38 protein-coding genes and 2 pseudogenes are annotated in these 43,351 nt (G+C 42.3%); 21 read left to right on the top strand and 19 right to left on the bottom strand.

The annotated features are described in order from the left end of the window. Both Q4600_RS19970 and glnA read right to left on the bottom strand, forming a co-directional pair. Positions 1-659, bottom strand: a pseudogene (locus Q4600_RS19970) (hypothetical protein); the annotation flags it as partial. A gap of 350 nt (positions 660-1,009) precedes the next feature. Then, positions 1,010-2,419 carry a glutamate--ammonia ligase gene (gene glnA, locus Q4600_RS19975; RefSeq protein ID WP_102526772.1) on the bottom strand — a complete coding sequence of 470 codons (1,410 nt, stop codon included), beginning with the start codon at positions 2,417-2,419 and terminating at the stop codon, positions 1,010-1,012. A gap of 468 nt (positions 2,420-2,887) precedes the next feature. Here glnA and typA point away from each other — a divergent pair, with 468 nt between their 5' ends. From typA to Q4600_RS20005, 6 genes are all read left to right on the top strand, one after another. Continuing rightward, positions 2,888-4,702 (top strand): translational GTPase TypA, encoded by a 1,815-nt coding sequence (gene typA / locus Q4600_RS19980; RefSeq protein WP_102526771.1) that lies wholly within the window; start codon positions 2,888-2,890, stop codon positions 4,700-4,702. A 212-nt stretch (positions 4,703-4,914) separates the two neighbouring features. After that, positions 4,915-5,226 carry a pyrimidine/purine nucleoside phosphorylase gene (locus Q4600_RS19985; protein ID WP_102526770.1) on the top strand — a complete coding sequence of 104 codons (312 nt, stop codon included), beginning with the start codon at positions 4,915-4,917 and terminating at the stop codon, positions 5,224-5,226. 91 nt (positions 5,227-5,317) lie between these two features. Next, positions 5,318-5,857 carry a DUF4124 domain-containing protein gene (locus Q4600_RS19990; protein ID WP_102526769.1) on the top strand — a complete coding sequence of 180 codons (540 nt, stop codon included), beginning with the start codon at positions 5,318-5,320 and terminating at the stop codon, positions 5,855-5,857. A gap of 135 nt (positions 5,858-5,992) precedes the next feature. Then, on the top strand, positions 5,993-7,030 hold the full coding sequence (gene glnL / locus Q4600_RS19995) for a nitrogen regulation protein NR(II) (RefSeq protein ID WP_303518287.1): 1,038 nt from the start codon (positions 5,993-5,995) through the stop codon (positions 7,028-7,030). A gap of 30 nt (positions 7,031-7,060) precedes the next feature. Continuing rightward, positions 7,061-8,476 carry a nitrogen regulation protein NR(I) gene (gene glnG / locus Q4600_RS20000; protein ID WP_102526768.1) on the top strand — a complete coding sequence of 472 codons (1,416 nt, stop codon included), beginning with the start codon at positions 7,061-7,063 and terminating at the stop codon, positions 8,474-8,476. A gap of 185 nt (positions 8,477-8,661) precedes the next feature. After that, a complete protein-coding gene (locus Q4600_RS20005; RefSeq protein ID WP_102526767.1) occupies positions 8,662-9,174 on the top strand; it encodes a gluconokinase in 513 nt (170 codons plus the stop codon). Between the two features lie 126 nt (positions 9,175-9,300). On the opposite strand, the gene Q4600_RS20010 is transcribed toward Q4600_RS20005, so the two are convergent. Together Q4600_RS20010 and Q4600_RS20015 are read right to left on the bottom strand one after the other, a co-directional pair. Next, complete coding sequence (locus Q4600_RS20010) at positions 9,301-10,173, bottom strand: cation diffusion facilitator family transporter (RefSeq protein ID WP_102526766.1); 873 nt, start codon at positions 10,171-10,173, stop codon at positions 9,301-9,303. Between the two features lie 65 nt (positions 10,174-10,238). Continuing rightward, a complete protein-coding gene (locus Q4600_RS20015) occupies positions 10,239-10,742 on the bottom strand; it encodes a Spy/CpxP family protein refolding chaperone (RefSeq protein ID WP_102526765.1) in 504 nt (167 codons plus the stop codon). Positions 10,743-11,146: 404 nt separating this feature from the next. On the opposite strand from Q4600_RS20015, the gene Q4600_RS20020 reads away from it, so the two are divergent. The 5 genes from Q4600_RS20020 to trmL all read left to right on the top strand — a co-directional run bounded on the left by Q4600_RS20020 (position 11,147) and on the right by trmL (position 16,536). Beyond that, complete coding sequence (locus Q4600_RS20020) at positions 11,147-12,577, top strand: cytochrome C biosynthesis protein (RefSeq protein WP_303518280.1); 1,431 nt, start codon at positions 11,147-11,149, stop codon at positions 12,575-12,577. Positions 12,578-12,900: 323 nt separating this feature from the next. Further along, complete coding sequence (locus Q4600_RS20025; RefSeq protein ID WP_303518279.1) at positions 12,901-13,740, top strand: DUF4437 domain-containing protein; 840 nt, start codon at positions 12,901-12,903, stop codon at positions 13,738-13,740. 113 nt (positions 13,741-13,853) lie between these two features. Continuing rightward, complete coding sequence (locus Q4600_RS20030) at positions 13,854-14,540, top strand: response regulator (protein WP_102526762.1); 687 nt, start codon at positions 13,854-13,856, stop codon at positions 14,538-14,540. Next, positions 14,540-15,919 carry an ATP-binding protein gene (locus Q4600_RS20035; protein WP_303518277.1) on the top strand — a complete coding sequence of 460 codons (1,380 nt, stop codon included), beginning with the start codon at positions 14,540-14,542 and terminating at the stop codon, positions 15,917-15,919. Before Q4600_RS20030 ends, Q4600_RS20035 begins: the two co-directional genes overlap by 1 nt. 152 nt (positions 15,920-16,071) lie before the next feature. Beyond that, positions 16,072-16,536, top strand: a complete 465-nt coding sequence (gene trmL / locus Q4600_RS20040) for a tRNA (uridine(34)/cytosine(34)/5-carboxymethylaminomethyluridine(34)-2'-O)-methyltransferase TrmL (RefSeq protein ID WP_102526760.1) — start codon at positions 16,072-16,074, stop codon at positions 16,534-16,536. 44 nt (positions 16,537-16,580) lie between these two features. Here the strand turns inward: trmL and Q4600_RS20045 are convergent, their stop codons facing one another. From Q4600_RS20045 to Q4600_RS20060, 4 genes are all read right to left on the bottom strand, one after another. Further along, a complete protein-coding gene (locus Q4600_RS20045) occupies positions 16,581-17,153 on the bottom strand; it encodes a hypothetical protein (RefSeq protein WP_303518274.1) in 573 nt (190 codons plus the stop codon). 200 nt (positions 17,154-17,353) lie between these two features. Further along, positions 17,354-18,796: a pitrilysin family protein gene (locus tag Q4600_RS20050; RefSeq protein WP_303518271.1), complete on the bottom strand. Its 1,443-nt coding sequence runs from the start codon at positions 18,794-18,796 to the stop codon at positions 17,354-17,356. Next, positions 18,793-20,121, bottom strand: a complete 1,329-nt coding sequence (locus Q4600_RS20055) for a pitrilysin family protein (protein WP_229371770.1) — start codon at positions 20,119-20,121, stop codon at positions 18,793-18,795. Before Q4600_RS20055 ends, Q4600_RS20050 begins: the two co-directional genes overlap by 4 nt. 43 nt (positions 20,122-20,164) lie before the next feature. Then, the gene (locus Q4600_RS20060) at positions 20,165-21,466 is read right to left on the bottom strand and encodes an amidohydrolase (protein WP_303518268.1); all 1,302 of its coding nucleotides are present in this window, start codon (positions 21,464-21,466) and stop codon (positions 20,165-20,167) included. A 240-nt stretch (positions 21,467-21,706) separates the two neighbouring features. Here Q4600_RS20060 and Q4600_RS20065 point away from each other — a divergent pair, with 240 nt between their 5' ends. After that, positions 21,707-23,176, top strand: coding sequence for an ATP-binding cassette domain-containing protein (locus tag Q4600_RS20065; protein ID WP_303518265.1), 1,470 nt, complete (start codon positions 21,707-21,709; stop codon positions 23,174-23,176). On the opposite strand, the gene Q4600_RS20070 is transcribed toward Q4600_RS20065, so the two are convergent. The 4 genes and pseudogenes from Q4600_RS20070 to Q4600_RS20085 form a co-directional block, all read right to left on the bottom strand. Next, complete coding sequence (locus tag Q4600_RS20070; protein WP_229371782.1) at positions 23,173-23,529, bottom strand: hypothetical protein; 357 nt, start codon at positions 23,527-23,529, stop codon at positions 23,173-23,175. The genes Q4600_RS20065 and Q4600_RS20070 overlap by 4 nt on opposite strands. 23 nt (positions 23,530-23,552) lie before the next feature. Continuing rightward, a complete protein-coding gene (locus tag Q4600_RS20075; RefSeq protein WP_303518291.1) occupies positions 23,553-24,152 on the bottom strand; it encodes a tRNA-uridine aminocarboxypropyltransferase in 600 nt (199 codons plus the stop codon). Between the two features lie 135 nt (positions 24,153-24,287). Next, complete coding sequence (locus Q4600_RS20080) at positions 24,288-25,496, bottom strand: multidrug effflux MFS transporter (protein WP_229371793.1); 1,209 nt, start codon at positions 25,494-25,496, stop codon at positions 24,288-24,290. An 18-nt stretch (positions 25,497-25,514) separates the two neighbouring features. Then, a pseudogene (locus tag Q4600_RS20085) lies at positions 25,515-25,715 on the bottom strand (hypothetical protein). 161 nt (positions 25,716-25,876) lie between these two features. On the opposite strand from Q4600_RS20085, the gene Q4600_RS20090 reads away from it, so the two are divergent. Both Q4600_RS20090 and Q4600_RS20095 read left to right on the top strand, forming a co-directional pair. Then, positions 25,877-26,857, top strand: coding sequence for a LysR family transcriptional regulator (locus Q4600_RS20090; protein WP_303518260.1), 981 nt, complete (start codon positions 25,877-25,879; stop codon positions 26,855-26,857). Between the two features lie 214 nt (positions 26,858-27,071). Continuing rightward, on the top strand, positions 27,072-27,416 hold the full coding sequence (locus Q4600_RS20095; protein ID WP_303518258.1) for a hypothetical protein: 345 nt from the start codon (positions 27,072-27,074) through the stop codon (positions 27,414-27,416). Between the two features lie 707 nt (positions 27,417-28,123). On the opposite strand, the gene Q4600_RS20100 is transcribed toward Q4600_RS20095, so the two are convergent. Together Q4600_RS20100 and Q4600_RS20105 are read right to left on the bottom strand one after the other, a co-directional pair. Continuing rightward, positions 28,124-29,527 (bottom strand): tetratricopeptide repeat protein, encoded by a 1,404-nt coding sequence (locus Q4600_RS20100; protein WP_303518255.1) that lies wholly within the window; start codon positions 29,525-29,527, stop codon positions 28,124-28,126. 35 nt (positions 29,528-29,562) lie between these two features. Next, positions 29,563-30,294 carry a hypothetical protein gene (locus Q4600_RS20105; RefSeq protein WP_102526748.1) on the bottom strand — a complete coding sequence of 244 codons (732 nt, stop codon included), beginning with the start codon at positions 30,292-30,294 and terminating at the stop codon, positions 29,563-29,565. A 195-nt stretch (positions 30,295-30,489) separates the two neighbouring features. Between Q4600_RS20105 and Q4600_RS20110 the strand changes: the two genes are divergently transcribed. Further along, complete coding sequence (locus Q4600_RS20110; protein ID WP_102526747.1) at positions 30,490-31,020, top strand: DUF2780 domain-containing protein; 531 nt, start codon at positions 30,490-30,492, stop codon at positions 31,018-31,020. A 150-nt stretch (positions 31,021-31,170) separates the two neighbouring features. Then, complete coding sequence (locus Q4600_RS20115; protein WP_102526746.1) at positions 31,171-31,620, top strand: TerB family tellurite resistance protein; 450 nt, start codon at positions 31,171-31,173, stop codon at positions 31,618-31,620. A gap of 115 nt (positions 31,621-31,735) precedes the next feature. Here the strand turns inward: Q4600_RS20115 and yjeH are convergent, their stop codons facing one another. Continuing rightward, a complete protein-coding gene (yjeH, locus tag Q4600_RS20120; RefSeq protein WP_102526745.1) occupies positions 31,736-33,004 on the bottom strand; it encodes an L-methionine/branched-chain amino acid transporter in 1,269 nt (422 codons plus the stop codon). A gap of 163 nt (positions 33,005-33,167) precedes the next feature. Between yjeH and Q4600_RS20125 the strand changes: the two genes are divergently transcribed. From Q4600_RS20125 to menE, 5 genes are all read left to right on the top strand, one after another. Continuing rightward, on the top strand, positions 33,168-33,596 hold the full coding sequence (locus Q4600_RS20125) for an Lrp/AsnC family transcriptional regulator (RefSeq protein ID WP_102526744.1): 429 nt from the start codon (positions 33,168-33,170) through the stop codon (positions 33,594-33,596). Positions 33,597-33,751: 155 nt separating this feature from the next. Then, positions 33,752-35,482, top strand: coding sequence for a 2-succinyl-5-enolpyruvyl-6-hydroxy-3-cyclohexene-1-carboxylic-acid synthase (menD, locus tag Q4600_RS20130; protein ID WP_303518252.1), 1,731 nt, complete (start codon positions 33,752-33,754; stop codon positions 35,480-35,482). Further along, entirely contained in the window at positions 35,482-36,252 is a 771-nt protein-coding gene (menH, locus tag Q4600_RS20135) for a 2-succinyl-6-hydroxy-2,4-cyclohexadiene-1-carboxylate synthase (protein ID WP_303518249.1), read from the top strand. The genes menD and menH overlap by 1 nt, the downstream gene beginning before the upstream one ends. A 55-nt stretch (positions 36,253-36,307) precedes the next feature. Then, positions 36,308-37,405 carry an o-succinylbenzoate synthase gene (gene menC / locus Q4600_RS20140; RefSeq protein ID WP_303518247.1) on the top strand — a complete coding sequence of 366 codons (1,098 nt, stop codon included), beginning with the start codon at positions 36,308-36,310 and terminating at the stop codon, positions 37,403-37,405. A 38-nt stretch (positions 37,406-37,443) separates the two neighbouring features. Continuing rightward, complete coding sequence (menE, locus tag Q4600_RS20145; RefSeq protein ID WP_303518244.1) at positions 37,444-38,970, top strand: o-succinylbenzoate--CoA ligase; 1,527 nt, start codon at positions 37,444-37,446, stop codon at positions 38,968-38,970. 94 nt (positions 38,971-39,064) lie between these two features. Here menE and rpoH read toward each other — a convergent pair whose 3' ends face one another. From rpoH to ftsY, 4 genes are all read right to left on the bottom strand, one after another. Next, positions 39,065-39,928: an RNA polymerase sigma factor RpoH gene (gene rpoH, locus Q4600_RS20150; RefSeq protein WP_102526739.1), complete on the bottom strand. Its 864-nt coding sequence runs from the start codon at positions 39,926-39,928 to the stop codon at positions 39,065-39,067. A gap of 253 nt (positions 39,929-40,181) precedes the next feature. Next, positions 40,182-41,147, bottom strand: a complete 966-nt coding sequence (gene ftsX / locus Q4600_RS20155; protein ID WP_102526738.1) for a permease-like cell division protein FtsX — start codon at positions 41,145-41,147, stop codon at positions 40,182-40,184. Beyond that, positions 41,147-41,839, bottom strand: coding sequence for a cell division ATP-binding protein FtsE (gene ftsE / locus Q4600_RS20160; protein WP_102526737.1), 693 nt, complete (start codon positions 41,837-41,839; stop codon positions 41,147-41,149). The genes ftsX and ftsE overlap by 1 nt, the downstream gene beginning before the upstream one ends. A 6-nt stretch (positions 41,840-41,845) precedes the next feature. Next, positions 41,846-43,351: signal recognition particle-docking protein FtsY (gene ftsY, locus Q4600_RS20165; RefSeq protein WP_303524431.1), on the bottom strand; the 1,506-nt coding region annotated here is incomplete at its 5' end.

Raw genomic sequence — 43,351 nt, forward strand, 5'->3', positions numbered from 1 at the left:
GTACCATCTTCGATTGGGTTGCTTGGGTCTACTTCTGGACCTTGACCTGGAACACCATCTTCAATTGGACGGCTAGGTGTACCATCTTCAATTGGGTTGCTTGGGTCTACTTCTGGACCTTGACCTGGAGCACCATCTTCAATTGGATGGCTAGGAGTACCATCTTCAATTGGGTTGCTTGGGTCTACTTCTGGACCTTGACCTGGAACACCATCTTCAATTGGACGACTAGGAGTACCATCTTCAATTGGGTTACTTGGGTCTACTTCTGGACCTTGACCTGGAACACCATCTTCAATTGGACGGCTAGGAGTACCATCTTCAATTGGGTTACTTGGGTCTACTTCCGGACCTTGGCCTGGAGTACCGTCTTCAATTGGGTTGCTTGGGTCTACTTCTGGACCTTGGCCTGGAGTACCATCTTCAATTGGGTTGCTTGGGTCTACTTCTGGACCTTGGCCTGGAACACCATCTTCAATTGGACGGCTAGGAGTATCTTCTGGACCTTGGCCTGGAGTACCATCTTCAATTGGGTTAACAATTTCTGGTGAAACTGGTAACTCTGGCGAAGGCGTAGAATTGTTTCCACTAGAACCAGTCGATGAACATGCTGTCATTAAAGCGGCTGAGACTAAAGTAGCGATTAATTTAACTTTCATTTGTATTCTCTCATTAATTTGAATCATGACGATGAGTGGTCCCATCTTGTCGCATTACCAGTCACCTGACTTCGTAAGCGCTTGTTATGGGGTGTATATTAATGACTCAATTGTTAAGTGAATAATTGTTAATCTTTATAACACTCATAACCAAAAGTTATCTGATACATATTGATACATACCATTTGAGAATGAGGGTTTGTGTTTATAAATACAGAAGCATCTTGGTTGAGTTGGATAAAACGATGAATGTTCAGGCAATAAAAAAGCCCTTACTGAAACCAGTAAAGGCTTTTTCGTTAACTGTTGATGAGCTTAATCAAACTGCATCTGCGTTAAACAACTTCTACTTATAGAGAGTAGTAAAGTTGGAATTCCATTGGGTGAGTAGTACGAGATACTTGCTCACATTCTTCATTTTTAAGAGTTATGTAAGATTCAATAAAGTCTTTACTGAATACATCACCTTTCGTTAAGAATTCGTGGTCAGCTGCTAAGTTCTCAAGTGCATTCTCTAGAGAAGTTGCAACTTGTGGGATCTCAGCTGCTTCTTCAGCAGGTAGGTCGTATAAATCTTTATCCATTGCTTCACCTGGGTGAATCTTGTTTTGGATACCGTCAAGACCAGCCATAAGCAGCGCTGCGAATGCTAAGTATGGGTTAGCGGTTGGATCTGGGAAACGTGTTTCGATACGACGTGCTTTCGGGCTTGGTACCACTGGGATACGGATTGAAGCACTACGGTTACGCGCTGAGTAAGCTAACATTACAGGCGCTTCGAAATGTGGAACAAGACGCTTGTAAGAGTTTGTGCTTGGGTTAGTGAATGCGTTCAATGCACGAGCATGCTTGATGATACCACCGATGTAGTAAAGAGCTAGTTCACTTAAACCAGCGTACTTGTCGCCAGAGAATAAGTTAACACCGTCTTTAGCTAAAGATTGGTGAACGTGCATACCACTACCATTATCACCAACAATTGGCTTAGGCATGAATGTCGCTGTTTTACCGTATGCATGAGCAGTGTTATGAACCACATACTTCATGATTTGGATTTCATCCGCTTTGTTTGAAAGCGTGTTGAAACGTGTAGCAATTTCGTTTTGACCAGCTGTAGCAACTTCGTGGTGATGCGCTTCAACTACTTGACCTAATTCTTCAAGAATTAGACACATTGCACTACGAATGTCTTGTGATGAATCTACTGGTGCAACTGGGAAGTAACCACCTTTAACGAATGGACGGTGACCTGTGTTGCCGTCTTCGTAGCTTGTACCTGAGTTCCATGCTGCTTCTTTCGCGTCAACTTTAACGAAAGTACCTGACATGTCAGTGCCAAACTTAACGTCGTCGAATAAGAAGAATTCTGGCTCTGGACCAATTAATACAGTGTCAGCAATACCAGTAGACTTTAGGTATTCTTCAGCTTTTTTAGCGATTGAACGTGGATCACGTTCGTAACCCGTCATTGTCGCTGGCTCTAAAATGTCACAACGAATAAGACCAGTAACTTCTTCAGTGAAAGGATCTAATAAGAAAGAAGAAGGGTCTGGCATTAACACCATGTCAGATTCGTTGATGCCTTTCCAACCGTTGATAGATGAACCATCAAACATTTTGCCATCTTCAAAAAAGTCATCGTTCACTTGATGAGAAGGAATAGAGACGTGCTGCTCTTTACCTTTAGTGTCTGTAAAACGTAAATCTACGAACTTAACTTCTAGTTCTTCAATTTGTTTTAGGATTGATTCAACTGACATTCTTAAGCCTCCGGTAGGGTAAAGGGTTGTCCCTTAATGTAATCTTGTTATTCGTCAGACATCACGTCTGCTTTCGAATTTGATTTGTTATAAGCGACTTTCATGCCAGAAAGATAAGGCATTGATTTAAAATACAATAAAAATATCCCTCTCGCGTAAGGCACTAATAACGCACAACTTCGGTGCACCACTATGCGCACTAATGGTGCAAAAGTCCATTTCGGTGCATTGGTTTTAACGCCATCATTGATCTAGTTCATTAAAGCGTCACTTTATTGCGGCAATATGATCCTTTTTGAATTTTATCTTCTATCTTTAAAGCTTAAATTTTTATAAATAAGCAAGTGTTCAAAAATAATCCTATCTACTCAAGCCTTGCTGGAGTAGAATGGCACGCTTTTTTATGGTGGCTATACTTATTAGTCCTATAAACTCCTATTTTTATTTGATGGTATAGAGGTTTTATCCGTGTTAGAGAATTTACGTAATATCGCCATTATTGCTCACGTCGACCATGGCAAAACAACCTTGGTAGATAAGCTTTTGGCTCAGTCTGGCACCCTTGAAAGTCGAGGTGAAGCCACAGAACGTGTAATGGATTCTAACGATCTTGAAAAAGAACGTGGTATCACCATTCTGGCTAAGAATACAGCCATCAAATGGAACGACTACCGTATTAACATCGTAGACACTCCTGGTCACGCCGATTTCGGTGGTGAAGTAGAACGTGTTCTATCTATGGTAGATTCTGTTTTATTATTAGTTGATGCAGTTGATGGCCCAATGCCACAAACTCGCTTCGTAACTAAAAAAGCATTCGCACAGGGCCTTAAGCCAATCGTTGTTATTAACAAGATTGACCGTCCTGGTGCTCGTCCTGATTGGGTTATTGACCAAGTATTCGACTTATTCGACAACTTAGGTGCAACTGACGAACAGTTAGATTTCCCAATCGTATATGCTTCTGCATTAAATGGTTTCGCTTCATTAGATCCTGATGAAACTAGCGAAGACATGACACCACTTTTCCAAACAATTGTAGAGAAAGTATCTTCTCCTGATGCTGATGCGGAAGGTGACTTCCAAATGCAAATCTCTCAAATCGATTACAACTCATACGTGGGTGTTATCGGTATTGGTCGTATTAAGCGTGGTAGCATCAAGACCAACCAACAAGTGACTGTTGTTGGCGCTGATGGCAAAACTCGTAACGGTAAAATGGGCCAAGTATTAGGTTACATGGGTCTTGACCGTCACGAAGTTGCTGAAGCTAACGCTGGTGACATCATTGCAATTACTGGTCTTGGCCAATTACAAATCTCAGACACAATCTGTGCGCCTTCTACATTAGAAGCGCTACCTCCGTTGTCTGTAGATGAGCCAACACTAACAATGACTTTCCAAGTCAACACTTCTCCATTCGCTGGTAAAGAAGGTAAGTACGTCACTTCACGTAATATCCTTGAGCGTCTTGAGCAAGAGCTAGTTCATAACGTTGCACTACGTGTTGAAGAAACTGAATCTCCGGATCGTTTCCGCGTATCAGGCCGTGGTGAATTACACTTAGGTATCCTAATTGAAAACATGCGTCGTGAAGGTTACGAGTTAGCAGTATCTCGTCCAGAAGTTATCGAAAAAGAAATCGATGGCGTGATGTGTGAACCATTCGAAACATTAACTGTAGATGTTGAAGAAGAGCATCAAGGTAGTGTTATCGAAAAGCTTGGTACCCGTAAAGGTGACATGCGTGACATGCAGTTAGATGGTAAGGGTCGTGTACGTATCGACTTCGTTATCCCTAGCCGTGGCTTAATCGGTTTCCAAACTGAATTCATGACTGCGACTTCTGGTACTGGTCTTATCTACCATTCATTTGACCATTACGGTCCAGTGAAAGGCGGCGATATTGGTCAACGTGCTCGTGGCGTATTGATTTCTAACGCTACTGGTAAAGCACTGACATTCGCATTATTTAACCTTCAAGAACGTGGTCGTCTATTTATTGGACACGCTGCTGAAGTATACGAAGGTCAAGTAGTTGGTTTACACGCTCGTGCAAATGACTTAACAGTTAACTGTTTGAAAGGTAAGCAACTTACTAACATGCGTGCATCTGGTACAGATGAAGCACAAGTACTGACTCCACATATCGAAATGACACTTGAGCAAGCACTTGAGTTCATCGATGATGACGAATTAGTAGAAGTAACACCTGAGAACATTCGTGTTCGTAAGCGTTACTTAACTGAAAACGAACGTAAGCGTCACAACCGTGGTTCTTAATCGTTATTAATCATATTAAATGATTAAAAAAACCCGCTTAGGCGGGTTTTTTATTGCCTGTAAATTACTCATTTATAAAAATTTAAATCGAACACTTCTCGTTTTACAATTCAGTCTAGCCTATAACCTTTTATTACTTTATATTCATCCTGTTTGCATTTATATTCACACAATAAAATAAAACTAGCATGATTTAATTAAGGAATACCACAATGAGCGTTATTTCACAGGTCGATGTCGCCACCCAAGCGAATGTTTATTTTGATGGCAAAGTCATCAGTCGCACCATTCATTTCACTGATGGCAGTCATCAAACCTTAGGCGTCGTATTGCCTGGAGAGTATGATTTCGACACCACTCAAGCAGAAGTAATGAACATTACCTCAGGTCAATTTGAGGTGTTATTACCTCAAGCCACTGAATGGACAACAGTTGCTGCGGGTAATCTTTTTGAATTGGATGCCAACGTGAATTTCAAAATCCGTACATCAGAAGTGAGCGAATATCGCTGTCAGTACAAGTAATTAGCAAATTCAGTTCATCAGTAATTGCTGATTTTTTGTTAAAAAGAGGCTAGTATTAAGGTGATTAAAGCCCAAGGTGAAGGAACCCCAAATGCGCTTAACCCTAATTATTAGCCTTATTTTATGCAGTATTATCATCTCTAGCAGCCATGCAACCGTTTATCGTTGGGTCGATGAAAACGGTAAAGTCCATTATAGTGATGAACCTAGAGAGAATGCTGAAGCTGTTGATTTAAACGCAAACACTCAAAATAGTATTTCAGTCAGCATTCCGACTGAAACTGAAGTGATGAAGAAGAGCGCTGAACCTATCACCTACCGTGTCCGTATCGTTAACCCAACCCAAGAAGAAACCATTCGTAATAACCAAGGTAATTTCACTGTTGTTGCCAGCGCAGCACCAGAATTACCAAAAGGTTACCTACTCGCGTTATACATCGACGACATCCTGTATGGTCAACCACAATCTAGCGCTATTTTTAATGTTACCGAAGTGAATCGCGGCGAACATAATTTAGTGGTTAAGATTTTGACCCAAAACGGCAAAGTCCTTGCATCTAGTTCTGCTAGAAAGATATTTCTACATCAGACATCGATTCTAAATAAGCCTAGACCAACACCTAGAACTTAATATAATCTATAACTTTCATATAGATAAGAATTATTTGTTCAGACGTTTATAAATTGATTGTCGATGTAGAATAAGTTGCACAACGCACCAAATCGGTGCAACATGATGGTGCAACTTCATTATGCAGGACAATTGATGGACACAAATAATCTGCTGAATCATTTAGTTACCGCAGTTTTCGTTATTGATAGCGAATTACGGCCTCACTATGCCAATGCGGCAGCAGAACAGCTGCTTGGTGTTGGTGCAAACAAACTAGTGGAACAGCGCCTCCCAGAGCTATATCAATCTATGGGAGTTGAGATTCAATTACTGATTGATTCAGTTAATGCCAATCAGGGCATAACCATCAATACTGCCTCGCTCATCACCTTAGATGGCGTGCACCATATTATCGATATCACTTTAATCCCAATGGAAAGCGAAGATAACCTCAGTTTATTGGAACTGCGTCAGGTCGATCAACAACATCGTATTCACCAGCAACTTAACCTCGATGCACAGCAACAAGCTGCACAGTTTTTAGTGCGTAATCTCGCCCATGAGATTAAAAACCCATTAGGCGGCCTGCGTGGTGCAGCCCAATTATTGTCGCGAGAATTAGCTGAACCCGAGTTAAAAGAGTTTACTGATCTGATAATTGAGCAAGCAGATCGATTGCGAAATCTCGTCGATAAGTTATTAGGGCCACAGCGCCCTACACAGCATACAGAACATAATATTCATCAAGTGGTGGAGAAAGTCTTAAAGTTGACCGAGTTAGCTTTGCCTAAAAAGGTCAAACTCGCCCGCGATTACGACCCATCAATTCCAGATATGAGTATGGATGCCGACCAACTGCAACAAGCAGTGCTTAATATAGTGCAAAATGCGGCTCAAGCATTGGAAGTCGAAGGTGGTGAAATCTTAATTCGATCTCGCACTCAACATCAGGTCACCATTGGAACTCAGCGATATAAACTGGTACTTGCATTATCCATTATAGATAACGGCCCTGGGATCCCTGCCGAACTATTAGATACCCTATTTTACCCTATGGTAACGGGTCGCGAAGAGGGCTCAGGATTAGGGCTCTCCATTGCACACAATATTGCTCGACTACATGGAGGTCGAATCGATTGTGTATCGGCGCCAGGACACACTGAATTTACTATTATCCTGCCATTACAATAACGTGCCATTGATGGCCATAGAGGAAGTAACATGAATATAAGCGAACAAGTTTGGATCCTCGACGACGACAGTTCAATTCGCTGGGTATTAGAAAGAGCGCTACTCGGCGCTAAAATATCCACTGCCAGCTTTGCAGCTGCGGAGTCATTGTGGCAAGCATTAGAGATCTCACAACCAATCGTGATTGTGTCGGATATTCGTATGCCTGGTACCGACGGACTGACATTGCTTGATCGCTTACAAATGCACTACCCGCATATTCCAGTCATCATCATGACCGCCCATTCTGATTTAGACAGTGCCGTCAGCGCTTACCAAGCTGGTGCATTTGAATATTTACCTAAGCCATTTGATATTGATGAAGCCATCGCACTGGTTGAGCGTGCACTTACCCATGCAACGGAGCAAGTGCCAGTCCCAAGCGAAGAGCCAGAAGTGGTCAAAACACCGGAGATCATTGGTGAAGCGCCATCGATGCAAGAAGTATTCAGAGCTATCGGCCGCCTATCACGTTCATCAATTAGCGTATTAATTAATGGTCAATCGGGTACCGGTAAAGAACTGGTTGCAGGCGCTCTACACAAACACAGCCCAAGAAAAGACAGCCCTTTTATTGCATTAAACATGGCTGCCATCCCGAAAGATTTAATTGAATCAGAACTGTTCGGACATGAAAAAGGCGCCTTTACTGGGGCTGCCAACGTACGCCAAGGACGCTTTGAACAAGCTAACGGTGGTACCTTATTCTTAGATGAAATTGGCGATATGCCCCTTGATGTACAAACCCGCTTATTGCGTGTTCTGGCTGATGGTCAATTCTATCGCGTCGGTGGCCATATTGCTGTGCAAGTGGACGTGCGAATTATTGCCGCCACGCATCAAGACTTAGAGTTATTGGTGCAAAAAGGCGATTTCCGTGAAGATTTATTCCATCGCCTTAATGTCATTCGAGTCCACCTGCCACCGCTTTCACAACGTCGTGAAGATATTGCTCAACTGGCAACTCACTTCTTAGTCTCTGCAGCAAAAGAAATTGGCGTAGAACCGAAAATACTCACCAAAGAAACTGCCACCAAACTTGAGCAATTGCCTTGGCCAGGCAACGTTAGACAACTTGAAAATACCTGCCGCTGGTTAACCGTTATGGCATCAGGACAAGAAATCCTGCCACAAGACTTACCAACAGAATTACTAAAAGATCCTGTCAGTGCTGGCGAGAGAGTGAATGGCGTATCTGATTGGCAAGTCGCATTGACCCAGTGGATAGATGAGAAACTGGCCGCTGGTGAAAGTGATTTACTCACCGAAGTGCAACCTGCCTTTGAGCGAATTCTATTAAAAACAGCGCTTAAACATACTCAAGGTCATAAACAAGAAGCTGCAAAACGCCTAGGCTGGGGACGCAATACCTTAACGCGTAAATTGAAAGAACTAGAAATGGATTAACTGCAAAAGACTCACTGAATCTTAGAACAATACTCAATACTGCATTAAGGATCACAGTTGAGAACCCAGAACCCAGAACCCAGGACCCAGAACCCAGAACCCAGAACCCAGAACCCAGAACATAGAACATAGAACATAGAACATAGAACATAGAACATAGAACATCCTTAACTTAAGGAAAGTACATGACTGGTAAAACCATTATTGTGATGGGTGTATGTGCCTGCGGTAAAAGCACCGTTGGTGAAAAGTTAGCAACTCGCTTAAATGCCAAGTTTATTGATGGTGATGACTTACACCCACGTGCCAATATTCAAAAAATGGCTCGTGGCGAGCCACTTAATGATGATGACAGGGCACCATGGTTGGAACGTGTTCGAGACGCCGCATACAGTATCGAATCGAAAAACGAAACTGCCATTATTGTCTGCTCGGCGTTAAAGCAGCAATACCGTGATACGATTCGAGACGGTAATCAACAAGTCGCCTTTCTGTATTTAGAAGGCAGCTACGAGCTTATCTTGGCAAGAATGCAGGCCAGAAGCGGTCACTTTATGAAACAGAACATGGTTGATAGTCAATTTTCGACCTTAGAGAGTCCCAGCCAAGAAGCCTTAGTCGTGACCGTCAATGTCGATAATACGATTGAGAATATTGTCACTGCAGCCACTGAACAATTTCGTCAGTTAGGTTATTAATACTGATTGATGTATTGAGTATATTGAAAAACATATACCGAAAAAATGCCGCCAGCAAATTCAATTGTTGGCGGCATTTTTATATTTTGATGCGACGCATTAACTCAAATGATGCTCTTTAATAATCTAATTAATTGGATCTTGGTGAATGATCACTTCAGCACTGTCAAAAGCATCTCGCAGTCGTTGTTCGGTTTTATCGGTAATTTCATGCGCCTCACGTAATAATAACGATCCTTTAAGCTCAATATGGAACTGAATAAAAGTCGTTTTACCCGCCTGACGGGTACGCAAATCATGAATGCCATGCACACGCTTATCTTGTTTGGCAATCTCGACAATCTGCTCACGAGTTGCTTCATCTAGCTCACGATCAAGCAATGACTGAATTGAGCGATAACCTAAATCAACAGCTTGATGACCAATATACAAAGCAATCAATACCGCAAATAAGCCATCCGCCCACCACCAGCCATACTGTGCCAGTACTAACGCTAACAACACCGCACCATTTAGGAATAAGTCCGACTTGTAATGTAACGAGTCGGCTTCAACTACCGTACTATTGGTTTTAGCTAAGGCTTTCTTTTGTAGCAGCACCAAGGCAAAAGTCATGATTAAGGCAATAATCGACACCACCACACCTAAACCTGCATGGGTAACTTCCACCGGATTAAATAGGCGCTCTCCACCATAAAACATTAATAAAAATGCTGAACCTAAAATGAAGGCAGATTGGGCAAGCGAAGCAAGGGGTTCGGCTTTACCATGCCCGTAACGATGATCGTCATCTGCGGGTAAAATGGCATAGCGAATAGCAATGAAGTTAACGATGGAAGCTAATGCATCAGCAAACGAGTCGGTTAATGATGCAAGCATACTCGCTGACCCTGAATAGAGCCAAGCGAGTAATTTTATCACAATAAGGATTAGGGCTGTAGCCACTGCAGCGCGGCTAGCTAGTTTAACCCAAAAATCGTACTCTGAATCTTTCGTCATAGTAGAGGTAATCACGCATTAATCAGCAAGGTAATGACCTCTATTATAGCTGAGTCAGTTAACGATTAACGACGACCTTTACTTTTAACTTTAGTAAAACGTGAGTCAAACTTCTCTTTTTGCTCATCGGTCAGTAATTGATAGATTTCGTTTTGCATTTTCATGAAGTTTTTCATGCCTTCTTTCATCTTAAGTTGCTTAGCATCAATAATGGCATCAGCTTGAGCATCGTCGAAGTTAGCATTGCTAATCAGCGCTAGCATTTCAGCTTTATGTGCTGCACGCTCTTCAGCAGATGGACGGTCAGCTTTATCTTCTTTGTACTTTTCAAAAACTGCTTTAACGTCAGTTTTTTGAGTCTCGGTTAAATCCAATGAGCGAAGCATTTTGCGCACACTCTTATGCATGCTCTTGCCATGGTGTTTACCGCCGCGCTCACCTTTTTGTTGAGTCTGCTCAGTTTGAGCTGTCGTCTCTGCAGTGCTCGTTGCATATACTTGGCCCGCTAATAACGCAGAAGAAGCGACAAGAGCGATTAAACTGCTTTTTACTGTTAAACGTGATTTCATAATGTCACCTATTTGTTTGCTTAATACATTCTGTGTGAATAAGTCACGACGCTTGAACACATGGGTTAACTCGCATCGCTAACTGAATTTGGTGTTGCTATACCAAGCTGACTAACAAATCCTTTGAAGTCGTTTTTGGTATGAAGCTAGTTTAGCGAATGCAATGTCAGCAAGGGTTATGTGTCGGTAAAGCTATGTAAAGATCTCAAATTCAGATACAAACTCATTTCATCAAGCAGATATGCGAGCCAGTTCACGTATATAAACAAGAATAATTTCCATACTGAACAAACAGTAATGTTTTGTATCAGAGATAACATTGAAGTCTCAGTTTTCCCTCACACTTTCATCAAGGGTGCTGAGCTTCTGGTAAATTCTTTTAGGTGTATTAGTTGAGGTTATGGATGAGCAAGTTTTTCACCCGCATAATGATTTTATTTAGCCTGTTAGTTTCAGTGTCAGGCCTAGCCCAAGCAGATGAGTCTGATATTTGGGTCAACAAAACAACCGCCGAACCCTCGGTAAACTTACATTTTTTCTGGTCATCGACTTGCCCACACTGTCGTGAAGCCCATCCTTTTATTGATGCTCTTGCAGAACGTTACAGCTGGATAAACCTTGAAGACTACCTCATCAGTGAACCAGGTAATGTCGATAAGTTAATGGAAATGGGCAAACACACAGGCGTTGAGCCTAAGTCTGTGCCCTACTTTGCCGTCTGTGGCGAAGCGATTTTAGGTTATAACAGTCATGACGTAACGGGTCGATATATTCTTGAACGTTTAGAAGCTTGCTACCAACGTAATGGCGGTAACGCTCATGCAGCAAAAAATAGCCAAGATTTAATGGCAGACTTTTACGAGGATAAATCAACGGCTAACACGCCATTATTCGAAACCTGTGCTGATGACTCAGATCCAAACAACCCAAGTACCTGTGGTTTAGACTTAGATCCAGGCACCAGTACTTCAAACCTTAATCAAGCTAATAATACGCCTCATGTGCAACCCGTAGATATTCCATTAATTGGTGCTGTACAACCCGAAAAGATGTCATTACCTGTACTGACATTGGTGCTCGCAGGAGTTGACGCCTTTAACCCTTGCGCCTTTTTCGTCTTGCTATTTTTACTAAGCATTATGGTGAATGCTGGCAGTCGCAAGCGCATGTTATTAGTCGGCGGGATTTTTGTATTTTTCTCAGGCTTTATTTACTTCATCTTTATGAGTGCATGGCTCAACCTGTTCATTCTACTAGGCGGTGGCGATGGTGGCTGGATTATCACAGGTGCAGGTTTACTCGCTTTAGTCGCTGCGGGGGTCAATATTAAAGACTTCTTCTATGGCAAAGGGGATGTCAGCTTATCGATGTCAGTTGAAAATCGAGGTAGCCTAATCAAGCGCATGGGTAAACTTTCTAAAACCAGCTCCTTGCCAACACTGATCATTGGCTCAACCATATTAGCAATCCTCGCTAATGCCTATGAGTTATTGTGTACTGCGGGTTTTCCAATGATTTACACCTCCGTATTGTCGATTTCAGGCTTAGATACTATTGAACGCTATATGTATTTAATCGCCTATAACATAATATATGTTATTCCACTGGCGACTATTGTTATCGTATTCTCAGCAACTTTAGGTAAGCGTAAGCTGACCGAAAAAGAAGGTGAAGTGCTTAAACTCATGTCTGGCATTATGATGCTAGGTTTAGGCAGTATGTTGGTGATTAATCCTATGGCACTGCAAAACGTGGTGTTCTCAGTTGGATTAATTGCGGGCTCAATTTTATTGACGTTTATTGTGGTTAAAATTAAGCGTTATATGCAGAAATAACCCAAGGATTTATAAGCAACAGTCTTTCAATCCTTCAAAAAAGCGAGCCTGAAACAGGTTCGCTTTTTTGTAAAAATGATAGCCTTGGTCATTTCCATAGGCCATTGCCAATAGGGAATTGCCAACAGATCATTGCCAATAGGGCATTTCCAATTAGTCAGCATCAAAAGTACAGAATCAACTGCTAAGATCGATTATCAAAAATAACACGATAGTGTTTATAGCTTTAGCCTGTTTCTTATTTAAATCTATTCACTAAAATTATTCACTAGAATTAATTGATCAATATTGTTTTGATTAAACACCACTAGCGGACTTTTATAATGAACCTATCTCCTTTCGTTATTTCTATTGCTATTTTAGGCAGCTTTTCAGCCACACAAGCGATAGCTAAAACCACTCAACTCCAATCTGAAGTCATTAGCAGCAGTGAAATTCAATGGGGATATCTAAACCCACTTCGTGGTGATAAAAGCCCTGGTGCTGCTAACCTATGGGGCGACCGCACTAAAAATTTGCCTACTGGCATGCTGGTTAAATTCAATAAAGGCTTCTCGTCGCCTCCGCACATTCACAACATTACCTATCGCGGTATTGTGATTAAGGGACAAATGCATAATGACGACCCTGATGCTGCCACTATGTGGATGCCTACTGGCTCATTTTGGACTCAACCCGCTGGCGAAAACCACATCACGTCAGCCAATGGTGAAGCCAATACGATTTTCTTAGAAATCGATAGCGGCCCTTATCTTGTCAAACCATCGGATCAGCATTTTGATAGTGGAGAAAAGCCAATTAATCTTCATGAATCAAATCATGTGTGGTTAAATCCAACTGATGTTAGCTTTATTAATGGCAATGATGTGCAAATGACTGCGTTATGGGGCAGTAACGCCGATGGGAAACTTGGCGGCACTATGGTCAAAATCCCCGCTGGTTACAAAGGAGAAATCGACGTCGATGCTGAGGAATTTCGCGGTATAGTGATTGCAGGAAATTTACAATATCAGTCAGCAGAAACAGATAACGCTAAAGCCCTTAATGCAGGCAGTTACTTCGGCTCAACGGGTCAGTTCTCACATAACATCGAAGCCGCAGAAAATGGCGCGACAATTTATATCCGCACTGATGGCAAATACCAGTTGAATACTCAACCGTAGAGGGGTTCTATCTCATTCAGGTAGCACTGACCAATTTGTAAAAGAGTGCAATGTTACTAACCTTGGTTCCTCATTCGTTATATAGTGTGGTTAATAAATGAGTGAGGATACCAATGAGTCGAATTTTATTAGTTGATGATGACGCAGGCTTGTCAGAATTATTAGCCCAACTTCTAGAACTTGAAGGGTTTGATTTAACCCAAGCATTTGATGGCCAACAAGGCCTTGATTATGCACAAAACCAAGATTTTGATTTAATCCTACTTGATGTCATGTTGCCAAAGCTTAACGGCTTTGAAGTTTTGCGTGCTCTCAGAACCCAAAAGCAAACCCCAGTGCTAATGCTGACGGCTCGTGGTGATGAAATTGACCGTGTGGTTGGCCTTGAAATTGGCGCTGATGACTACCTACCAAAACCGTTTAATGATCGTGAGCTAATCGCCCGTATGCGCGCGATTTTGCGCCGCTCAGCCCTTACCCAAGCCGATAGTGGTGAACAAGATACAATCTCTTTTGGTGATTTGAGTTTAGATCAGGCCAGACAAGAGCTTTACTGTAATGAACAGCTTATTATTCTCACGGGCACAGAGTTCTCACTACTGCACAGCTTAATTACCCAAGCCGGTGATTTGGTCACTAAAGAGCAGCTAAGTGAAACCGTATTAGGCAAAAAATTAATGCCATTTGATCGTAGTTTAGATATGCATTTATCCAATTTGCGCAAGAAGTTACCTGAGCGTAAAGATGGTCGTCCAAGGGTGAAAACCATTCGTGGCAAAGGGTATATCTGGATCCCATAATGACGTTATTACCTTCTATAAACCGTTTATTTGTTAAATTGCTGCTGGGCTTTTGGTTATGCAGTTCGTTAATCATTGGCTTTGTCGGCGTGCTGCCTTTTTTACAACAAAATCACGATCAACAGCCGCTTTCCCATAAACAAGAGCACCTTCTCAAACGAGTAGCGAAGCACTTGATCGAAGAACCAGAGCTACTGGAAAATACTCGTGCGTTAAAAAAACTCAACCGTCATCGCAGTCCTGAAGGTAAAGCGCTCAAGTTTTATATTCTTGACGATGAAAGTCGGGTCATAAATCATCAAAAAGTGCCTCGTACTTTTCGTGAATTTTTGCTGTTAAGTGAAGACCACAAAGAACCGATAAGCCATCAGTTTCGCACCGAGCTTATCTTTGGCCCATACACCTTTATCGCTGGTGAGCGTCAATACCGAGTTTACAGCCGTATCGCTGATAATCACCCTAAGCCTTGGTTTTTCTTTTTTAACGACCACAAGTTACTCACAGTCATCATTGCAATGTTGATGTCTGGTGTTTTGTGCGGATTGTTAGCATGGAACTTAGGAAAGCCACTTCGTTCACTTAAGCAAAGTTCTAATGCCCTTGCTGGCGGTGACTTATCTAGCCGAGTTGATAAAAAAGTTGCCACCCGTGGCGATGAAATTGGCGAGTTAGCACAAGCCTTTAATAGCATGGCCGACGCTATCGAAACCATGATTAACAATCAACAAAGGCTCATGGGCGATATTTCCCATGAACTAAGAACCCCACTGACGCGATTACAGTTATCCCTAGCACTTGCTCGCAAAAAAGAACAAAGCAGTGTTGAAATTGAACGTATTGGTTACGAAGCCGAGCAACTAGAGGATTTGATTTCAGAGCTACTCACCTTGTCTCGTGTCACCATCAGTAACAATGAGAATAAAGTCCATTTAGAGTTGGCTGAATCATTAAGCCAAATCCTTGATGATGCTGAATTTGAAGCCGAGCAACAGCAGAAGCAATTAGAAATTGATATCCCTGAATCAATCAGCTTAGACCACTATCCAAAATCTTTATCGCGCGCCATCGAAAACGTACTGCGTAATGCGATTCGATATGCTGATAGCAGGGTTACGATTAATGCAGTGCAAAAGAAAAGCCATATCCTGATCACCATTAGTGATAATGGTCCAGGTATTGACGACGCTGAGCTTGAAGAGATATTTAAACCTTTCTATCGCCCTGATAGTTCACGTGTTCGTGAATCTGGCGGTTGGGGTTTAGGCTTAGCCATTACTCAAGCAGCAATTAAGTTAAATCAAGGGGAAATCATTGCCAGCAACCTTGAACCACAAGGCTTACAGCTCAAGATCCGCTTACCTTTAAAAATGCTGAGTTAGTGTTGAGCTTTATTCCGCTCAACGGGTCAACGACGTACATCTCTCATTAAGCGTGATGGATTTAATCTGTTACACAGACTAAATTCATCATTTCTTTCCCAGCCTAGAATGTTTGCGTATAATTCCGAGCTCACTCAATCAAGGTAACGCCCATGTTTAATATTGCTCTTTATGAACCAGAAATCGCCCCAAATACCGGCAATATTATCCGCCTATGTGCTAACAATGGCGCTAAACTTCATTTGATTGAACCACTAGGCTTTGACTTAGAAGAAAAGAAACTGCGCCGTGCAGGGTTAGACTATTCAGATTTAACCAATATTACTCGCCATAAAAACTTTGAAGCATTTCTAGAAGCAATGGCAGGAAAACGCATTATGGCGTGCACCACTAAAGGTAGCCGCCCACATAGTGAATTGGCATTTGCCAAAGATGATGTATTGTTATTTGGCCCAGAAACCCGTGGACTACCGATGGAGATTATTGAATCGATTCCGACCAGTCAACGTCTGCGCATCCCAATGGCGGCGAGTAATCGCAGCTTAAACCTGTCTAACTCAGTGGCCATTATTAGCTATGAAGCTTGGCGTCAGCTTGATTACGCAGGCGCTGAATAGCTCTTATATAAAGAAAAGAGTTAATCGTGACAAACATTCATGAATTATGGAGCTACAGGCCGCAGCTCTATCGCACGAATTAACTGATATTGCTCGCTATCATCATCGAGATAGTGAGCGCTTTGACGCCACAGCCAGCTACCATAGCTAGCTTGTTCCTCTTTAGAACCGACCGAAGATTTGGGCTCAAACCTTAACCTGATTAATGCAGGACGCTGATTCATTTGCCCTTTACCTAAAAACGTAAAGCTATTTCCCCGTTGATATAAACTGAATAATTGCTCACGATCTTCACCCACCCCATCAGTGTAGGTCAGTAACACATCATTACCTTGTGCTCTAAACCACCACACTTCACTGTTTGGGTTACTGTCGCCACGACTCACTGTCAGCATCAAATTCCGCTTGTCTGATGAGCAAATCGCCGCTGTGGTCACATGTCTTGGCGCGACACCACTTTTAGCCGCTGAACCTTCCCAATCGCCATCAAGTACTGGGCAAAACTGACTGATATCCACTTTGGCCGCAATCGCAGCAGGTGTCATTATCAAGGCCATCAATACCATGGTTAACATAAGCAGATTTTTACCTGCCATTAAGACAGTTTGATACAGCATCAACGGCGCAACCTTTCACTTCAACGATGAACTAGCAAGAACACTATTTTATTTCAGCTGTTTTTTCAAATTTAGGTTTTTAAAAAGCGTTATTTTTTAAGTGCATTCCGTTTGCAAGCTAATGGATTGCAATAAAAAATGCCTTTCATCTTAGATGAAAGGCATTTCCAATTAACCAGTTCAAACTTTATGGTCGTGAATTATTGACCAAAGCCGACATCCGTCATCTTAATTTGAGTCACTTCACCGTACTCTTTGGCAATGTCTGCCACTTTTTCAGCATTACCAATCAATACAAACTGCAAATTATCTTGCGGGAAGTAAGTGCTGACTAAACGCTGAGTTTCTTCTAGCGTTAAACCATCGACCTTAGCTTGGAATTGATTGATAAACGAATCATCAAACTTGTAGATATACATATCAGCCATGAGTTCAGCTAGCTGGCCACCTGTTTCAAACTTGGGTGGATACTGCCCTTTTACATATGCTTTGGCTGAATCTAACGTTTGTTGATCAATACCTTGCTCCCATAAACGCGCATAGGTTTTTAAAGCTAAATCCATTGCTTCTTTAGTGGTGCTAGATTTTGTGAAGGTACTGATTTGGAATGTGCCAGCATCAGAATAAGCATTAAAGCCTGAACGAGCACCGTAAGTAAGACCAGCATTGACACGTAACTCATCATTTAACCATGAGGTAAAACGGCCACCTAAAATGGTATTCACTACGGTTAAGCCGACATAGTCAGGGTTATCACGACGGATCCCTAAGCCACCAAAAATGAAGGTGGTCTCAATGGCATCAGGCTTATCCACCAGCAGGACTTTGCTCGATGATAACTTTGGTAAACCTTGGGTTAAATCAGGTTGCACCGCTTTTTCAGTGCCTTGCCAGTTACCAAAGGCTTGGGTTAATTTCGCTTTCATTTCAGCGGCGTCAAAGTCGCCGACAACATTAATGGCCATGTTACTTGGCTGATAATAGCTTTTGTGAAATGCTCGCAGCTGGGCAATATTAATCTCAGCTAGTGAGGTGCTATTACCTGTTGTTGGATTCGCATACGGGTGCTGGCCAAAGACCATTTTATTGTAGTATCGGCCAATTACTGCTCGTGGGCTCTCTTTAGCTTGTGATAAGCCAACAATTTCACGTTGCCTCAGTTTCTCAAATTCAGTGCTATCAAAGTCAGGCGACATGAGTACGTCTTGCATTATCGCCAGAACCGTATCAACATCCTTACTCATAAAATCAGCAGCAATTAATGTGCTTTCACGGCCTGATGCGGTATTTAAACTCGCACCTAAAAAGTCGATGGTTTGCTCAATTTCCGCTTTCGTTTTACCGCCAGCACCAAGTAATAAGCTTTTGGCTGTCATGTAAGAAACACCTGAAGTGGTGTCATTAACAGCACCTGCACGTATGACCGCATTCACATTAATAATCGGCACTTCTGACTGCACCATAAAGTTAACTTTAAGGCCATTGTCTAAGGTCATCGACTCATATTGCGGCATGCTAAAACTGCCAGTATCGACTGTTTGCGCAGTGTCATTGGTACTGGCGCAGCCTGTTATCGCTAACGAACAAGCCAGTGCTATCGCAGATGCTGTGGTATTTTTGCTAAATCTTGATAATGAAATCATTGGTCAGCTCCTTCTGTTGCAGCTAACACACCCACTGTGCGATTGGCTTTACGTAAATAAGTTTGTGCAACTCGCTGAATGTCTTCAACAGTCACCTTGTTATAAGCTTCTGGCGCACTAAATAGATTTTCATAGCTACCAAAATACAGCTCATAACGCCCTAAAGTGTTAGCACGGCCATTAATGGTTTGCATGGTGCGGTAAAAATTCATTAGCTTAATGTTTTTCACTTTTTCAAGCTCATTTTGCGTAACGCCTTCTAAGCTAATGCGATTAATTTCAGCAATCATATTGGCTTCTAACTGCACGGCATCAACACCTGAATTTGCGACACCCATGAAGTAAAACAAGTTAGGGTCAAATGACATTGGCAAATAAGAAAAGACATTAGACGCGATTTGTTTATCGACCAAACCTTGATAAAGACGCGAGCTATTGCCCTCACTGAAAATGGTATTCAGTAAATCAAGAGCATAATAATCTTCATGTTTAGTAGAAGGAACATGGTAAGCCAGCATCACATTCGGTGTGCTCACAGATGCTTTTTCAACAAATACGCGGCGCTCGCCTTTTTGCAAAGGCTCGACGGTGCGTACTGCTTTAGGCGGGGTTTGTGCTGGAATAACGCCAAAATATTGCTTAGCCAGTTTTTTCACTTCAGCAACTTTCACATCGCCAGCGATAACGACTACTGCATTATTCGGCGCATAATAAGTTTTATGGTATTGCTGTAAATCTTCTAAACTCCAAGCGGCGATATCTGATTCATGGCCAATCACCGACCAGCTATAAGGGTGTGCTCTAAATGCCGCACTTTTTACTTCTTCTTGGATGGTGCGCCAGTTTGAATTTTCAAGCCCTGTCGTACGTTCAGACTGCACCACACCTCGCTCGCTTTCAACCATTTCAGGATTAATATCCAAATTGGCAATTCGATCGGCTTCTAAATCAAAAATGGTTTCTAATGCATTAGCAGGGAACCAATCGGTATAAACCGTGATGTCCTCAGTGGTATACGCGTTATTCGCACCACCAGCCGCTTCCATCGTACGGTCAAACATTTTAGGGCCAAACTTTTTAGAACCGTTAAACATCATGTGTTCAAAAAAGTGTGAAATACCTGTGATACCAGGTACTTCGTTACGTGAGCCGACTTTCCAAAACAAGTACATATTGGCGTTGGGAATGCTGCTATCTTCTAGCACCATAATCTTCATGCCGTTATCTAATGTAAATGTATTCACATCCTCTTGGGTGGTGGCATTTGCTGCGCCACTTACCCAAGTTGTCAGTAATACCACTAACGCGGCTATTGTGCGTGTCATGATTGCTTCCTTTTATAAATTGTAAAATACGACATTGTGCTGTCTATTGCGTTGCGCCTAATGCCGTTAAGGCAACTTGTGTCATCGTTTGAACGCCAACTTTTAGTGCGCTTTCATCCACATAAAATGACGGTGAGTGATTACTTGCAACCGTGGCAGGATCTTTCCCTGCTGGGGTCACGCCAAGAAAATAAAATAAACCGGGTGTTTCTAGCGCGTAATATGAAAAATCTTCTGCGCCCGTAATCAGTCCAGGTTCAATCAAATTGTCTTTGCCTACTACACTGCGGATCACTGGGCGCATATCGGCAACGAGTTGTGGGTCATTGACCGTAACAGGGTAGCCCGCATCAATCTCGGTAATTGCTGTTGCACCCAATGTTTTGGCTGAAAGCTCTGCGATTTCAGCAAGCTTTACTTTTATCTCTGCACGCATATCTTGATCAAAAGTACGAATAGTACCAATTAGTTCCACTTCATCAGGAATAATGTTTGAACGAATGCCGCCATTAATCGCCCCAAAACTGACGACAGCTGGCGCTTTGGTAACATCAACCTGACGACTAATAATGGTTTGTACGCTATTAATGATTTGCGCTGATGCCACAATAGGGTCAACGCCACCCCAAGGTCGTGAACCATGAGTTTGGCGACCTTTAACGGTAATAGTGAAAGAATCTTCTGATGCCATTGCAGGGCCTGAACGGAGGCCAATCACACCAGTAGGTAAACTTGAAGTGACATGCATACCAAAGACTTGATCAGGTTTGCGCTTAGCAAATAAGCCTTCTTTAAGCATTAACTCCGCACCACCTTCTTCACCCGCTGGGGCACCTTCTTCGGCAGGCTGAAAGATAAACATCACATCACCAGCAAGGCTTGATTGAGATTTTACTAAGTTTTCAGCAACGCCCATTAACATAGCCACATGAGTATCATGACCACAGGCATGCATCACACCAACGGTTTGATTTCGGTATGTATCAGTGGCTTTTGATGCAAACGGTAAGTCCACCTCTTCAGTTACTGGCAGCGCATCCATGTCAGCGCGAATACCAATAAGCGGACCAGGCTTGGCGCCTTTTAATATCGCTACCACCCCTGTATGAGCTATGCCGGTTTGCACCTCTAAACCTAAAGATTCAAGGTGAGCTGCAATGACTTTACTGGTTCTAAATTCACGATTAGATAACTCAGGGTGTTGATGTAAGTCGCGGCGCCACTCAATCACTTTCTGTTCAACGTCAGCGGCTAGCTGAGCTGCATCAGGGGTTTTAGCCAATATTGATGGGGCAAAAGTAGCAGAAAGTGTCGCAAGGCACAGTGCGAGAGTCGTGAGGCGCATAAATCATCCATGGTTATTATCGTTTTTGTTGCGATTTAATCTACAGTGTCTAGCCGAAGTTGTTAAATAATTTGTTACAGCAAGGCTGAAGAAATTGTTTCGATTTGTTTACTACGTATGCACTCCATCTTATATATAAACAATATTTTGGCTTTATTCACCACCTTGTTATGCTTCAAATAGATAGTGTAATGGTGATTTTTAACTGACCAACAGCAAAATATTAAAGGGTTAAGGTTAATGGATATAAAGTTTAGTGAGCTTACTGCCAAGAGTTGTAATGTCAGTCTCGATATCGCTGATTGGCATATTCAAAATCAGTCATGGGCCGTTTTCTGTGCCCATAACGACATAGGTTCAGTCATTGGTGACTTACTATGTGCAAGTAATAATATCCCTCATCAAACCATTGAAATCACCTCTGGTCGCTTACAAAAATCATCTAACAACATTGCGCAAGTTTCACTAGCAGAGCAGCAAAGGTTATTGGCTTTAGAAATTGAAAATGATGACACCGACTTTCTCAATGTAATTGATACCGGCAGCACAGTTACTCAACTTATCAGCCAGCAGATACCGCCCCTGGCAAACAGCGCGTTACTTGAAACGTTACTCACTCAGTTAGATTTGCAGCATCTTAAAGATTGTGGCTTTCGAGAGCTATCAACAGGTGAAACCCGCCGTGTCATGTTGGCTCGTGCCATTGCCTCTCAGCCGGATTTCTTAGTACTAGATAACCCATTTGCAGGATTAGATATCGACCACAGAGCATCACTTACAACTTATTTAAATCAGTTACCAATTCCCATGATGGTGATATTTTCTCGTGAAGAAGATATGCCTCAATGGATTGAACAAGTGGCGATATTCAGCCATGGGAAATTAGACACTGTTATGGATAAATCCAGCTGGAATAGTCACCCTGTTATCGGGCAAATTAAGTCGCAATCTAAGGTACAAAGTGAATTAATGCTAGCGCTGATGCAACGACACCGTCACCAAAGCAAGTTTGAAAATCCGATATTTGAATTGAAAAATGGCAAAGTCGCCTATAGTGATAAAACCATTTTCACTGACGTGAATTGGCGCATTGATAATGGCCAACACTGGCAGGTCAAAGGCCCTAATGGCTGTGGGAAAAGTACCTTATTAGGGTTGATTTTCGGTGACCATCCGCAATGCTATAGCAACGATATACAGATCTTTGGCAAGCAGCGTGGTAGTGGCGAAACCATTTGGGAAATTAAACAGCATATTGGCATGGTGTCATCAGCATTACATCTGCAATATCGCGTTAACTGTAGCGCTATTGATGTGATCCTCTCAGGTTTTTATGACTCAATTGGCCTTTACCAAAAAGCCACTGCCCCCCAGTTAGACATGGCTAAAGATTGGTTAACGATTTTGCACATGGAAGCATTGGCTAACACACCTATCAAGCAACTAGATTATAGTCAGCAACGACTATTGTTAATCGCTCGAGCCTTGGTAAAACAACCTACATTATTAATATTAGATGAGCCCTATCAAGGATTAGATTACTTGGGGATAAGGTTAGTGAGAAATACCCTTGAGTTGATTGCACGGGAAAACTTGAGCCAGCTGTTATATGTCTCTCATTATCATGAAGATAATTTAGCTAGCATCAACAATTACTTAGAGTTTGTAGAAAATGAACAGACCGAAGGATATAAAAGCGTTATAAGTTAATCTTGCTCTTCAATTTTACGTTCTTTAGCTGCGGCTTCTTTGGCTTCGCGCAGGTATTTATCAGCGCGAGACTCTCGCTCTTTAAACTGAGCTTGGGATTTCTCTATTTGTTCTTTTTCCCATTCGCCTGACTCTTGGCGTTCTAGAACTTCTTGCTCGCGAGATTGGGTATCGCTGGCGGCTTTTCGAGCTTTTTCTAACTGACTTTGCTCAGTCTTTTTAGAATCAATTCGGCCTTGATCAGCTTGCTGGGATAAGGTTAGGCGTGGCTTATCATTGGCTATTGCAGTAAAAGAGATTGCGAGTATCAAACTCATAAAAGCCATTGCCATCATACGGTTCAACATATTCATTATCTTCCTTGTTTTTGTTGCTGCTATTTCTCTTGAACATAGCGAGCACGCACGGCTGCAGGCATCGCATCTAGCTTATGTTGCACCATTGCATCAAAGGCTGCAAACATAGGCGCAATATCCATTAATGGGCTGATAGCTTGAAGCATATACGCTGTTGCTTCTAGGGTTGATAAACTATCACTACGCTTTGCTTTGCGAATTCGATATTGCGATATCCCTTCAAACTCAATATGCAGCGCAGGTAACTCCAATAACCATGGGTTTAGCTGGAGCATTTTAAAGGCTTTGCGCCAAGTGCCATCAATCAATAAGATAATGCACTCTTCAGGGGCGCCAGAGTCAGCGGCGCTTTGACTGGTTTCACTAGGATAAACTAAATAAACCGGTTTACCTGCCTCCTTTAAATAAACTTGCAGCTCAGCAAAGTCATCCGCCGTTTCACCCACCACCACTTTCGTCGCTGGCAAGGTTAAACACAATAACTTCACCGTGTTTTTGGCATGTTCAACTTCAGAAGGATGCTGCAGCACAATCACTTCAGTCTTAATTGTCATTGGAGACAAACTGTCGCAAATACAGGTCGAGGTTGGATAGCCACAACCTTCACAAATAACTCTAATACCGCACCTCTATTAATTTATGCCGAACCATACTTTCAACGTCTATTTTAGCGTTAATGTATTATAAACAACAATGCCGCTAACTATTCGGTCAGCGGCATGATTAAGACTATTGTATAGCTTATAGTTTAAGCATTAATGCTCAGGATGAACTTGCTCCATATGCAAATGATTTAAACCTTTAAGCGACATCATCACTAGCAATAATAAAGATAGACCGCCCATCAACAAGGCAACAGCATAAGGTGCGGTTAGATCGGTCATTTGCACTAATCCAGCAAGCACTGACGCACCACTCATTTGAATACAACCTAACATTGCTGCTGCAGTACCCGCTCGCTCACCGAAGGCTGATAACGCCATAGAAGTGGCAGGGCCAAGCAAAATAGCAAAGCCAATACAAAGCAGCATCATAGGTAACATGAAGCCAAAGCCAGCAGCTAAACCTGATTGAGGCCCGGCTAATTGCACCACAACTTCAAGCACAGCAGCTAATAACATCATTGATAATGCCACTACCACAGCGGGGCGATTACCAATATGTTTCACTAACACTGGCGCCGCAAAACACGCTGCAATATTCACTGCTGCATTGAGTCCAAATAAACCACTAAAGGCAAGTTCACTCACCCCTAGCTCACCGATTAGCCACATAGGTGAATACGATACGTAGGTAACAATTGACGCCATTGCGACCATGCAAGTGCTGGCATAAAACAAGAAGTGTGCATCACTTAACACTGGTTTATAGCGAGCCCAGCGATAAAGAGCGCCGCTGGTGTCAGTATTTTCAGGACGAGTTTCAGGGAATTTCAACAGTACGATAGCTAATACGACAATGGCGTATAGCGCCATAAAGATAAAGGTTGAGCGCCAGCCAAACTGTAGTGCCAATAAGCCACCTAATGTCGGTGCTAACGCGGGTATCACACAAATCGCACCATTAAGGTAACTGTACATTTTAACGCTTTCTTTACTGCTATAGCAGTCGCGAACCGCACTAAACACCACGATAGAGGTTGAACAAGCCGCTAAACCCTGCAACACACGGGCAATTTGTAATACTTCAAACTCTTGCGCCATTGCGCCAATGAGGCTGCTGATGCCGTACAAAACAATACCAAATAGTGCAATTGGGCGGCGGCCAAAGCGGTCAGCTAACGGCCCAATCAAAATCTGCCCAAGACCCATAGCAAATAAAAACAACACCAACGTCGACTGTATCTGACTACCACTTACACCATACTCAACTGCCATAGTCGGCATTGACGGTAAGTAAATATCGATGGCTAATGGGCTAAGTAGCACCATAAACATCAGTGTTGGCAGCAAGTTACGTCTCATTTTCTTTATACTCTTTCTTTATCTAGGGCCTGTTGATCTTTCGAGGTTGTTTTTGCAGCGAATTGTTGGTCATTTGTACAAGGCAGAGACTTTGTGGTGTAGTTATTCTACATAAAAAGTCGATAACGCAGTAAAAATGACCAACAAACTCTGCCCGAAGGGTTCGACTAAAAGCGTTTTACTCTTTGTTGAATGAACTTTGCTTAGATGACTAGGCATCAATTCATTCGCCTCGATTAAAACGCTTTTATTTCGAACAAAACTTAACCAGCAAAGATCAACAGGCCCTAGGTGTTAATTATGGAGCGCATTTTAGACTACTCATGGTATGAATAGAAATGGTATGATTTCCTAAGTAAATTTCCTTTGAGGAATATCACATGAATATCGATAATCTCGCCAAAATAGATTTAAACTTGCTGGTCATTTTGCAGGTATTACTTGAAGAGCAAAGCGTCACTCGCGCAGCAAGCCGCTTACACTTAAGCCAGTCTGCGTTGAGTAAAAGTCTTAATCGCTTGCGAACCACACTTGATGATCCGCTATTCCAGCGAACAGCTCATGGTCTAAAGCCGACAGCCCATGCGGTGCAATTAGGACTGCAATTACCGCAAATTTTACAGACCTTACATCAACTGACCCAACCACCGACATTTATACCAGCCAGCAGTCACCAGCATTTTTCGTTTTCTATGGTCGAGAGTGCCTACGAAACATTACTGCCTTATTTCATTGGCAGAATTTTACACGATGCACCTAACGTCAAACTCGACTCATATGTGTGGACCGAAAAATCAATCCAAGACTTACAACTTGGCCAAATCGATTTTGGAATTGCCGGTCGAGATACGCACCCTCAAGCTGATATAAAAATAGAGCAACTGCCTGATGGCATTGAATATCAGACCTTATTTAAAGATAAGCAAGTCTGTTTAGTGCGTAAAGATCATCCAATGTTAGACGCTATCAAACAAAAAAAATGGGATAGAGACAGCTATTTGAGCATGTCCCATGTACAAGTGCGCTGTGAAGGCAATGATTGGTGGGCATTAGATTATTACTTAGCCGATCTCAATTTGCGCCGTCGTATCAGCACTACAGTGCCAGACTTTTATGGCGCGGCGAGTATTTGTGCCCATAGCGACCTCATTTTTACTCTGCCATCGAGCTTTGCGCGGCACGCTGTCAAGTTATACCCCCTTGAAGAAATCCCGTTGCCATTTGATTTTATGCCTATGGCTTATGTGTTGTTATGGCATGAACGTAACAGCCAAGCTCCTGGACACTTGTGGCTAAGAAACATGATATGTGAAAGTGTCGCTAAAGCAGTCAATCAAACTGAAATAGAAATGCTGAAATAAGATTAATAACAGCCATTAATACAAGTTGTTATGGTTTTTAAAACGTTGTGAGTAGCTATCATAATCAAACATTAATCAGGATTAACGTGACGTTAATAGGTGTTTTATTGCACACTGAAGTTGTCATCACTGTAAAAAGTGATTTTATGAAAGACTGAAACTGTATCCATCGCCCTTTTGATACACGCTCAGCCAGCTTAATTGAGGAACATCAATGAACTTTAATCAGTTTGTAAATCAAGCACAGGTCAAGCAGCGCGTTGGCACCATGCACCCATTTTTAGCACTACTGTCGATAATTGCTATCGCACTTACCACGATTGTATTGCTACCATTTTTACTGGTATTCGCTCTAGTGAGCTTTATCGGACTTAACTTACTAGGCCGTAAATACCTAGCACCTAAAATGCAGCCAATTTTCGGAAACCGTTCACAGCAAGATGAAGTGTACCGTGATAATCCAAATGTAGAGCGCGAGCAATCATTGTATAAATCGGAAATGTTTAAACGCTCAAATCCATCATCAGGCGGCCGAACTTTCGAACATCAAGCAGGCTAAATATTCATATGGTCAGTTATCCTTAATTCCCCCAGAGGTTAATTGGCCATGATGTTTATTAAGGCTTTTGAATTTATTTAGCTCAAACTAAAAACACCGCCAAATGGCGGTGTTTTTTTATAACCCAGATTTAAGTGTAGTCAAGAACTAAAGTCGTGGCGCTTCGCCCACACCCGACGAAAGGGAAACAACAGCATTTCCCTTTTCGATATCCCTTGCCGTTCCGGCGAAATAATCTGAAAAACGATTATTTCCAACGGAAATTTATCTAGACTGAAACCAGATTTGGTAAGTTCTTCGTCCACCATCGAAAATCACTAACGCTTCTGATGGGGCGTCCCTTCCCCCCAAAAGCTAGCCAGACATCCATGTCTGGACTTACGCAATTCTCTTGATTGACTCTAAATATAGGAGTATCCAGACCAATGAGCTAGCAAGCTAAAGATTCTCCGTTTGAAGTGTCCGAAGGCGTTGAGTGAATTTGCGTAAGCTCGACATGGATGTCGAGATAGCCTCAGTTGAGCCAGGGATGGCGAATCTGAGGCGTTAGTAAACTCACTTATAAGACTGAGGAAATAACACTTCAATGGAGCGGATGGGAGATCCAAGAGGGAGTTGCCGTTCACTCCCTTTTGGTCTGGTGTGGGCGAAGCGCCACGACTTTGATCTTCTTTATAAAAAAGAAATGAACTAACCCAAAAATAAAATTAAGCCAAGATCCCTTGTGCATGAATCAAGGATTTAAGCTCTTCATCACTGGGTTTAAGTTCAATCACATTATCGATTTGGATCTGCAATGACTGCCAAATCGGCTCGATGATTTCAGCTTGTTCATCATTAGCATATTGTTTAGCAAGTTTAAGCAGTGACGCTGATTCCACCACATCAATGCGTTTAAAGACGCCATCGGCCAATGCAACACTGAGCTCTATCATCGCGGGAACACTGCGGCCGTAGTTAATCACATCACGTAAATATCGCTCAGCTAAACACACATCGGTGCCTAAACCAGAATCATCATTTAGCATATGTTGTGCGCGCATAAACATCGCATCAAGTTGCCCTTGCTCGGCGGCTTCCGCTAACCAATGTTCGCTTGTATTAGCATTAGCCTCACAGCCTTCGCCGTTAAATAACATTAAGGCTAAGTGATACTGGGCATGAGGATAACCTGCTTGGGCAGCTTTATTAATCCACTCAAACGCTTTATCCAGTTGTTGTTGCTGATAATACAACACGCCGAGATTTGACATCGCCTCGGTATTTTCCGCCAATGCTGCTTGCTCTAACCAAGTTGCCGCTATTGCTAAGTCTGGGCTAAAGTTTTCACTGCCAACTAAGTAGAAGAAACCTAATAACGCTTTGGCCTCAACAACATCTGCTTGGGCTGCGCGCTCAATCGCCAACTCACCTGCAACGGCATTTTTATGGCCGTTATAACCATGTAGTAATGCCACTCCATTTTCAAATAGTGCTTGCTGGTGATGCTCAGATGCCAATTCAAACCAGTTCGCGGCTTGCTTGAATGTGCTCACTGATTCGGCATGCTCTGCCTCATTTTGATCAAGCGACTGCTCTTGTTCTTGCTGCATCAACGCCTTTGATTTTAAAGACATACCTACAAGATATTGAGCTTGATGATCGTTATGCATCACCGCTTGATAGCAAAGCTCACGACCAACAAACGAATCAAACGCTTCAAATTGATATTCAGGCGCTTTTTTACGATGTACTTTTGGATAAAGCAGGGTGATTAACGACAAGATATTCTTAATCGTTTTCTCAGCAAGTGAGACTAATTGCTCTTGGGTTAAATGGTATTTCTCTGGATGTGCGCCGCGGTTACCGTCACTACGCAGTCGATGCAATGCTCTGGTTGTAGGCACATCAATAAAGCGCATGCGATTGAGCTGCTCGATGCGATCATATAAGTTGGGACTATTAAACTTTACCGACTGCTTCTGAGCCAGTAACGAAGTGACTTGATGGGTAAAGCTGCGAACAAACACCAAAGCTTGGGTAGGAATATCGCGCACATAACTTTTAGCTTTGGTGTAATCATCCACTATCTCAGCCGAGAAGCCGCCAATAAACTCAATATCATTTAACACTGGCGGTTACTCCTCTGCTGTTATTAACTTTTCACTTAGATTTCAGTGGTCTCTGACTCTTTATCATCAGTACTACGGTTAACCATATACAATCTAAACAGTGCAACGTTAACGAAAAGTCCTAAAAATGCGAACAAGGTATCAATAATGACGCGTAGCGGGAATCCACCGAACTCTGTCAGCTGTATAACGATACCACCGACCATTGATAATGGTAGGTAAAGCATTAATATCATCATGGTTTTCAGCACGATTGGCGATGAAAATTTAAAGCTGCTTTTAATGGCTTCTAATGGAGTTACACGCTCAACGATCACCATAAAGTTAACGTAGGCAAGGCGAGCAAACAAATAAAAGCTGATACTCAACCCGATAATCCAAAACGGACCGAATACCGCAAATAACATCACCGGCGCCAAGATAGCTAAGCCAGAGAATACTCCAGCTAATAATAATGGCGGTACAAAGGTAAAGCTGTTTTTCAGCACCATACCTGGAGTAACGTCATGCCCGCGTGAGCGAACTTCTAGGTATAAGGTTAATGCAGCGATAAGCAACGAGAAGATTAATAGTAGCACCATCATAGCAGCACCATGGATAGCGCCAAATTGCGGTACTTCAACTTCCGCTTGGGCAGCCAACTCACTGCCAAGCCACACTTGGATCATGACTTGAATTAACAGTAATGGCACTGTTAGTGAGGCAAGTTGCGCCACGTGGTTACGAAAGAAATTATATGCTTCAGTCAAAATTGCAGACAATGACATGGGACTTCCAATAATCAAAAATAGATAAATATGCTGCTAAGGATACCGAAAAAACTGTGTTTTTGCACAATTGATATCAAGTGAGAGTAAAGTTAGTTAAATCATTTGTCACAAATTTGTGAATAACGTTAAAATGGTCACAGGATATCGAAAACTCACTTTTAATCATTCAACATAAACCACAGGATGGCCACGATGAAATTAAGCCCAGCAGTAAGTCTTTTAGTCGCAATGTTTGCAGTTACTTCTCCAGCACAAGCGGGTTGGTTAGACAGTGTTTTTGGCACCGATGAAAAGAAAGTAGAAAAAGTAGAGACTACCGCTGATGCACAATCTACTGATTTAGTAGGTAACGTAATGTCACAACTTGGCCTCAGTAAAGATCAAGCGGAAGGCGGTTTAGGCACCTTGCTAAGCCTTGCGCAGTCTAACTTAGGCGATTCTGACTTTAGCCAGTTATCAAACAGCATTCCTGGAGCTGACACACTTTTATCTGCAGTACCTGCATTAGCATCGGACGATGGCATGTCAGGTTTATTATCTCAAGCAGGTGATTTAGGTAAGTCATTTGAAGGCGCTGCAATGGTATACGACGCGTTCGAACAGTTAGGCATTAAAAAAGAATACGTTGCGCCAATGGTTGATATTGCCAAATCATACCTAGAAACCAACGGCACTGAAGGTACTGTTGATTTGTTAATGAAAGGCGTGAATTCATTACTTTAATGACTCGCTGATTTAGGATTAATTTTATTTAATGCCGAGCCATTCGCTCGGCATTATTGTCTCTGTTAAGCTTAACCTTATATTCACTTTTCAATACTCACTAAAATAGTCAGTACAGCTGCATTGTTTTAAAGACGTTTAGGAGGCCATATGATCGCGAAACTGAAACAGTTTTTACAGTCGCATGCTCAAGCAACGACCCCAGAAGATCAAGCGCAACAGTTAAAATTAGCTGCAGTAAGTTTATTGCTTGAGGTCATGTATGCCGATGAAACGCTAGACGAGCAAGAAGTAGCGATGCTTCCTGGAATAATTAGCGACAATTTAAATATCAGTGCTGCTGAAGCAAACGCATTAATTGACGAAGCCAAGTTAGTTCAAGGCAATTCAATTTCATTATTCGAGTTTACTGCAGAAATTAATGCTCAGTGTTCCATTGAGCAAAAGCAAAAATTACTTCTGTGTATGTGGAAGTTGGCTTACTCGGATGGCAAGTTATGCCGAAATGAAGACCAAATTATTCGCCGCACCGCTGATTTACTTTATTTAAAGCACAGTGAAGTGATTCAAATGCGCAATATTGCCATGGAAGAACGCTAAGTTCCTCCCCTTAAGCACTAAGCTTTACGCTTAAGCTGTTGGCTATAAGACAAATAAAAACGGGGCTTTCTTTAGAAAGTCCCGTTTTTACATTTCTGCGCAATCAAACCTTAAGTTAAGCCGCTTGTTTACGCGTTTGATGCTGTTTTTGCCAATACATAAATGGCGCAACCACTATAACTAAGATAAAGGAATACAACATATTTTCAGCCAGAGCTACTCCCACCCCTAGACAAAATATGCAACCACCAACCACGAGTGGTAAATAGCGTTTACTGAGCAATTTTGCCGCTGATAACATGGTCAATAAATAGATAATAATGAATACGCCGTTACTCCAAGCAATTAAGTCCTCGAGTTTTTGCTCAGTAACAAAAGTAAAGCTGATGACTAATACCATGGTCAATAAAATCGTCACTAATGCTCTCAGCGGCACACCAAATTGATTGAGTTTGCTAAAGTAACTCGGTAATACGCCTTCTTTGCTAAAGCTCCACAGTAAACGTGCTGCGCTGGCGCAATAGACGTTAACCGTCGCAATGCCGCTAGCAATGCCCAAAATGCCAATGACTTGCGCTCCCATGCCCTGCCACACCACATTACCCAATAACGTTTCGAAAGTGTGGATCATTGCTAATCCTTCTTTATCGCTAGGCACCATCAATAGCAATAAGGTGCAAATAAGGTAAATGATGCCGACTAATACCGTGCCAATCATCATTGCTGGTAGCATGTCTTTTTTAGGGTTTTTAAAGTCATTGGCTAAATGCGTCATGGCTTCAATACCTAAAAAGCTCCAAAATCCAATCCCCATGGCTAGCATGACTGTCGAAACCTCAGCTGAAGCTAACTCTGTGAATGCACCAGCTTCACTGACATTTGTGCCACTGGCACTAAATAACACTGCGACAACTGCCACAATGGCTAAAGTCAACGCAAACTGCAATTTGGCAGAGACCTGAATACCGCGATAGTTCAGCAATAACAGCACCAACACAATCATCAGCTCAGCCACTAACTGACCCCACCCTGTGATAGAAACTAAGGCATCCATGAATTGAAAAGTCATTAGAATTGCCGCTGGTGCACCAATCGGGATCACAAACAAAAAGATCAATCCAATCGTGCGCCCCGCAGTGGTACCAAAGGCTTTTTCAATAAAATAGGCTGGCCCTGCTGCATGAGGAAAACGGCTAGCAAGTAAACCAAATACCACTGCCACAGGCAAAATGGCGACGGTCAAAATAATCCATGCCAATAAAGCACCACTATTTGCTACTGCAATGGTCATTTGCGGTAAAATAAATACCCCTGTACCAAGCAAAGTGGTGGCCATCAGTCCGGCACCTTGCCAGCGCCCTATCGTTCCTGTAATTTGATTCATTAGCTTGCTCTATGGTGGTGTTTGCAAGAATTATAAAATGGTTATTGGATACAAACTGCCGTAATCACTCTGCAAAAACACTTATAAAACCGACATTTTGACGGCAATTAATAAAGTTACCAACAATATGACGGATATTGTATTTCTAACGACTGGAATCAAAATGGATAAATTTGATCAACTCATTTTAAATGCGTTAAGAGCAAATGCTCGTCAAAGTATTTCTCATATCTCTGAAGCTGTGAGCTTATCACGGAGTGCGGTTACTGAGCGGATAAAAAAACTTGAACAATCTGGTGTAATTCGTGGCTATCAAGTTTTATTAAGTGAGTCGCAAAAAGAAGGCGTATCGGCATACTTTGAAATACAACATGAACGCGCTAATTGTGCCGATGTTGTGCACGTATTTCATGCCATACCTGAAGTCATAACTTGCCAAGGGATCACTGGCGAAATGGATCTGTTGGTTTATGTTAATGCCGCATCGATGAAACGACTGCATGAAATTCGTGAGTACATTGATGCCCAGGTAGATATCGTCAAAATTAAAACCCACGTGGTAATGAGTGAATGGATTAACAATCAAGCGTAACGCACATTCTCAAATTAATTTATTGGTTATACTGGTAAAATAGCCAACAATGCTGATAAGAGACTAAAATAAATAACACTTTTTAAGTCGATTAAACTTAAACAAGTATGTTGAAACTACAGGTTTCAAACACTATAAATTGGGTATTTAACACTATGCAAACACGGCCTAATTCTGACATCAATTTACTTTGGGGTGCACTCATCCTTGAAGAGCTGGCTCGGCTTGGCGTAAAACACGTATGCATGGCACCTGGTTCTCGTTCAACACCATTAACGTTAGCCGCTGCTGCCCAAGATAAACTTGAACGGCATTTACACTTCGATGAACGTGGTTTAGGTTTTATGGCGCTTGGTTTAGCAAAAGCCAGTAATAGCCCTGTAGCAATTGTCACCACATCTGGCACAGCAGTCGCCAACCTGTATCCAGCAATTGTAGAAGCCTGGTTAACTCAAGTTCCTTTGATTGTGTTAAGTGGCGATAGACCGCCTGAATTAATCGGTTGTGGCGCAAACCAAGCCATTGTGCAACCCGCAATATTCGCCGATTATGCTAAACAAGTTAATTTACCAACGCCAGATTTAGCCATCGCCCCAAATACTTTGCTCACTACCATCGATGAAGTAGTGAGTAATCAAACTCAACCAGTACATTTCAATTGTATGTACCGTGAGCCGTTATACCCAAGCGAATTAGAAACCTTATCTCAACTTGTTAAAACATCATTATCTGGTTATGTGACGCCAATTTCAGACTGGCTAAATCACGCATTTCCCTATACTGATTATGGTCAAGCATCTAGTAGCAACTTACCTACTGAAGACACCATGATGCGTTTCGTCCATGGCAAAGGCGTGATTGTGGTGGGCACCTTATCTCCAAAAGATAATCCACAACAGATTATTGAACTGGGGCAAAAATTGAGCTGGCCCATTGTGGTCGATGCACAGTCTCAGCTCAGGCAACACCCAAGTGTAATTGGCCATATTGATCAGCTAATGCTCAACCCCAAAGCGGCTAAATTTGTCGAACAAGCAGACCGTGTATTGGTATTTGGCGGGCGTTTTATTTCTAAAAGGCTGATCAGTTTTATTGCTGAGCAACAATGGCATAGCTACTGGCAAGTCTTACCGACTCAACAGCGCCTTGACCCTAACCATCAGTCGAAACGGATATGGCTCGCTAGTGTCTCAGCAATGTGCGGTGCGCAGTGGCCAAGATCATCTTCTGCCAATTGGGCGCTGTCATTAGTAGAAATGAATCAAAATATTGAAGCATTGCTAACACAGCATATTGACCAAAGCAGCTTTGGTGAACCCCAAGTTGTTCGCCAAATAGCTAAGGTGCAGACCTCGAAACATCAATGGTTTATTGGTAATAGCTTGCCAGTTCGCTTATACGATATGTATTCACCTATTACCTGCGAAACGCCTGCGATTTATACCAATCGAGGTGCATCTGGCATCGATGGATTAATTGCTACAGCAAGCGGAATGGCACTCGCCAGTAAACAGCCAAGCACCCTACTCATTGGTGATATTTCAAGTTTGCACGATCTTAATTCGCTCGCCATAACCAAGCAAATTAACAGTCCGTTTGTGATTGTGATTTTGAATAATGATGGCGGCAATATTTTCAACTTATTACCTGTGCCTAATGAAGCAGTAAGAGATGAATATTACCGTTTGAGTCACGGACTGGAATTTGGTTATGCTGCCGCCATGTTTGGTTTGCCATATAACCAAGTGGATTGTTTAACCACCTTTGATGAAGCTTATGTTGATGCAATGGCCTTTGCAGGCACTTCTGTGATTGAAGTCAATGTCAGCCCTAATCAAGCAAGCGATCAAATCAAGCTCATTGCACAATGGGTGAAACAACACTAATGCCAACCATTAAACGATACGGTGACACCGCATTACCTGCACTGGTTTTATTACATGGTTTTTTAGGTTCCAAAGAAGATTGGCAAGCTTGCTTACCCACCCTAAGCCAATACTTTCATTGTATTTGCATCGATCTGCCAGGCCATGGTGAAAACGAGCAGATATTGCCAACGCCAGGCTTTGAAGCCCTTGCTGATACCATTACCCATCAAGTGATTAATCTAGGTTATCCGCAATTTCATTTGCTGGGATACTCTTTAGGTGGCCGAGTAGCGTTGCATATCGCTAAATTCCATCCTGCGGCACTATTGAGTCTTATGTTGGAGTCGGCTCATTTAGGTTTATGTTCCACACGTGATAAGCAAACCAGACTGAAACACGATCAGAAATGGGCAGAGAAACTAGCGTCAAAGCCATTAAGAACTTTTTTAAGTGAATGGTATCAACAGCCGGTTTTTGCTGAATTAAATAATGATGCTCGTGAACAGCTGATTAATATTCGTAGTAAAAATAATCCTCAAGCGTTACTGCATTGCTTTCAGAGCACTTCACTTGGATTACAAGATAATGGCCAAAAAGTACTGAAACAATTACACTGCCCGAGATATCTATTGGTGGGTGAAAATGACAATAAATTTTCTAACTTGGCAGAGAAGTGGCAACAGAAAATTGATTTATCGGTGATCACAATCCCACATTCAGGGCACAATACCCATAAAGCGCAACCAAAGATGTTTGCAGCAAGCGTCATACAGCTGCTTTACCCATAACTGCTAACAACACTGTTAAGCGGTGAGTATTCGTTAATAAAAGGATTTACGCTTTATGCACACTGGTGATAACAATGAAACTTCTAGCCTTGAACAAGTCGAACTTGCCATCATCAGTGAGCTTACACTGCACCGTTACCAAATCCCATTATCACCCACATTGCCTGTGGCAACTCAGCGCATCGATCAACGGTTTGGTTTAGTCATCAGTGCTCAATTAAATCATGCTCAATTAAATCATGGTCAATGCGAAAGTGTCGAAATCAGCCCTTTGTCAGGCGTAGATACCAACAACAAACCTCTTGTTGGATTTAGCGAAGAATCACTTGAACAAGTGATTGCATTACTCCAGCAGCAATTACCGCTGTTAATCAATAAGCCGTTAACCGAATTAGCTAATATTGCCAGTGAAATAAAACTGCCCTCTGCAGCATTTGGGCTCAGCTTATTAGCGACTAAGTTTAGTTCGGCATTTCAATATGCCCATGTTGATGATCGAAAAATCAGTTTATTTTATTATCAACCTGACACGACTAATGAAGCGTTAGCGGCCAAAATAAATACGCTACCTAAACGTACTTATGCAATAAAAGTCAAAGTGGCTCAAGCTTCAATAGAACAAGAAATCCAGTTTATTCATCAGATATTATCTATTAATCCAAAGCTCAAATTACGCCTTGATGCGAATCAAGGTTTTAGTGCTGAGCAAGCCATTGAGTTTCTGGCATGCTTACCAAAAGCCAGCATCGAATACATTGAAGAACCTTGTCAAACGCTCAAAGAAAGCCGCATGGTTTATCAAGCACTTAAGATTCCTTTTGCGCTAGATGAAACGTTAAATGATGCAGACTATCAATTTACTATGTTTGATGGGTTAGCAGCACTTATCATCAAGCCGATGATTATTGGCAATATCGACAAACTAGCGAAACTCATTGAAACCGCCACAGAACATGGCGTGCGTTGTATATTTAGCTCAAGTTTAGAAGCTAACCTGGGGATTAACGACTTAGCGACGCTAGCCGCACAGTTAACCCCTGATGAAATCCCGGGGCTCGACACGCTAGCTAACTTTAGCGAGCCGTTAATGCTCGCGAATAATCAACTGAATCCACAAGTTACTCAGCTAATCAATCGCTATACTAATGAATAAGAAACGCCATAGTCAGACAGATTAACAAAGGTTTTGTGATGATTTCTCCGCTACACCAAACAGCTTTAGACATGCCCGAAACTATAGCTATTCAGCAAACAGATAACGGCGATAAAGCCAGTATTAAGCATAGTGACGTAATCAGTTACCTTAAGTTAAGTGCGCTGGTTACTAACCTTGTGAGATCGCTGCAAAAGCAAGGCGTTAGTCATAATAGCCGTCTCGCTTGTATCAGCCTTAATAACCTCGAAATGATTTGCCTTTATTGGGCATGCGTTGATTTAGGCGCGATATTTTTGCCAATATCACCTAAGTTTCCTGTATCGCAACAAGCCCAATTATGTCAGCGTTTTAAGATTGATTTTTATTGGTCAGAGGCGCAGCAGCCTGATTTCAATATCAGTGATGGGACCCAACAACGGCTCAAAATTGATCTTCAACTAGAGTGTGAACATCCTGCTCCAATTCAAAGTAAGCCAAGTATTGATAGCAAAAAGCCACTGAATATCATTCTCACATCTGGCTCTAGTGGTACCCCAAAAGGCGTGGTGCATTGTTTATCAAATCACATTGCCAGTGCACAGGGCTCGGCTGAAAAAATTAGCCTCAAAAGCGGTGACACCTGGTTATTATCGCTACCTTTGTTTCATATTGGTGGTTTAGCCATCATTAATCGTTGTGCGCTCGCTGGGGCATGTGTGGTCCTGAGTAATAATCAGCCTTTATGGCAACAAATTAGCGGCAACGAAATCAGTCATGTCTCGTTAGTGGCTGCGCAATTAAGTAAAATTTTGGCCCAGCACCCGCAAGCATTAGATCAAGTAAAAGCCTTGTTATTAGGCGGCGGCGCCATAGAAGCTAAATTAGTCTCAGCGCTCGCTGACAGACATATTAATGCATATTGCAGTTATGGCATGTCTGAAATGAGTTCACAAATCACAACAGCTTTGATAAACCCTCAGGGCCATTTAGGAAAGCCATTAAGCCACAGACAAATGGAAATTAGAGATGGCACTATTTGGGTAAAAGGCGACTGCCTATTCTTAGGTTATTTAACTGTTGCAGTAACCGATAATACTGTACCTTCACACCATCAATGTATTGCTGAAAAAGTCACTGATGAACAAGGCTGGTTTAACACCCAAGATTTAGGCGAACTGGATGATTCTGGTAACCTTCGCTTACTTGGTCGCGCCGATAACATGTTTATTTGCGGTGGTGAAAATATTCACCCAGAAGAGATTGAAGCAGCATTAAAAGCACACCCCTTAATCGAAAATGCGCTTGTGTTTGCAGAAGAAGATAAGACATTCAGCTTATTGCCTGCAGCTATCATTCAACTCAAGAATAGTGAACTATCAAGCCAACAGACTGCGACTGTTCCAGTAGAAGCCCAATTATCAACAGCACAAGTTAATTCAATCGAGCAATTTATTCTTGAAAGAATTGCTCGTTTCAAGCGCCCAAGACATTATTACTCTTGGCCAACCGGTATCAAAACCACTAGCCTTAAGATCCCTCGTAAAGCGATTATTGCCGCAGTAAAGCAAAGATTGCCTTTGTAGGGTAAAGTCCCACAACGCTTCTATAACAGAGCTAAAAAAAGCCATAAAAAAACCTGCCGTAGCAGGTTTTAATTATAAACTTAACCAAGCGGAATTAGATTTCCATGCAAGATTTAAGTTTGTTCATCGCGTTCTTTTCAAGCTGTCTGATACGCTCAGCAGAAACTTGATAAGTTGATGCTAATTCTTGCAGAGTCGTTTTATCATCATCTAACCAACGTGCACGCAAAATATGCTGGCTACGCTCGTCTAGAGTTTTAATCGCTGAAAATAAACGCGCTTGAGAATCTGATTCCCAATTTTCATTTTCAACTTCAACGGCTACATCAGAAGAATGATCTTCCAAATAATGAACAGGTGCAAAATCAACACTGCTGTCATCGTCATTGTCGCTGGCTAAATCAAATGCAGGATCTTGTGCCGCCATACGCGACTCCATTTCGGTGACGTCTTTTTTAGACACCCCTAAATTCTCTGCTACCATGCCGACTTCTTCGTCGCTAAACCAGCCTAAACGCTTTTTAGTTTTACGAATATTGAAGAATAATTTACGTTGCGCTTTGGTTGTTGCGACCTTCACAATACGCCAGTTTTTAAGCACGTACTCATGAATTTCAGCTTTAATCCAATGCACTGCAAAAGATACCAAGCGAACGCCAACACCAGGATCAAAACGTTTTACCGCTTTCATCAGACCGATGTTACCTTCTTGAATAAGATCTGCTTGTGGCAAACCATACCCAGAATAACCTTTCGCCACATGCACAACAAAGCGCAAGTGAGACATAATCAGTTTTTTTGCAGCATGTAGGTCGCCAGTTTCTTGCAAGCGTTTTGCAAGCTCCTGCTCTTCGTCTGCCCCAAGCATCTCGATGCCTGTGACTGATTGCATATAAGCTTCTAAGCTGCTACTTCCTCTAGGGACAGTGAGTGACATAGATTGCGATTGAAAGGCCATTAAAGCTCCTACTATTACTGCGTTTTTAACACTTATGTAACTTAAAATATTTTAAGTTAAGTGGTGAACTATCTATTATCGGACAACATATGTCAACAGTGGTTCAACACAAGGATGCACACAAAATGCGCGCTGAATTATACTCTGCTGAATCCAAAGCAATTGCAAGTGAACAAATGTTCATTTTTAGTCCAAAATAATCTTACCAACACATTTGGACATCATATATTGCCACTACAATACGACAGTAATATTAAGAAGGTTCAATTGCGCGTAAATGCTGCCTAACAGAGAGGTATGAGCCTAACCAGCCTAAGAAAGAAGCCAATAGCACCAATTTGACTAACTCAGCCATACTTAAGGCTTGAATTTGCAGTTGGCTACCGTATAAGCCAAGTAACTCAGCAAGGGCAGAATCAAGATACCAGACTAAAAGGTTAATGATGATCCAGGCGAGCACACCGCCAATCACTCCATACCAAATACCGGTATATAAGAAGGGCCTTTGAATAAAGGCTTCCGTTGCACCAACTAACTTCATCACTTCGATTTCGGTGCGGCGATTCATGATCGCTAATCGAATGGTGTTACCAATAACTAACACCACCGCGAGCACTAATAAGGCTGCAATGGCAAGTACAGTGCGTTCAATCAGTCTCACCATGGCTTGTAATCGTTCAAGCCATTCAATATCTAAACGACCAAAACTGACCTCAGGTTCACGCTCAAGCTTGTCGAGCAACTTTCTTGCACCTTCAGGGCTTGAATGTCGTGCTAATGGCGTAACCACCACCACTGCAGGTAACGGATTACTATCGAGATAAGATAATGCTTCACCAAAACCTGATAAACGTTGAAATTCTTCTAAAGCTTGGTCGCGATTAATGTAGTGCACCACATCCACTTCGGAATAGACATTAATCCGTGAAATCAGACTTTGTATTGACTGTTCACTACGGCCTTCATTAATAAATAGCGAGATTTCTGCTGCGTTATTCCAAGACTGAGTAATATTTTCAGCATTTTTAACTAGGACTTGTAGTGCAGCAGGTAAGCTCAAGCTGACTCCAAGCACTGCCATTGTCATCACCGATGACACAGGGTTACGCCACAGCTCACCAATACTGGCCATTGCTTGTTGAATATGACGTACAAAAAACATCACTAAACGCCCAGTAAAGGGCAGTTTACTCGCGGTTATCTTAACTTTATTCGACATTAAATCTGCCCCTGAGTATCAGCTGAATAGATTTCATCACCACCAAGCATTTTGCCTTGGCGTAAAGTTAAGGTGCGGTATTTCATTCGCGCAATTAAGCCCAAATCATGGGTTGCGATTAGGACGCTGGTGCCAGAGTCATGGAAGGTTTCAAATAAGCGTAGAATGTCCATCGATAACTTAGGATCTAAGTTACCTGTTGGCTCATCGGCAAGCAGTAAAGGCGGTTTATTCACAATGGCGCGAGCAATACCAACACGTTGCTGCTCACCGCCAGACAACATCACTGGTAAATGACGCTCTTTGCCATACAAGCCCACCATATCAAGGGCGCCTGCAACACGTTTACGAATTTCACCGTGAGAAAAACCTTCAATCACTAATGGTAAAGCCACGTTATCAAACACGCTTTTATCCATGAGTAGGTGATGGTTTTGAAAAATCATGCCGATATTACGGCGAAGATATGGCACATGCTTTTTGCCAAGCTTGGCAATGTCATGACCATTAATAGAAACTTTACCGGCACTGGCACGCTCAATGACAGTGATCAATTTGAGCAAGGTACTTTTACCTGCGCCAGAGTGTCCGGTTAAAAAGGCCATTTCACCTTGTTGAAGACGAAAATTGACTTCAGAGAGTGCTTTTTGGCCACCCGGATAGATCTTACTGACTTGCTCAAAATGGATCATATGTGACTATTCTGCCTTATCCTGACTAAATAATGCTTCGATAAAATCGTTTGAATTAAAGGTACGTAAGTCATCAATCTGCTCACCAACACCAATGTGACGGATAGGGATATTAAACTTATCGGCAATCGCGAAAATTACGCCACCTTTTGCTGTGCCATCTAATTTACTGATCGTGATACCTGTAACGCCAACAGCCTCCTGGAACAGCTGTGCTTGGCTAATCGCATTTTGGCCGGTACTTGCGTCTAACGTTAACATGACTTCATGCGGCGCATCTGGGTCTAATTTCTTCATCACGCGAACGACTTTCTTCAGTTCTTCCATCAAGTGACTTTTGTTTTGTAAACGCCCTGCTGTATCTGCAATTAATACATCCACATTACGTGCTTTAGCCGCTTGCAGTGCATCAAACAATACTGAGGCGCTATCTGCACCAGTGTGCTGAGCAACCACAGGGATTTCATTACGCTGTCCCCATACTTGTAACTGTTCAACAGCTGCAGCACGGAAGGTATCACCCGCAGCTAACATGACAGATTTGCCTTGTTTTTGATACTGTTTTGCCAATTTACCAATGGTGGTAGTTTTACCCACGCCATTAACACCCACCATTAAAATCACAAATGGGCCATTGGCATTTTCAGGCACTAAAGGAATCGCAACAGGGTCTAGAATGGTTTGCATTTCATCGCGCATTAAATCATAAAGCGCTTCGGCGTCTTTAAGCTGTTTGCGAGAGGCGCTGTCAGTCAGGCTATCAATAAGTCGAGTGGTGGTTTCAACACCTACATCGGCAATAAGCAGCTGTTCTTCTAATTCCTCGAATAAATCATCATCAATCTTCTTACCGCTAAAGATCCCCATAAAGCCACTACCAATGTTTTCACTGGTGCGCTTTAGGCCACGCTTTAAGCGAGCAAAAAGACCTTCTTTAACAGGTTTAGCTTGAGGCTCTGCGACAACGTCTGTTGTTTCTGCTTCTTGTGCCGCTTGAGCAGCAGCTTCTTCCTCTTCCAGACGCTGAGCTTCTGCACGTTCAGCCTCTTCTAGCTCTCTTTGTTCTTGAGCTAATTGCTCTTCGGCAAGGCGAGTTTGTTCTGCGACTCGTTGTTGCTCAGCTTGGCGATCTGCTTCAGCTTTATCAGCAGCCGCTTTTTCTTGAGCTGCCAACTCTAAAGCTGCTTGTTCTGCTGCCTTTTGTTCAGCTTCAATACGGGCTTGCTCTTCAGCGCGCTGTTGCTCGGCTAATTGTTGTTCTGCAAGTTCCTGAGCTAATCGGTCAGCTTCAGCTTTTTCTGCAGCTTCTTTTTCTACTGCAAGACGGTTTTGTTCTTCAACGCGTTGCTGTTCAGCTAATTGCTGAGCCTGTAATTCAGCCTCAGCCTTTTCAGCAGCTTCTTTTTCTACTGCAAGACGGTTTTGTTCTTCAACACGTTGCTGTTCAGCTAATTGCTGAGCCTGTAATTCAGCCTCAGCCTTTTCAGCAGCTTCTTTTTCTGCTGCAAGACG

This window comes from Shewanella sp. 2_MG-2023, assembly GCF_030548905.1.
Taxonomy (GTDB): domain Bacteria; phylum Pseudomonadota; class Gammaproteobacteria; order Enterobacterales; family Shewanellaceae; genus Shewanella; species Shewanella electrodiphila.

Bases quoted from the DNA above. Each gene is read 5' to 3' on its own strand.
- glnA (WP_102526772.1), bottom strand. From the start codon at position 2,419: ATGTCAGTTGAATCAATCCTAAAACAAATTGAAGAACTAGAAGTTAAG.
- Q4600_RS19985 (WP_102526770.1), top strand. From the start codon at position 4,915: ATGAGCGTTATTTCACAGGTCGATGTCGCCACCCAAGCGAATGTTTAT.
- Q4600_RS19990 (WP_102526769.1), top strand. From the start codon at position 5,318: ATGCGCTTAACCCTAATTATTAGCCTTATTTTATGCAGTATTATCATC.
- glnL (WP_303518287.1), top strand. From the start codon at position 5,993: ATGGACACAAATAATCTGCTGAATCATTTAGTTACCGCAGTTTTCGTT.
- glnG (WP_102526768.1), top strand. From the start codon at position 7,061: ATGAATATAAGCGAACAAGTTTGGATCCTCGACGACGACAGTTCAATT.
- Q4600_RS20005 (WP_102526767.1), top strand. From the start codon at position 8,662: ATGACTGGTAAAACCATTATTGTGATGGGTGTATGTGCCTGCGGTAAA.
- Q4600_RS20010 (WP_102526766.1), bottom strand. From the start codon at position 10,173: ATGACGAAAGATTCAGAGTACGATTTTTGGGTTAAACTAGCTAGCCGC.
- Q4600_RS20015 (WP_102526765.1), bottom strand. From the start codon at position 10,742: ATGAAATCACGTTTAACAGTAAAAAGCAGTTTAATCGCTCTTGTCGCT.
- Q4600_RS20020 (WP_303518280.1), top strand. From the start codon at position 11,147: ATGAGCAAGTTTTTCACCCGCATAATGATTTTATTTAGCCTGTTAGTT.
- Q4600_RS20025 (WP_303518279.1), top strand. From the start codon at position 12,901: ATGAACCTATCTCCTTTCGTTATTTCTATTGCTATTTTAGGCAGCTTT.
- Q4600_RS20030 (WP_102526762.1), top strand. From the start codon at position 13,854: ATGAGTCGAATTTTATTAGTTGATGATGACGCAGGCTTGTCAGAATTA.
- Q4600_RS20035 (WP_303518277.1), top strand. From the start codon at position 14,540: ATGACGTTATTACCTTCTATAAACCGTTTATTTGTTAAATTGCTGCTG.
- trmL (WP_102526760.1), top strand. From the start codon at position 16,072: ATGTTTAATATTGCTCTTTATGAACCAGAAATCGCCCCAAATACCGGC.
- Q4600_RS20045 (WP_303518274.1), bottom strand. From the start codon at position 17,153: ATGCTGTATCAAACTGTCTTAATGGCAGGTAAAAATCTGCTTATGTTA.
- Q4600_RS20050 (WP_303518271.1), bottom strand. From the start codon at position 18,796: ATGATTTCATTATCAAGATTTAGCAAAAATACCACAGCATCTGCGATA.
- Q4600_RS20055 (WP_229371770.1), bottom strand. From the start codon at position 20,121: ATGACACGCACAATAGCCGCGTTAGTGGTATTACTGACAACTTGGGTA.
- Q4600_RS20060 (WP_303518268.1), bottom strand. From the start codon at position 21,466: ATGCGCCTCACGACTCTCGCACTGTGCCTTGCGACACTTTCTGCTACT.
- Q4600_RS20065 (WP_303518265.1), top strand. From the start codon at position 21,707: ATGGATATAAAGTTTAGTGAGCTTACTGCCAAGAGTTGTAATGTCAGT.
- Q4600_RS20070 (WP_229371782.1), bottom strand. From the start codon at position 23,529: ATGAATATGTTGAACCGTATGATGGCAATGGCTTTTATGAGTTTGATA.
- Q4600_RS20080 (WP_229371793.1), bottom strand. From the start codon at position 25,496: ATGAGACGTAACTTGCTGCCAACACTGATGTTTATGGTGCTACTTAGC.
- Q4600_RS20090 (WP_303518260.1), top strand. From the start codon at position 25,877: ATGAATATCGATAATCTCGCCAAAATAGATTTAAACTTGCTGGTCATT.
- Q4600_RS20095 (WP_303518258.1), top strand. From the start codon at position 27,072: ATGAACTTTAATCAGTTTGTAAATCAAGCACAGGTCAAGCAGCGCGTT.
- Q4600_RS20105 (WP_102526748.1), bottom strand. From the start codon at position 30,294: ATGTCATTGTCTGCAATTTTGACTGAAGCATATAATTTCTTTCGTAAC.
- Q4600_RS20110 (WP_102526747.1), top strand. From the start codon at position 30,490: ATGAAATTAAGCCCAGCAGTAAGTCTTTTAGTCGCAATGTTTGCAGTT.
- Q4600_RS20115 (WP_102526746.1), top strand. From the start codon at position 31,171: ATGATCGCGAAACTGAAACAGTTTTTACAGTCGCATGCTCAAGCAACG.
- yjeH (WP_102526745.1), bottom strand. From the start codon at position 33,004: ATGAATCAAATTACAGGAACGATAGGGCGCTGGCAAGGTGCCGGACTG.
- Q4600_RS20125 (WP_102526744.1), top strand. From the start codon at position 33,168: ATGGATAAATTTGATCAACTCATTTTAAATGCGTTAAGAGCAAATGCT.
- menD (WP_303518252.1), top strand. From the start codon at position 33,752: ATGCAAACACGGCCTAATTCTGACATCAATTTACTTTGGGGTGCACTC.
- menH (WP_303518249.1), top strand. From the start codon at position 35,482: ATGCCAACCATTAAACGATACGGTGACACCGCATTACCTGCACTGGTT.
- menC (WP_303518247.1), top strand. From the start codon at position 36,308: ATGCACACTGGTGATAACAATGAAACTTCTAGCCTTGAACAAGTCGAA.
- menE (WP_303518244.1), top strand. From the start codon at position 37,444: ATGATTTCTCCGCTACACCAAACAGCTTTAGACATGCCCGAAACTATA.
- rpoH (WP_102526739.1), bottom strand. From the start codon at position 39,928: ATGGCCTTTCAATCGCAATCTATGTCACTCACTGTCCCTAGAGGAAGT.
- ftsX (WP_102526738.1), bottom strand. From the start codon at position 41,147: ATGTCGAATAAAGTTAAGATAACCGCGAGTAAACTGCCCTTTACTGGG.
- ftsE (WP_102526737.1), bottom strand. From the start codon at position 41,839: ATGATCCATTTTGAGCAAGTCAGTAAGATCTATCCGGGTGGCCAAAAA.